A 55,864-nucleotide genomic window follows, 5' to 3' on the forward strand; every position below is an offset into this window, starting at 1 on the left:
TAAAGGTGAATTATCGGTCCATCCGTCCTCGCGTAGTAGCGAGCCTCTCAGACTTGAGGATAAGTTTACGATTGGCACGTACCCCAGTGGTTCCCTCCTTGGTAATGGCGGCGCGAATGTTCTCGTATGGTTGCTTCGCGACCAGATGAAGGCTGCGGTGTCGGCATTGATCGATAAGTTCCCGCAGGAAAATGCGCTGTCCGACGATGCCCGGGAAGTCGAGTTTCGTACGATTGCCGCAGAGCGGCTTGACCTCGAGCGTTTGGAAGAAGCTTACATCGTGTCGGCCGAAGCCAACGGACAGACGATCCCACGTCGTCACGACGTTGATCCGCGCGCGTTTCTTGAAATCGAAGCTTGAGTTTACGCATCATGTTGGCTCGCTTCACCAACATAATGCGACAGAGCGGAGGATGTGATCCAGCCATTCCACTACCTCCGCTCCAGTGTGCGGGCCAATGGGTTTCATTCATGCCCTTCTCCCGGCCCGGGCACCAAAGCGGGGATCGCGATCATGCGCGGTCCCCGCCCAATCAGAAAGATCGCGATTGACCGTAGAAGCGCGTTCTTGCGCGATGGTCAAATCGGTATCGGCAGGGTCACGACGCGCGTGGGTGACCGCCTCCGAGGCGAGGCACCCCCACCCCTTTAGGGACCGTACCCTACCCCCAAGGCGTGCGGTGCCGCCGCAGCCCCGAATTTGAGTGTTTTTCAGATTTCGAAAAACCCAGTTGGCTTTGCTGTTTATCCCGCCCTGAATTGAAGGTTTTCAATGAGTTATGTCAATCAGAACAGCAATCTATGGACCCCTAAACTTGTCGGGGAAATACTCGTCGAAATGGCTCGTTGGCTTGCAACGCACGGCGGTCGGGTAGGCCCGGCTCGCCTGCGATCTGTTATGCCGGAACTTGCTATGGAACTTGCCGATCGGCTTGCTGAGGGGTGGTCCAGCATCCAAGCGAACCAAGTGACGCATCGCCGTCCTTCTTATGGACCACGCGCGGTTTCGCTGTTTGAACGCGCTCTCGATTGGCAAGGAACATACCTGCTCGGAGAGTGTGGGGCAGGACGGGTTCTGGCCCTTTGGCTCCGTTGCCGCATCACCAAACTGAAATTTGACGCCGAACTGAAAGCGCGTGGTTGGTCGCGCGCAACAGCATATCGAAAACGCGACAAAGCTCTGTCTTTGGTCGCCCAAGGCCTGACCCGCAACAACGAAACGCCACCCGATTGGTGGCGATGAGGGCGCTAAAATGACAAATCTTACTTCCGTTCTCACGGTTCGGCTGATCGATGCCGTTGCCGGTCCCGCTCGCGCGGCGGCGAACTCAATTCGGGGCATCGGCAATGCCGTTGACAGCACGAACGCGCGCCGCCTCGCCATTGGCGGGGCGGTTAGCACGATGGTTTCCGACGTCGGCAAGCAAACGCAAATCCTAAAGCGGAACCTACACAGCATGACCACCGGGCTTTCAATGCCCGCTGGTTTCTTGACGTTCTTTGGCGCGCGAGCCGTTTATGACTTCGAAAAGACGTCGAACGCCCTGCAAGCCGTGACCGACCTCACGGACGAACAGCGCAAGACGATCCAGAATTACGCGAAGGAACTCAACGAGCTTTTCCCGGCGACGAATTCCGAAATCATGAAAGGCGCTTACGAACTCGGCCGAGCCGGGTTCAAGTATGACCAGATCATGGGTTCCATGAAGGGCATGCTAAACCTCGCGCTGGCTGGTGACATTGCGATCAAGGAAAGTTCCGATATCGCGACGAACATTTTGACTGCGATGCGCCTTCCAATGAAGACGGTCGAGCAAGCATCGGACAGCTTGACCCGCGTCAATGACGCCCTCGCCTATTCCGCGTCGAACTCGAACACCGACGTCCGCATGATGGGCGAAACATTCAAGTACGTCGGCCCGATGGCCGCCGCTGCGGGACTGTCAATCGAACAAGTCGCGGCCGCTTCTATGGTCATGGCTCGAAACGGCATCCGCGCAAGCGAGGCGGGCGTCGCAATGCGATCCGCACTCGTGCGCATGGTTCGGCCGACAAAGCCAATGCTGCAAGCTCTTGGCCGCCTCAATGTGGACATTGACAAGTTCGTAAAGGGCGGACGACAGATTAGCGCTCAAGACGTGGTTTCCTCGCTTGCAATCGACGGCATTGATGCAAGCTCATTCTCGAAACAGATTGAGCAAGTTCTCAACGATCCGAGCCTAAATACATCTTTGAGCAAACTCTCGGCCAAGCTTGCCGAAATCATCGGCGGCGACGGCACGGCCGTCGACAAGTCGAAGCTCGCCGAAACGATTACGGACGTTCTTACGGCCGCCGGGTCGGAAGTGGACTTCTTCGGGTTCATTCGCGCCCTGCGCGAAAAGGGTGCCGACCTTGGCGACATCGCACGCATCTTCGATGCTCGACAGGGTTCGCGTCTGATTACACTTCTTGCGGGTGACCTCGATAAGGCTTTGGCCGACGTCGAGAAGAACGCCAAGGGCGCAACCGACCGCATGGCTAAAACGATGATGAAAGGCATCGTCGGAGATTGGGCCGAGTTCGAAGCGTCGGTCGAAAATCTATTTGTGTCGATTGCGGAAAGCGGCGTCCTGAAAACAGCGTCCGAAGCATTCAAGCTTGGCGCTGACGGCCTGAAATCGCTTGCACAGTCGAACCCGAAGCTCCTCGAATTCGGAACCTATTCGGTACTGTTAGCAGGCGCTCTCGGTCCGATTGTCCTTGTTGGTGGCGGAGTTCTTTCGTTTTTCCTGTCGCTCCTTGGACTTTTGAAATCAGTTGCCGCCGTCGGGCGCGGCGCGCTTGGTGTTGCCGGTGCTGCGATGGGAATATCGGGGGGCGCTGGCGCTACTGGAGCCGGAGCGGCCGCCGCAGGTGCGGCGGCGGGTGCTGGCGCAGCATCGAAGGGAAGCTCGCTTCTCGGCAAGGCTGCCAAGGGAGCCGGTATCATCGGCACCGCTTGGACCGTCAAGGAAGTGCTCGACGCTGTAGACCCCGAGGGAAACCTTTGGGGCCTCACGAGTGGCATTGACGCGTGGATCGAAAGCAAGACCGGCATCAACCCGTCGAAGGTCGGGGGTAGTCAGCGGGTCGGCCCGGAAGCAACCGCCGAGGAAGGCCGGGCACATGACATTTCCGAATGGCAAGCCCGCCAAGCGGAAATCGACGCCCGACTTGCGCAAATCGAGAAAAACACCCACCCGGCAATGCGAGACATGCCGAACATTGAGCGGGATAATTTGCAGACCGAGCGCTCTATGCTCGATCAGCAAATCAATGCGGCAATACCGCAGGAGCAGCCTGCCGAGGCTGCGGCGGCCGCCAAGCAAACGATGGACGGATATAATTCCGCTCTCTCGACCGAACTGTCGGCCGCCGAGCAGCAAATTGACGCGTTCATGGCGCGCATCAAGCAGAAAATGGCGACGACCCTTAGCCCGGTGATTTCACCCCGCCTTGATACGTCGTCAATCTCGGGGCTTCATGCTGATATAGGAGTTGATTAACGAAACTCCAATGCCATACCAACATGACCACAGCATCTTAGAAATTAATCCATCCTTACTTAAGGTGCGGTATCATCTGGCTCTTCATCGGAAAGAACAGCCTTCTTGTAGTATAATCTATCAATAAAGTAATAAAGTCCATGAAAGGTTGTTACTATCATTTGAGATATTATCAATGCCATAAATAATATCACCAAAGATGGGGTTAATTTACTCGCAATGAATGATGGTATGGCTAAATAATCAAAGATTATTGGTAGATGCAATGCAATAGGCGGCGCGATAACGATAAAGGTTATTGAAAGAAGAGATAGCAATAAAGATAAAAATGAAAGGTATCCAAATATCGCACAAACATATTCTCTTCTAGTTAATTCTCTCTCATCGCCATCGTTCTCCCTAAATGTAATTTTCCCAACCTCAATAGGAGTATCTACATCGCCAACTGATGAAGATAATGTAGCGACACCAACCAATGCTGCGATATAGAAACCGGTTAAAACGGCGCAAAAACTACCAAACCTATCCAAAAAACCACGATCGCCAAAATAATTCGCTCCGGACAATATAAATGGGATGCTAATTAAAGTAGAAATGAATAATGTTGCAAATAAATCTCTTAAAAATAATGGCCTTCCTTCGCTGTCACGAAGAAATACATACATCATAGGGTAAGAAAAAACGTTCATAACTAGACTTTCACCTTCTTTATAGAGGATAAGCCTTTTTCTACAACTTCATCGATAACGACGGTTGTACAAGCCGATAATGCATTCTTGAAATCAGCTTGCTCGGACTTAACGAATAAAATCTCCTTCGCTTCTTCATCATTCTCAATTTTAACAGTGCGTGTTCGTTCATCTGGCAGGCCAATTTCGACATTAAAGTCTGACCATCCGCTCTTACGGGCGTCCTTAGCGAAAGTATTCAACCGATCAAGCATTGTCTTCGGCTTAACTTTTGCGATGACACGTAACTTGAGAACTTCGTTCATTGTCTTTACCAACCCGTCACCATCCACAAATGGAGATGTTCCTGGGCGAACGAGCGTGATATAGTTGATTGTTCCGGTAGTTAATGCATCTTGAAGTGTTTCAGATTTGACGCCTACTGGTTTAAAAACACAATAACTTTCTTCTGATTTTTTCTTGTATTCATATTTGTACTTATAATCGTTTAACGCTTGTACTATTATTCTCTTTACACTTGTCATGCTAATGCCTGGAATTTCCTCCAGAGCAGATCGATATATGCCCTTGCTCAAAGCGGTTAGCTCGATAATCAGGTGAGCCGAAACTGATTGCTCCTCGTCGATAGCTTTTTGAGAAGACCGTACAGAAACAGTTGTAGTTCCGGATTTTGATTTCGCGCGTTTACGATACATTGGCTCTGCTGCATCAGGATTGGCGCGATGAAATAGAAGAACAAGTGCTTTTCGTTTCGCATCATGCGTTGCGCTCATTAGTTCAACAATGTCACCGTTAGGCTGCTTTTCGGATGCTAAACCTGCTAGAATTCGCTTTCGAAGGCCAGTGAGAACGCTCGGTTTGTTGTCAACAGGCAATAACGGTAAGTCTGGAGCAGACTTATGCCGCGGCTTGAAATGCAAATCATAAATACGGAAAAAGCGAGAATGCTTCTCTAAAAACACGGTGCCCCCTACAGATAAATATTTCCCACAAATTTAGCGAAAGCCCGTACAGACGACATAGTCAACCTATGACGCTCATTATCAACTGACTTCTCTTGAGAAATATCATTGTGCAGTGAGGGAATTGAAAGGACGGCCGGGCATTGGAGCAGGAATGCCGTCTGTAAAATATTACAGTTGTTTAATACGTGTGCTCGTCATGGGCAACTCAAACATCGCCCCGCCTTGCACGATGTCAGCTTGCTTCTCAATGTTTTCCCATAGCGCCAAGATGCGTTCCATCTGCTTGACGACAGGTGATTTATACAATCCCTTTGACAGAAAAAAGCCAACAAGGTTTGATGATCTGAATGCGTTATATTCGGCCGCATTCCGTGTGATGCGACGGTCGCCCGAAATCACAATCCAACGCCCCTCGGCGCTTAGCTCACGTATCCACTGTACGTCCGTAACGCCCGGCCCGTATAGTTCTCTGACGTGGGTTACTTCGTGTTTATGTACGAATAATGCGTTTAGTGAACGTGCAAGAGCAGGCGGAAGATTTTCATCAACCAGAACCTTCATGCGGCCTGCTTAGAAACCTTGAGTTCATTTTCAAACTGAAAGGCGTCTCTGACCGAGCTTACGCTCACTTCGTAGAGTTTCGCCACAAATTCAATCGACCCTTCTGCTTCAACGGCATCGGCTAGAACAGTAGTAGGAACTCCGAATTCGGCAGCGATGGGTTGCCCGAATGATCGGGTTGGATCGATTACGACAGACTTTTTGCCGTGATACGGTCGCCAGCGGGTAACGGTGTCGTCTTCAATGTCGAGGTCTTTAAATGTTTTCTCTATTACCTGCTTGAAAACGTATTGACGCTGTTTGAGATCAAGGAGTTTGGCTTCTTGTGCCCGTTCGATGCTCTCAAGAAAAATCGTCTTGCCGTCGGTTTGGAACCGGCGTGTCGAGAACGGATGAGCGTCTTGCACACATTCCCGCGCATATTCCAAACAATTACGGATCGCCAAGAGGCCCATGCCGGCTTCAAGGAACGCCTTTACAAAACGCAACTCGATCAGGTCGCGGAAGCCTAGTTCGATGTTGTCGTCGCCGGTCTCGTGTTGAGGCTGCCAAAGCGGTTCAACATGACGCACTTCGTCATTCTTCCGATATCTATAACCACCAAGCCATCGATTGATGTTGCGTGGCGAGGTCTTTAGCAGGCGCGCAGCTTCGGGCGCGGTGTAAGACCCAACACCGACATAATCCGAAAAAGATGTTTGCTTTTGCGCTGTTTTCATAGTTTGCAAAATACCGATTACCGCCGCTTTAGCAAGATCAGTGCTGTCATTGCGCAAAGAAATGAAAATTTTCCGAAACCGGTTTCTAATTATTTGTGAAGTGCGGAATTTCTTATGGAAAATCGTCAAATTAAGAGGATTGATTTCACGCCAAGGGGATTATCAAGGACAGGCGCGGCATATTATATCGGCGTGGGAACATCAAAATTTGATGAGATGGTGAGAGATGGGCGCATGCCCGCGCCCAAGATGATTGATAGCCGGGTGATTTGGGATCGATGGGAAATCGATTTGGCGTTTGACGCATTGCCATATCGCGACGACCAGACGCCAAAAAATATTTGGGACGAAATCATATGATTGAATGGAGGGGTGAGTGATAGCGCCGAAACTTCTAGCTAAATGGAACTGACACCAGGTGGCCTCCTTCCGCCAATGCGGCTCGCACGTCATCGCGAGCGACGATATCGGCGTGGCTAGACGGATCGGGCAAAGTCTCGTCTTCGGCGTAAAGCTGTAGGGCTTCAATCGCGTTCTTGACGATATCGTGGGCATCGTCGGAAGCGGAAAAGACACCGGGAATATCTGGAAACTGAATACCGTAAGCGCTGTCTGCATCCTTGTGCACCAATGCAATATAATGCTTCATTCCGTGTTGCTTCCTAAACTAGATCGTCAATTGTAACTTTTAGCGCTTCTGCAATCTTCTTCATTGCGTCGAGAGAGCCTTCCCGGGCACCCTTTTCAATCTGCGACAAGTAGGCGGCACTGATACCGGCAGCTTCGGCGATCGCCTTCGCGCTCATGCCGCGATAATCACGCCAGACCTTAATTTTGTTCTCGCCGTCGATCATGCGGTTGACGAACTCAGCCGGGATCAATTCTTCTTCTCCGGCAGCCAGCTTTTCGCTGAAAGTGCGGGCGGCTGCAATGTCTTCGCGATCCTCAAAAGCTTCAAGCAGCTTATCGTAATCGACCTTGGGGAGAACTGCCATTTCCTCCCCCTGCGGTGTTGTGATGAACTGTGCTCGGATTTTCATCTGCCTGTCACCTGTCCCGGATCAATATTGTCCCTCAAGCAAACTACTGTAATTAACGCCGTTCGCGAGGCCAATATGAGTGATGAATTCTCAGACAATCCGCAGGTTCCGAAAAATGAACGTCGCCCGAAAAAGCCGAGGAAGGCAGAGACGCAAGAGTTAGACCCTCTTCTGTTGAAGCTGGTCAGCGTATTCGCGAAAGCCGATGCGATCGAAGATCACGAGCGGTGGTTAAAGGGGCTGCCGCCTCTTAAGGAGGACGCCCCATTGCCGGCCAAAAAGCGAAGCCGGAAAGAAAATGACACCAAAGTCACCGCGAGGTGGCATTCCGTCCCTCAAGACAAAAAAATCGTCCGTAGTTTCATGCTTCGGAAGCTGGACGAGCAAGATCAAAACGTTAATTCATGTTGCATTCCATGTTGCGTCTAGCTGCCATGATCCAGTGAACACCATTGAAAACGTTCACTATTCAGTTGCAACATGGCGCAACATAAATTTTAATCGTCAGATCAACCAACATATTGATTTTGTTGGTGATCCCGGCAGGGATCGAACCTGCGACCTACAGATTAGGAATCTGTCGCTCTATCCTACTGAGCTACGGGACCAACCGATGCGCATTCGCCGGTGATTCCGGCATCGTGAACGCTTTCAGACACATACTGTTTTTCAAGTCGGTCGCCAACCCCGCAAAAAGCGGGGCAGGCGGATTTATTCAGTTTCAGGCGGCAAGCGCCGTTTCCACCAATGATGCGAAATAGCTGACGCCATAGGGAATGGCGTCGTCGTTGAAGTCATAGGCCGGGTGGTGAAGGCCGGGCGTGTCGCCATTGCCGAGGAAGATATAGGCGCCGGGGCGCGCTTCCAGCATGTAGGAAAAATCTTCCGCCGCCATCATCGGCTCGACATTCTCGTCCACCTTGCCTTCGCCTGCAACCGAGCCTGCGACGCGGGCGGCAAACTCCGTCTGCGCATCGTGGTTGAAGGTGACCGGATAATTGTTCTTGTAGCGCACCGTGATTTCAGCACCAGTGGCTGCTGCGATACCGGCGGCGGCTTCGCGGATGCGGCGTTCGGCAAAGGCGCGGGTTTCCTTCTTGAGCGTGCGCACCGTGCCCGAAAGCGTCGCCTTTTCCGGGATCACATTGTAAGCCTCGCCCGCGATGAACTTCGTCACCGAGATCACGAGCGAATCGAGCGGATCGGTATTGCGCGACACGATGCCCTGCAAGGCGATCATGAGCTGCGAACCGGCCAGGATCGGGTCGATGGTGCGATGCGGCTGTGCCGCATGGCCGCCGCGCCCGCTGATGAAGAGATCGAATTCATCGGTCGCCGCCATGATCGGGCCTTTTCGCATCGCGAATTGTCCGACCGGCAGGCCCGGCATGTTGTGGACGCCATAGACTTCCGAAATGTTGAAACGGTCCATCACGCCGTCCTCGACCATAGCGAGGCCACCGGCGCCGCCTTCTTCGGCAGGCTGGAACAGAAGGGCCACCGAACCGCGGAAATTCCGGGTCTCCGCCAGATATTGCGCCGCGCCGAGCAGCATGGAGGTGTGTCCGTCATGGCCGCAGGAATGCGCCTTGCCCGGATTTTGCGAGGCCCATTCCACGCCGCTCGTTTCGGTAATGGGCAGCGCATCCATGTCGGCGCGCAGGCCGATGGCGGGGCCGTCGCCGTGCCGTCCCTTTATGATGCCGACCACGCCGGTGCGGCCGACGCCGGTTTCCACATGATCGCAACCGAAGGAGGTGAGCTTTTCGGCGACAAATTTTGCGGTTTCGTGCACGTCATAGAGAAGTTCGGGATTCTGGTGCAGTTTTCGCCGCCATGCGGCAATTTCCGCTTGCGATTCAACGGCACGATTCAGCACTGGCATTTTTGGATGACTCCCCGGATTGGGCCGGAATGGACATGATTTGATCCTGCAAGGATATGACGTTTCGGTGAAAGCGGGCAATCCCTGTTTGCCTTTTCATCGCCACATGGCATAGATAAAGAAATCGTTAATCTCCCATTATGGCGCAATTCGAATCCGCAGAAGTCGCAAGCCGTTTCGATTGGAACTACGGAATGATGTCGAAATCACTGAAAATCTGGTTTGCAGCTGCTGGCCTTTCCGCTGTCGCACTGGCGTCTGCTGCGGCTAATCCCTCGATTGCAGTGGATGTGGCAACCGGCAAGGTCTATGCACAGCAGGATGCCTTCCAGCGCTGGTATCCCGCATCCCTGACCAAGATGATGACGGCCTATGTGGCATTCCGCGCGCTTCAGTCGGGGCAGATGACGCTCGAGTCGCCGGTGCGCATGACGGTCAATGCCGCCAAGGAGCCGCCGAGCAAGATGGGCTACAAGCCGGGATCGGTCATGACGCTCGATTCGGCGCTGAAGATCATGCTGGTGAAGTCGGCCAATGACGTTGCGGTCGCAGTTGCCGAAGCCGTGGGCGGCACCGAATCCGCCTTCGTGCAGCGCATGAATGCGGAAGCGCAGCGCATCGGCATGGTCGGCTCGCATTTCGCCAATCCGAACGGGCTGCACGATCCCCAGAATTACACGACGGCGCGTGATCTGGCGGTTCTGGCCGTACAGCTTCGCCGTGAATTTCCGCAATATGCGCATTATTTCGCGACCGAGGCGATCGATCCGGGCGCAGGCAAGAAAGTGCAGGCCAATTACAACATCCTGCTCGGCCGCTATGACGGTGCGGACGGCATGAAGACCGGCTTCGTCTGCGCATCCGGCTTCAATCTTGCAAGCTCGGCCACGCGCAATGGCCGCACCGTGCTGGCAATCGTTCTGGGCGCCGACCGGCAGGAAGCGCGCGCGGTTCAGGCCGCGCAGCTGATGACCGATGCTTTCCGCGCCAGTGCCGGCGGCGGCGCGACGCTGGCGACGCTGCGCCCGACGGGGGGCGGCAATCTCAATCAGGCCACCGATATGCGCAAGGCGATCTGCAGCCAGGAAGCGATGGCCGATCGCTGGGATGGCCGCGATGTCGAAGGCAAGCTGAAAATCAATTCGCCCTATATCCATGCGATGGATCGCGATCCGGTTCCGGTTCGCGTGGGCCTGGTGTCCGAACCGGGGCCGATCACCCGGCCGAGCCAGCTCGATATTTCGCAGGTTCCGGTGCCGATGCCGCGTCCGCAGCGTTCGGCGGGCGCCACGACCACCGCGATCAACTGATATGCCAAACCCCATTCCCGTTTCCGTGCTGACCGGCTTTCTCGGTTCAGGCAAGACGACGCTCCTCAACCGGCTTCTGAAGGATCCGGCGCTCAGCGACACGGCGGTTATCATCAACGAGTTCGGCGAGGTCAGCATCGATCATCTACTGGTCGAGCAGGCCAGCGAAGGCGTGATCGAGCTTGCCGACGGGTGCCTGTGCTGCACGGTGCGCGGCGAGCTGGTGGACACGCTGGCCGACCTGATCGACCGGCTCCAGATGGGGCGCATCAAGGCGCTGAAGCGCGTCATCATCGAAACCACCGGCCTTGCCGATCCGGCGCCGGTGCTGCATTCGATCATGGGGCATCCGGTGCTCATGCAGGCTTTCAGGCTGGACGGGGTTGTGGCGACGGTGGATGCCGTCAACGGCATGGCGACGCTCGACAATCATGAGGAAGCCGTCAAGCAGGCGGCGATGGCCGACCGCATCGTGCTCACCAAGACCGATCTGCCGGAAGCGCAGGCAGGACTTGCGGCGTTGACCGCGCGTCTTCGTGCGCTCAATCCCGGCGCGGACATTCTGGAAGCCGGTGAACAGCGCACAGGCTATGCGGCGCTTTTCGAATGCGGCCTCTATAATCCGGAAACGAAATCGGCCGATGTGCAGCGCTGGCTCAAGGCGGAAGCCTACGAGGGTGCGCATCATGACCATGATCATGTTTGCGGGCCGGATTGCGATCACGACCATCATCACCATGATCACCATCACGGGCACCATCACGGGCACCATCATGGCCACCATCAGGGCCACCACCATCATAAGCACACGCATCATCATCATCACCACGACGATGCGATCCGGTCCTTCTCACTGCGTCACGATGCGCCGATCCCGCTATCGACCTTCGACATGTTTCTCGATCTTCTGCGTTCGACGCATGGGGAAAAGCTGTTGCGGGTGAAGGGCATCGTGCAGATTGCCGAAGACCCGGATCGTCCGGTGATCATCCACGGGGTGCAGAAGATTTTCCATCCGCCTGCACGCCTGCCGCAGTGGCCGCAGGGCAAGCAAGAGACGCTTCTGGTGATGATCGTGAAGGATCTGCCGGAAACCTATGTGCGTGAGCTTTTCGATGCGTTTCTCGGACGTCCGGGCCTCGACCGGCCGGACCGGGCCGCGCTGACCGAAAATCCGCTGGCCATTCCGGGCTTTTCGCCCCGGAACTGATACTCACTTCCTGCGAATGAGAAAGCGGTGCAGCGGGCCTTCCCGCTCCTGCGTGATGAGGGCGTGGCCTTCCTGAGTGCAGAAATGCGGCACATCTATGCCTGACAGCGGATCGGTCGCTTCCACCCAGAGAAGCGCTCCGCTCGGCATTTTTTCCAGACGATTGCGGGTCTTCAAAACCGGAAGGGGGCATTTAAGCCCCCTCAGATCGTAGACAGGAATCTCCTCCTGCAAGGCGATCAATTCCCGATGATCTTCCACCACGGCTTCTTCGGTTCGGCGGCTGCGACAGGTGCCGCCTGTTCGACATTCTGCGCCACCGTGCTGGCGGTCGTCATTGACGAGATCTGGGGTGAGACTTGCGGTGAAGCCTGCGGGGCAGCAGCCTGCGCTGCTGCCGGGTTCGGCTGCGGTGCCGGCACGGCTGCGGTCTGCGTCGCGGGCTGTGCCGGAACGGCGACCGGTTGCGGCGTTGCAGCAATGGCTGTCGGCTGCACGGACGGCGTTGCCGGGCGAATGTCGGGCGCACCGGCCTTCTCAGCGGAAGCAGGCGTAAGCGACGGCGGTTCGCGCGTTACCTTTTCGCCGCGCGCGCGGGCCGCAGACCATGCGGAGACGAGCTTGGCTTCGGCAATGCCCTGAATGGACGGTGCCGGTGCCTTCTGCGCAGCGCTGAAGGCGGACTGATAGGTCTTTTCATAAGACGCATAGGACATCGCCTCGCCGCCAACCGAGGGCGGGCAGGCATCGGTCGGCGAAAGCGGCTGGCCGTCCGGCGTCGACACGTTGAACACGTAGCGCTTCTCGCAGACGTCGACCTTCGGCGGAACCTTGGTGGTCTCGAAGGCGTCATAGCCCTGCTTCAGCATCTTCCAGAACGAATAATTCGGATCGCTCTTGTAGCGCGCCATGTTGGCGGCGGTCATGCGGAACGGAAACGCCTGGATCTGAAAGTCGCGCTGGCCGCCCTTGAAGGCGTCGCGACCGAAGGCGTAGATCTCGGCGACCTGCTCGTCGGTCATCGAATAGCAGCCCGACGAGGAACATGCGCCATGCACCATCAGGTGCTGGCCGGTGCGGCCATTGGCGCGGTCATAGGCGTTGGGGAAGCCGATGTTGAAAGCCAGGTAATAGTTCGAGTTGGGGTTCATCTGGGCGGGACGGACGGTGTAGAAACCTTCCGGCGCCTGACGGTCGCCCTCGATATATTTAGGACCGAGCTTGCCCGACCATTTGCAGATTTCGTAGGAAGCGATCTGGTCGTATTTGCCGTTGTTCTTCTGCTTCCAGACTTCGAGCACGCCTTCTTCCTTGAAGATGCGCACCATGATCGGCGAGGTGCGGGTCATGCCCTTCGCCTTCATCTTGGCAACGACCTTTTCGGGAAGCGGCTTTTCGGCCCGCAGACTGAGGTCGGATACGGACGAACCCTGACAGCCCGCAAGAAGCGTGGTTGCCAGTAAGGAGCCTAGAATTGCGGTTCTGATCTTCATGTCGCATCAAGTCTGTTAGAGCTACGCCAGAGACTTTATGAGCAAAAGTCGATTTCCTGAAGGTCCGATCCTATAAATGAAACCTTACGGTATCGTTTATAAATCCTTGCCCAGATAGCTAAAACCCGGCGCGTCGGCAATATGGCCGAATTTGCAGCTTGATGCAAATGCGGGAGGCGCCTGGCCTCCCGTACGGTTTTTCACTTTGTCTTGAGCCGCGCATCCTGTCCCGAAAACCGCGCCGAGTTTGCGGGGATGCGCGCCAATTCCCGGCGTAAATCAGATATTGCGGCCGATTTCGAGGAACTTCTGGCGGCGCTCCTGCTTCAGCGTTTCGCCGTCGATATCCTTCATCGAACGCAGCGATGCGGTGATGATGTCGCCGGTGGCGTCGATCACGGCTTCCTTGCCGCGATGCGCGCCGCCCATCGGTTCGGGAATGATGCCGTCGATGACCTTGAGGTCGAACAGGTCCTGCGCGGTGATGCGCATGTTGGAAGCGGCATCCTTGGCGCGGGTCGAATCATGCCAGAGGATCGAGGCCGCACCTTCGGGCGAAATCACCGAATAGATCGAATGCTCGAGCATGTAGACGCGGTTTGCGACGGCGATTGCAATCGCGCCGCCGGAGCCGCCTTCACCGATGATGATGGAGATGACCGGAACGCGCAGCTTGAGGCACTCCGCCGTCGAGCGGGCGATGGCTTCCGCCTGGCCGCGTTCCTCGGCGCTGACGCCGGGATAGGCGCCCGCAGTATCCACGAAGGTGATGAGCGGCAACTGGAAGCGGTCGGCCATTTCCATGATGCGGACGGCCTTGCGGTAGCCTTCCGGGCGGGCCGAGCCGAAATTGTGCTTGAGGCGGGTCTTGGTGTCGGAACCCTTTTCCTGCCCGATGATGGCGACGGGCTGACCGTTGAAGCGGCCGAAACCGGCCTGGAGGGCTTCGTCATTGGCGAACTTGCGGTCGCCGGCAAGCGGCGTGAATTCGGTGAACAGCCGGTCGATATATTCCAGGCAGTGCGGGCGGTCCGGATGGCGGGCGATCTGCGCCTTCTGCCACGGGGTCAGCTTGCGATAGATGTCCTTCAGCGCATCCGCCGAACGCTTCTCGAGGCGACGAATCTCGTCGCTCATCTCGACGCTGCCCTGTTCCTGCGCGAGCTTCTTCAGCTCGAGAATCTGGCCTTCAAGGTCGGCGACGGGTTTTTCAAAATCGAGATAATTGTACATCGGGCCTGACTGTTCGTGCGTTTTACAAAGGGACGTGCCGCTCTATGACCAGCCTGAAAAAGGCTGTTTTACGGCGCCTTACATATTCACTACTGGCTCATCTTGCAAATTTTCGGTTTTCTCATAACCGTAGAGCGGCTAATCGGCAAGCGGATGATGCTCGCTGACAAGCTTATGCAGTCTTTCCTCAAGCACATGCGTATAGATTTGCGTCGTTGAAATGTCGGCATGGCCGAGCAATTGCTGCACGGTGCGCAGGTCAGCGCCGTTCTGCAGCAGGTGGCTGGCAAAGGCGTGGCGAAGCACGTGCGGCGAGACGGCAGAGGCCGACAATCCCGCGCGCGCGGCAAGTCCCTTCAACTCGCGGGCAAAAACCTGGCGCGCCAGATGGCCGCTTTCGGAAAATGCCGGGAACAGCCAGGGATTGTCATCGCTGCCGGGCAGGGAATCCCGCAAGGCGAGAAAGCGCTGCAGGGCTTCACGCGCCTTGGGCGAAAGCGGAACCATGCGTTCCTTGGAACCCTTGCCGCGCACCAGCAGAAAACGGTGATCGGTGCGGGCGACGGTGACGGGCAGGCCCACGAGTTCCGAAACGCGAAGCCCCGTCGCATAAAGCGTTTCGAGTAGCGCATGAAGGCGCAAGGCCTTGATGAGATCAGCCGGTTCGCCGGGCTCTTCGGCTTCAAGCACTGCCCGGTCGAGAAGCCGCGTGACGTTTTCGACGCTCATGATCTTCGGCAGCGGCTTTTGTTTTTTCGGCGCATCGACGGTTCCGGTCGGATCGTCCTGCCGGTAGCCTTCCGAATAGAGAAAGCGGAAGAACTGGCGCAGCGCCGACAGGCGCCTTGCCTGCGAGGTTGCGGCAAAACCTTCCACGGCCATGGCATCGATGGCGCTGCGGACATGGTCCGCGCCGGCTTCGGCTAGATTGACGCCGCGCGCCGCCATGGCTTCCGCCACCGCTTCAAGGTCGCGCCGGTAGGATTCAAGCGTATTGCGGGCAGCACCCCGTTCGGCGCTCATCATTTCCAGAAAGTTTTCGATCGCCAGCGATGCGCGCATCCTCACTCCTGCGGTGCCTGGGGCGGTTCGGGGGCCGTGTCGGCAGTTTCCGCCGGATCGGGCGCGGCCACGGGAGGCGCAATCGTCACCGGCTTCAGCTTCGAGGCCGGTATTTCGACGGTGATCTCGCGCGTGTCGGGCTCCACGAAATTGGCAAGCGCGTACATCGCGCCATAGACGATGGCGGCGACCAGAGCGAGAAAAAGGACAAGGCGCGTCAGCGTTGGCATGCATCACTTATGCTGCGGCATTTGGACGAAAGCAAGGACGGCGACGAAGGGAACCCGCGCGCCCCATCTTGCAAAAAAGCCGTGCTTGCTGCCGCGCGCGCCTCCAAAACCAATCAAAGCAATTGACGTCGAACCGTTTTTCATGTGGAACCGGAACAAATGGACGAGGACAATGAGCAGCACGGCAAAACAAAACAATCTACATGAGAAAGCGGAACTGATCCGCGATCTGCTCGGTTCGAAAGTCGTGGTGCTTGTGGGGCTGATGGGCGCGGGCAAATCCACCGTCGGGCGCAAGGCGGCGAGCCTTCTCGGCCTGCCGTTTCGCGATGCCGATACGGAGATCGAAGCGGTTTCGCGCATGACCGTCCCCGAACTGTTCGAAGCCTATGGCGAGGTGGAGTTCCGCGATCTGGAACGCCGCGTCATCATGCGCTTGCTCGAAGACGGGCCGATGGTTCTGGCAACCGGCGGCGGAGCCTATATGAACGCCGAAACGCGCGCGGCAATCGCGCGTGCAGGCGTTTCCATCTGGCTCAATGCGGAAATCGATATTCTTATGGAGCGCGTATCGCGCCGCCAGAACCGCCCGCTTTTGAAGAACAGCGATCCGCGCGGTGTCATGCTGCGGCTGATGAACGAGCGCTATCCGGTCTATGCGCTGGCCGATCTCCAGCTCATGACGCGTGACGACAAGAAGGAAGTGATCGCCGCCGAACTGCTCGATGTTCTGGCCGGTCATCTCGAAGGATTAGAGGCTTAACGGCTGCCTGCCTCGCTATATGTATCGGAGACTATGCATGAACGCGCCTTCCATCGCCGGTGTCACCACCGTTCCCGTGTCGCTCGGCGACCGCTCCTACGACATATTGATCGGCAAGGGGCTGGTTGACCGGGCGGGCGAAGAACTGGCGAAGCGATTGAAAGGCGGGCGCGTGGCGGTGGTGACGGACGAGAATGTCGCCAGGGCGCATCTGGAGCGGCTCACCGAAAGCTTCGTCAGGGCCGGCATCGATATAACGCCGGTGATCGTTGCGCCGGGCGAGAAATCCAAGTCATTCGGCACGCTTGAAACGGTCACCAATGCCCTGCTGGCGGCGCGGCTGGAACGCGGCGATGCGGTCGTGGCTTTCGGCGGCGGCGTGGTTGGCGATCTGTCCGGTTTCGTTGCCGGTATCGTTCGGCGCGGCATGAATTTCGTGCAGATGCCGACCTCGCTCCTGTCGCAGGTCGATTCCTCGGTCGGCGGCAAGACCGGGATCAACACGGCGCACGGCAAGAACCTCGTCGGCGTCTTCTATCAGCCGCAACTGGTTCTGGCCGATACGGAAGTTTTGGATACGCTGAGCCCGCGTGAGTTTCGCGCCGGTTATGCGGAGGTCACGAAATATGGCCTGATCGACCGCCCGGACTTCTTCGAATGGCTGGAACGGAACTGGCAGGAGGTTTTCTCCGGCGGCGCGGCGCGGACGCAAGCCATCGCCGAATCCTGCCGCTGCAAGGCCGCTGTCGTTGCGCGCGACGAGCGCGAGACCGGCGACCGGGCGCTGCTCAATCTCGGCCATACGTTTGGCCACGCGCTGGAAACGGCGACGGGCTACGATTCAACCCGTCTCGTGCATGGCGAAGGTGTCGCCATCGGCATGGCGCTGGCCCATCGCTTCTCCGTCAAGATGAATCTCTGCGGCATCGAGGATGCGGAGCGCGTCGAGAGGCATCTCAAAACCGTCGGCCTGCCATACCGCCTGTCGGATGTGCCAGGCGGCTTGCCGTCTGCGGAAAAACTGATGGATTATATTGCGCAGGACAAGAAAGTGGCGCGCGGTGCGCTCACCTTCATCCTGACACGCGGTATCGGTCAGTCCTTCATTGCCAAGGATGTGCCGCCGGTAGCCGTGCTGGAATTTTTGAAAGACCGTCTGGTGGACTGAATTCGACGTTTGAATCCCGCCTGAATGCGATGCTGTTTCAAAGGTCAAATTCGAAAATCCACTAGATACGAAGCAAGAGGACAAGGCGAATGGCTTTCGAGCTCTGGGTTCTGTGCGGCATTATCCTGCTCTGCGTCATTCTTTCCGGATTCTTTTCAGGCTCCGAAACGGCGCTGACGGCGGCGTCGCGGGCCAGAATGCTCACGCTCGAACATAATGGCGACGAGCGCGCGGGACTGGTCCAGCGGCTCATCAGCCGTCGCGACCGCTTGATCGGCGTGCTTCTGATTGGCAACAACCTCGCCAATATTCTGGCCTCCTCGATTGCCACCAGCATTTTCCTCAACCTGTTCGGCGATGCGGGCGTCGCCTATGCGACATTGGCGATGACGGTCATTCTGGTCATCTTCGCTGAAGTGCTGCCGAAATCCTGGGCGATCTCCGGTCCCGACCGGTTTTCGCTTGTCGTTGCGCGCAGCGTTTCGCTGGTGGTGCTGATCCTCGGGCCGGTTTCTGCCGCAGTGAACTGGATCGTGCGCGCGATCCTGAGGCTCTGCGGCGTCAATCTTGCCGCAGGCCGGTCCATGTTGAGCCCGCAGGAGGAATTGCGCGGCGCGGTCGAGGTGCTGCATCGCGACAAGTCGCTCATCAAGGAAGACCGCGACCAGCTTGGCGGCCTGCTCGACCTCAAGGAGCTGGAAGTCAGCGACGTCATGGTGCACCGGACCTCGATGGGCACCGTCAATGCCGATGCCGCGGCGGAAGAGATCGTCCGCGATATTCTGGCCAGCCCGCACACGCGCATGCCGCTCTGGCGCGACGATATCGACAATATCGTCGGCATCATCCACACCAAGGACCTGTTGCGCGCACTTTACGACGTCGACAATGATTTCACCCGCATCGACATCATGAAGGTCGCGCGCAAGCCGTGGTTCGTGCCCGACACGACGACATTGCAGGACCAGCTCGACGCTTTTCTCCGCCGCAAGGCCCACATTGCCATCGTTGTCGACGAATATGGCGATGTGCAGGGCCTGGTGACGCTTGAGGATATCCTGGAGGAAATCGTCGGCGATATTGCCGACGAGCACGATATCGACATGCAGGGCGTTCGCCTGCAGCCGGACGGTTCGGTGATCGTCGACGGCTCGCTGCCGATTCGCGATATCAACCGTGCGCTCGACTGGCACCTGCCGGATGAGGAGGCGACCACAATCGCCGGTCTGGTCATTCACGAGACGCAGACAATCCCGGAAGTGAAGCAGGCCTTCACCTTTTACGGGAAACGCTTTTCTGTGCTCAAGAAGGAAAGGAACCGCCTGACGCGGTTGCGCATCGTGCCGCTCGACGCCGATGGAAAACCGGCCCCCATTGTTGCGGCGGTGCCGCGCCGATAGAAGAAGAGATCGCAGCAGGAAGACGCTAATAACAAATATTACTAATAAACGCTGGTCGTTCTCTATTTAAGCATAGAATATTTCATTTGAAATAAGCGCCGGATTTATGTATTACTAGGGTTGTATTGCGGCAGGAATGTTCATCTATAAGCATGCGATACCGTTCATTGTAGATAGCTTATGTTCTGATACGAAAACTGCGGAGAAATTTCATATCGCATGCTTTATAATGAGATAGATACAGCCTTCTCTATTTGTGCCAACATCGGATGCTATTCTGAAATTGCTTTTCTCCGCGAAGTTCGATCGATTTGATCGCATGGCATTGGATGCATAGCAAAAGCGCCTGAAAGGGCGCTTTGCATGTTTTGGGGCGGGCTCTGGATAGCCTGTTTCCTGATAGGGCTCAGCGATAAGTTGCCCTCCCGGTCCCGGCTGCTAGGCACAGCCGAAGGGTCCGGCTCCAGAGTATTTCCGTTTCGAATGAATCGCGGAGGTGCTCCATCCGACCGGTTTTGCGCCTGGCTTTACCCGAAACGATTTCCGCTTTCGGAAGACATGCCCTTTCCGAAAAAATCTTCAGCGGCGCGTTGCTTCCCCCGGGGCGGAAGGCTCAAGCGCCAGCGCGTGGACGCCGCTCTCCAGTTCTTCCTTCAACAGCGCGTTGATGGCGCGGTGGCGCTCGATGCGGCTCATTCCGGCAAAGGCGTCGGCAACGATGCGGATGCGGAAATGCGTTTCGCCGGTGCCGTCGTAGACTTCATGATGACCGCGATCCTCATGGTGATGTCCGGCGTGGAGGTGGCTTTCGTTAATGACTTCAAGGCGCTGGGGAGCGAAAGCCGTGGTCAGTTTCGCTTCCATCGCGCTTTGTTTGCTATTGTGAATGGACATTTGAGCCACTTCTCCCCATATAGACGCTGTGCCTCATATAACGCTGCTTCGGCGGCAAAAGGTGGGGCAAATCCGCACAGGAAAGCACTCCGCTTCAAAATTTCGCCCAGTTGAAATGGCCAAAAGCCCGACCGGACGAAATGTCAATTCTTGTTCAGCAACTGATAATCCGCATAATTCGATTCGATGACAACGAACTCAAAATTTTTCGACAGTATCCGCATCAAGCCCAAGAAGACCGCGGAAGCGAAGTCTTCAGCACCCTGCTGCCAGTGGGATGGTTGCGACAAGCCGGGCACGCATCGCGCGCCTGTGGGGCGGATGCGTGAAGGCGAATATTTCCGCTTCTGCATCGACCATGTGCGGGAATATAACAAGAATTTCAATTACTTCTCCGGTCTTTCCGATGGCGACATCGCGAAATTCCAGAAGGATGCGATCACCGGCCACCGCCCGACCTGGTCGACGACGGCGAATTCCACCGCCAAGGCGCGCACCTCGCCCGACGTGGCCAAGATGCGGTCAGGTTCGGCCTCCTATCACAACCGCATCCGCGATCCCTTCAATCTTTTCAAGGAAGCGAAGGGGCATGCGCCGGGCCAGAAGGCGCAGCGCAAACCCCGCACGCTGGAAATAAAGGCGCTGGCCACCCTCGGTCTTGAACCAAATTCGACTGGCGATAAGATCAAGGCGCGCTATAAAGAGTTGGTAAAGCAGCACCATCCGGATGCGAATGGTGGTGATCGCGGATCGGAAGAGAGATTTCGCGATGTTATTCAGGCTTATCAATTGCTCAAGCAGGCAGGTTTTTGCTAAAGCCTGTTTGGGACTGAAAGCTGACTATGGAGCGGTCGCCGACGGCTCCGACGGACATTCTTCTGCCGCGCCAAGGCGTGGATGCAAGCACGGATGCCCGCAACGAATTACGGAAGGGGCATACCGTCCGGCTCGCCGGAAAAACATGCCCGCGGATGAAAGTTGCCGGTCGGCAGCTTGCCGGTATTAATTCGCGGCCGGTCGCTGCCTGCCGCTCTGGAGGCATGATGAACAAGGTTGAGCGGGATATAGCCAATTTGCCGGATACGACGGTTTCGGTGCGCGAAGTGTTCGGGATCGATTCCGACATGACGGTGCCGGCCTATGCGGCAGGCGATTCCTATGTGCCGGAGCTTGATCCGGATTATCTTTTCGACCGTCAGACGACGCTCGCGATCCTCGCAGGCTTTGCCTATAACCGTCGCGTGATGGTTTCGGGCTATCACGGCACCGGCAAGTCGACCCATATCGAGCAGGTCGCGGCCCGCCTCAACTGGCCTTGCGTGCGCGTCAACCTCGACAGCCATGTCAGCCGTATCGATCTCGTCGGCAAGGACGCCATCGTGGTCAAGGAAGGCGTGCAGGTCACCGAATTCAAGGACGGCATCCTGCCCTGGGCCTATCAGCACAATGTGGCGCTGGTGTTCGACGAATACGACGCCGGCCGCCCGGACGTGATGTTCGTCATCCAGCGCGTTCTGGAATCCTCTGGCCGCCTGACGCTTCTCGACCAGAGCCGCGTCATCCGTCCGCACCCGGCTTTCCGCCTGTTCGCGACCGCCAACACCGTCGGTCTCGGCGACACGACCGGCCTTTATCACGGCACCCAGCAGATCAACCAGGCGCAGATGGACCGCTGGTCCATCGTGACGACGCTGAACTATCTGCCGCACGACAATGAAGTGAACATCGTTCTCGCCAAGGCCAAGCATTACCAGAATGCCGAAGGCCGCGAGATCGTGAACAAGATGGTGCGCGTGGCCGACATGACCCGTCAGGCTTTCATCAATGGCGATCTCTCGACCGTCATGAGCCCGCGCACGGTCATCACATGGGCCGAAAATGCCGCGATCTTCAACGATGTCGGCTTTGCATTCCGCCTGACCTTCCTCAACAAGTGCGACGAGCTGGAACGCGCGACCGTGGCTGAGTTCTATCAGCGTGCTTTCGGCGTTGAACTGCCGGAATCGGCGGCCAATATCGTTCTCGCTTGATGCGGAGGAAGCCTGCCGCCCGATCATCCGGCGGCAGTGCACTGTCTGGTGCGGGGGCGATGAGCTTCGCCCTTGCTTGAAAGCGAAGTCAGGATAGGCATATGTCGGGCCAGAAGTCAGGAATAGGCGATAATTCGCGCGAGCGTAAACCGGGACCGGTGGATTCCGAACCGTTCAAGCGTGCGATAACGGCTTGCGTCCGCGCCATTTCCGGCGAGCATGAGCTGGAAGTGGCGTTTACCAACGACCGCCCGGCCCTGAGCGCCAATCGTGCCCGCCTTCCCGACCTGCCGAAACGTCCAACCGCGCATGATATTGCCGTCACGCGCGGCCTTGGCGATTCCATGGCGCTGCGCCAGGCGCGTCACAATCCGCGCATTCATGCGAGCCTTGCTCCGGAAGGAAAGCAGGCGCGCGCCATTTACGATGCTGTGGAGCAGGCGCGTGTTGAAGCCATCGGCGCGCGCGCCATGGCGGGCATGGCGGACAATCTTTCCACCATGCTTGCGGATAAATATTCGAAAGCCAATTTCTCCACCGTCACCGAGAGGGAAGACGCGCCGCTCGAGGAAGCCGTGTCGCTTCTGCTGCGTGAGAAGCTGACCGGGCGGGCCGCACCTGCGGAAGCCGGGCAGGTGCTGGAACTGTGGCGTGACTGGATCGAACAGAAGGCTGCGGCCGACATTGCCCGGCTTGGCGACAATCTCGAAGACCAGCAGGCCTTTGCGCGCACGGTGCGCGACATGCTCGCTTCCATGGACATGGCGGAAGAGTTGTCGCAGGAAGAACCGAGCGACGAGGAAGAACAGAACGACGAACAGACGCCGGATTCCGACGAGAACGAGGAAGGCGGCGACGAGAGCCAGGAAGGTTCCGATTCGGCTGAAAGCGAGGAATCCGACAGTTCGAGCGATGAAGGCGAGCAGGGCGAAATGGATGCCGCCGACGCTTCCGCCGACGACATGGATGACAGCGAGGATATCGACGCGGAAACGCCGGGCGATACACGCCGTCCGAACCAGCCTTTTGCCAATTTTGCCGAGCATGTCGATTACAAGGTTTTCACGCGCGAGTTCGATGAAGAGGTCGAAGCGACCGATCTTTGCGACGAGGCGGAACTCGATCGTCTGCGCGGTTTCCTCGACAAGCAGCTTGCCAATCTGCAGGGCGTGGTGGGGCGTCTCGCCAACCGCCTGCAGCGCCGCCTGATGGCGCAGCAGAACCGCTCGTGGGATTTCGATCTGGAAGAGGGCTATCTCGATTCGGCGCGTCTGGTGCGCATCGTCATCGACCCGACGCAGCCGCTTTCCTACAAGCAGGAGCGCGATACGGATTTCCGCGATACGGTTGTCACGCTGGTGCTGGACAATTCCGGCTCCATGCGCGGTCGCCCGATCACGGTTGCCGCGACCTGCGCGGATATTCTCGCCCGCACGCTGGAGCGTTGCGGCGTGAAGGTGGAAATTCTGGGCTTCACCACCAAGGCGTGGAAGGGCGGCCAGTCGCGCGAAGCGTGGCTTGGACGCGGCAAGCCCGCCAATCCGGGTCGCCTCAACGATCTGCGCCACATCGTCTACAAGAGCGCCGATGCGCCCTGGCGGCGCGCCCGGCGCAATCTCGGCCTGATGATGCGCGAAGGGCTGCTGAAGGAAAACATCGACGGCGAGGCGCTGATCTGGGCGCATCAGCGCCTGCTTGGACGGCCTGAACAGCGCAAGATCCTGATGATGATTTCGGATGGCGCGCCGGTCGACGACTCGACGCTTTCCGTCAATCCCGGCAACTATCTGGAGCGGCACCTGCGCGCCGTGATCGAGGAAATCGAAACGCGTTCGCCGGTGGAACTGATCGCCATCGGCATCGGCCATGACGTCACGCGTTATTATCAGCGCGCCGTCACCATCGTCGATGCGGAAGAACTGGCTGGCGCCATGACCGAACAGCTTGCCTCGCTTTTCGAGGAGCAGGGGGCCGCGGCTCCGGCCAAGGGCAGGCACCGGGCTGGCAGAAGGTAAAGCAAGGACGCTTGAAGTTTATTTGACGCATTTCCGAACGCAAAGGCGCTTCACGCTTTTGCTGGAAATGCTTCAAGCGCCTTTTTTCATGCCTCTTCCGCCGTCGTCCGGCTTGGCGCATAAAGCGACGGGGCGAAGACGGCGAGGATTGCCCCATAGGGGATCAGCATAAGCGTCCCCATGATGACCTTCACAAAGAAGTCGCCAAAAGCCAGTGATGCCCAGAGCGGCACGCCGAGGCCGAGGAAGGACGCCGGTTCGGCAAGCGACGAATCGGGCATTCCCGTGAGCGTGTCGATCCACGCAAATCCGGCTGCGAAGGCAATCGAGAAGAACAGAACCGTATCGAGCACAGAGCCGAACATGGCGGCGGCAAAGGGCGCTTTCCACCAGGTCTTGCGGCGCAGGCGGTCGAAGACGGTGATGTCCATCAGCTGTGCGAAAAGAAAGGCCGAGCCCGAGGCAATCGCGATGCGCGGGGTTGCCAGCCAGATCGACATGACGACGCCCAGCACGAAACCGGCATAGACGACCTTGCGTGCGGCGGCAGGGCCGAAGCGGCGATTCGTCAGGTCATTGACCAGAAAGGCGACAGGATAGGTGAACGCACCATAGGTCAGAACTTCACCGAGGCCGAAATGCTGGAACGGATACTGGACGAGAATATTCGACGCGGCAACCGCCACGCACATGGCCAGTATCGCTGGCATAAGCCGGGAAAAAGAGGGTGTCTCGATTGACATTTTTTTATCCTGGGTGATGGAACCAGCAAAAAAGGCCGACGAGAGCCGGCCTTTTTTGTCAAATCATTTGGCCGAAAGCTTAGGCAGCGACTGCTTCAGCCTGCTTCTTTGCGATCTGACGCTTCAGCAGGCGAGCGCGCTGCGACAGTTCCTTGTCGTCGGACTTGACGAGGAACGCATCCAGACCGCCGCGATGTTCGACCGAACGCAGGGCGTTGGCGGAAACGCGCAGACGATAGCTCTGGCCGAGGGTTTCGGACATCAGCGTAACATTGCAGAGGTTCGGCAGAAAGCGGCGACGCGTCTTGTTGTTCGCGTGGCTGACATTGTTGCCGTACTGGACCGACTTGCCGGTCAATTCACAAGCGCGGGACATTTTGGTCTCACCTTCAATTACGTTCTTCAGGCCCCGACCCGAATGTCCGAATTCAAGCAATCAACGCAGTTTGATGCTGCTGGCGCGCGATCTCGGACAGGCGGCCTATTGGGAAAGTCGCGTTTCTATAGTGACAGCAGCCGTTGCAGTCAAGTGAGATTCCGTATCCATCGCGCAAAGACGCGGTTTTCCGGCTTCCGAACGGTCTTCACGAAAGCTTGCAATCATAACTTCGCCGGTTTTGCCTGTTGCACAGATACTGTATCGAAGAATCCCACGCAACTTTCTGGCGGTCCAATGTGGTTGAAAACCTTCATTGGAAAAGCAGGCGAAAGGAATGCCGAGTATGATCGAAGCGTCGCATGTGTTGAAGCCCGTCCGGCACCGGCTGGCGCAGTATGGTGTGGCGGCTGCGGCAGGACTGGCCTTCGCGGGCCTGAGCTTGGGGGCAATGACGATGGCCAGCGGCGCGGCCCGGGCCGATGATCTTTACCGGACGGAATATGATATTTCCATTTTCGGGCTTTCCATTGCGCGGTCCGCCATAGAAACCACGGTCAATGGCGCGAATTACAACCTCAATGGCCGTTTCCTGACCTCCGGTCTGGCGCGGGTGTTCGACGATACGGACGGCACCGTGCACGTTACCGGCAGCGCCGTCGGCGGCAAGGTCGTGCCGAAGAGCTTCGATCTGGCCTACAAGCATGGCCGCAAGAACAAGAGCACCACGATCCGCTTTGCCAATGGCAATGTCGTCGCGGCGGAAAACCAGCCTCCGGTGAAAAAGCGCGACCCCTGGGTGGAAACATCGCCGCAGGACCTGCTGAGTGTCAGCGATCCGCTGAGTGCCCTCATGATTCCGGCGAAGAATGGGCGGGCAGTCTGCGATCGTTCGCTGAGCGTCTTCGACGGCCAGACGCGAGCCGAGATCAGGCTTTCCTTCAACGGCACCGAATCGTTCACGACCGATGGCTTTACCGGCGAATCGGTCATCTGCTCGGCGAAGTTCATCCCGATTTCCGGTTATCAGAAGGGCAAGAAAGCCATCGATTACCTGAGCAATCGCAGCCGGATGACGATTTCCTTCGCATCGCTCGGCAATTCGGGCATCTATGCGCCAGTCGTGGCACGGATCGGCACCCAGATCGGCACGCTCAAGATCCAGGCGACCCGTTTTTCAAAGGTGAACTGACCGGCAACCAGAGCATTTCCTGTTTTTCATGAAGCGTTGGAAATGCTCTGTCTTTTGTTTTATCGCGCATCTCATTCGATCGAAGCGGGATCAGAAATCAGTCCAGTGGACTAATTTCCCTTTTCGGGATGCGCCCTAGCTCGGATTAATGCTTCGGGTGCACGCATTCCTCGTGGTTTCCGAGAATCTCGATCACGCGGCACTGGTCGATGCGGCCATGCGCGGTGCATTCCAGCATGCGCTGCAACTCCGTCTTGAGCGAAAGCAGTTTTGCGATGCGATGCTCCACATCGCTGAGGCGCGCACGTGCAATGGCGTCGGCTGCCGCGCATGACTGGTCGGGATTGTCCTGAAGATCGAGAAGCGTGCGGATCGCATCCACCTCAAACCCCAGATCGCGGGCATGGCGGATGAAGAGCAGCCGCTGGATGTCGCTCCGGTCATAGAGGCGGCGATTGCCGTCACTGCGCGGCGGGGAAGGCAGCAGGCCGATCTGCTCGTAATAGCGGATGGTCGGCACTTTGACGCCGCTCGCCTTCGATGCTTCGCCGATGGGCATATTCGTGATCATTTTCCGCTTGCTCCTCTAGTCACTAGAGGATGTAGACCTTGCTCAAGACAATTCAAGAGCAGTCCTGAAAAGAGCAGATCATGAGTGAAACACTGAACCAGATTCGCTTTCGCATCGACGGTATGGATTGCGCGTCCTGCGCGGCCAAGATCGAAACCGCCGTGCGGCGCGTGCGGGGGATCAATGATGTCTCCGTTTCGGTTGCGGGAGGCACGATGACCGTCAGCCATGATGGAACGGGCGATCTCGACAAGATTGCCGCCAAGGTTCGCAGTCTCGGATATGGCGCGGAGCCGGTCGCCTCGGAAAAAGCCCCGGCAAAGGACGAGCATTCGCACGATCATTCTCACCATGACCATGACCACGGGGCGTGTGGCGGTAACCACGACCACCACGATCATGCGCATGATCACGGGCATGAGCACGATCATGACGGCCACAGCGAGATTGCGGCAACGCCGGACAGTCTGCGCTTTCGGGTCGATGGCATGGATTGCGCATCCTGCGCGGCCAAGATCAATACCGCCGTGCGCCGCCTGCCCGGCGTGACGGACGTGTCTGTCTCCGTGACCAATGGCGCGATGAACGTCAATCATGACGGGACGGCGAAGAGCGATGAAATCGCCGCCAAGGTGACGGCTCTGGGCTACAGGACCACGCTTGCCGACACCGCTCCCGCTGCCAGCGGCGGCAGGGTTGCGCCAAAGGCAAGCGGGCCTGCAAAACCGCTGCCGTGGTGGCGCTCGAAGAAGGGCCAGATGATGCTGGCCTGCGGCGGCGGGCTGGTCGCCGCCTATATAGCCGGGCATCTCTACCCGGCGATCGAACTGTGGGCTTTCACGGCGGCGATGCTGATCGGTCTCGTGCCGATTGCCAGGCGCGCCTATATGGCGGGCTTCAACGGTACGCCGTTTTCCATCGAGATGCTGATGACGATTGCCGCCATAGGTGCCATGTTCATTGGCGCGACCGAGGAAGCGGCAGCCGTCGTGTTTCTGTTCCTGGTCGGTGAGCTTCTGGAAGGGGTGGCCGCCGGAAAGGCGCGCGCCAGCATCCAGTCGCTCACCGCGCTGGTGCCGAAGACTGCGTTTCTCGAGAAAACGGGACGACTTCGGAGGTTGCGGCTGACAGCCTGGCGGTTGGCGATGTGATTTCCGTGCGGCCCGGCGACCGCATGCCTGCCGATGGTGAAATCCTGACAGGTGAAAGTGCAGTCGATGAAGCGCCCGTCACCGGTGAAAGCACGCCGGTCGGCAAGGCTGAAGGCGACACGGTTTTTGCCGGCACGATCAATGGTGACGGCGTGCTGCGGGTCCGGGTCACGGCTGCCGCGCAGGATAACACCATCGCCCGCGTCGTGCGGCTGGTCGAGGAAGCGCAGGAAGCCAAGGCGCCGACCGAGCGTTTCATCAATCGTTTTTCGACCTATTACACGCCGGGCGTGGTGGTCGTGGCGGCGCTGGTCGCCATCCTGCCGCCGCTTCTTGCGGGCGGCGACTGGAACGAATGGATCTACAAGGGACTTGCGATCCTCCTGATCGGCTGCCCCTGCGCGCTGGTCATTTCCACGCCCGCGGCTATTGCAGCCGCGCTCTCGTCGGGCGCCGGCGCGGTCTTCTGATGAAGGGCGGCGCGGTGCTGGAAACCATCGGCAAGATCACGGCGGCCTGCTTCGACAAGACCGGCACGCTGACCGAAGGCAAGCCGAAGGTGACCGATGTGCTGGCGGGCGACCTGCCGGAAGATGAAGTGCTGCGTCTTGCCGCGTCGCTGGATGCGGGCTCAAGCCACCCGCTGGCGCTGGCGATTGTCGGTGCCGCAGAACAGCGCGGCCTGAAACTTGCCCCGGTGGCGGGAGGAAAGGCCCATGGCGGCAAGGGCGTGTCGGGCATGGTGGGCGAGAAGGACCTGTTTCTGGGTTCCCGCCGCGCCGCCAATGATATTGCGGCTATTCCGGATGCGCTGGCGAACCGCATTGCCGCCTGCAACGACGAAGGCAAGACGGTTTCCGTGCTGGTTGCCAATGGCAGGATCGCCGGTGCGATCGCCATGCGCGACGAGCCGCGCGCCGATGCCATTGCCGGCTTGCGGGAGTTGAAGGCGGCCAACATCCGCACCGTCATGCTGACCGGCGACAATCGCCGCACGGCGGAAGCCATCGGGCGCGATCTGGGGATAGAGGTGCGGGCCGAGCTTCTGCCGGAAGACAAGCAGCGCATCGTCGGCGAATTGCGCAAGGAAGGGCTGATCGTCGCCAAGATCGGCGACGGCATCAACGACGCGCCAGCGCTTGCCGCCGCCGATGTCGGCATCGCCATGGGCGGCGGCACCGATGTGGCGCTGGAAACGGCGGACGCCGCCGTGCTGCACGGCCGGGTTGGCGATGTGGAGGAAATGGTCGACCTTTCCAAGCGGACCATGCGCAATATCCATCAGAACATTGCCATAGCGCTTGGATTGAAGGCTGTCTTTCTGGTGACCACGGTGCTGGGCATCACCGGCCTCTGGCCCGCCATTCTGGCCGATACGGGCGCGACCGTTCTTGTGACGATCAACGCATTGCGGCTTTTGAGGCAACCTGTGCGGTAAAATAGAGCATTTCCAGCAAAAGTGTGAAACGTCTACACGGGGAAATCAGTCCACTGGACTGATTTCTTATCCCGCTTCGATGCGTGGGATAATGCGATGAAGAAAATACTTAGAGCGGTTCCCACTGCTCTGTTTTTCCGTCCCTCATCCTGAGGAGCGGCCCGAGAATTCGAGGGCCGCGTCTCGAAGGGTCCATCTCCGATCTTTCGAGACGGTATCCTTCGCAAGCTCAAGATACCTCCTCAAGATGAGGAGATTGGCAATCGCGGAAAACTTACTCGCCGATCAGGACGCGGATGCGTTCGCTATATTGCTTGCCGAAGGCGAGATGTTCGGGATTGATGTCCTTCAACTCGTCCACCAGCTGCGGCTCGCTCTCCGCATCAGCCGCCGCAAGGCTGCTCATCAGGGCGAAATAGCCTAGGATATAATCGCTGGGCGTTATGTTCTGGGCCTTGAGCACTTCCACGACCTGCGGGCGGGATTCGACGCTCTTCACCATCTTGTCGAAAGAAGGCGTGGCGTCCTGTCCTTCCTCTTCCGTCGCCGAAAGTTCCATGCCGCCCAGCTGTTCCTGCACCTTTTCCATGCGCGAGAGGAAATCTTCGCTCAGCTTGAAATTATTGATCTCGGCAGGCGTCTGCTTCGGTGCGACGTCGAGCAGCAGGTCATCGGCAAACGCGGCAGTCATCGAACCGGGCAGGGCGACAAGCGAGAGGCCGAGGAAAACGGCGCAGCCTGCAATCTTGAAACGGGATAACACCGTCATTCTTCTATCCTCGAACTGTGGAACGATTCGCGCTCAATACCATATGTCAGAACATATCCTTGCGCTTGCGGATTTCGGCAAACACGGCTTCGTCGGGCGCATCCTGCAAGCCGAGGCGGCTGCGAATGCCTGCATCGTGCCAGCGCAGGAAAGGGTTCGTCGCCATTTCAAGCGCGATGCTTGACGGCAATGTCATGCGGTCGGCGGCACGCAGGCGCGCAATCTCTGCGGCACGCTCCTTGAGTGCGGAATTGGCCGGGTCGATGGTCAGCGCAAAGCGGGCATTGCTTTCGGTATATTCATGGCCGCAATAGACCGCCGTGCCGCCGGGAAGCGCAATCAGCTTCTGAAGCGACTGGAACATGGTGAGCGGCGTTCCCTCGAAAAGCCGCCCGCAACCGAGCGCGAACAGCGTGTCGCCGGTGAAGACGGCTTTCGCGTCGGGAATATAGTAGGAGATTTCGCCCGCCGTATGCCCCGGTGTAGCGATGGCCTTCACCCGGAAGAGCCCGAAGGTGAACTCGTCGCCGTCCTTCACGGTCCGGTCGATGCCCGGAATCTTCGTTTCCTCGGCCTTGGGACCGATGATGCCGACCCCGTATTTCGCCTTCAGCGCTTCATTGCCTTCCACATGGTCGAGGTGGTGGTGGGTGGTGAAGATGAAGTCGAGCGTCCAGCCGCGCCGTTTCAGCGCCGCCTCGACAGCCGCCGCGTCGGGCGCATCGATGGAAGCGGTGAGCGCGCTTTGCGGATCGTGAATGAGGACGCCGTAATTGTCGCTGCGGCAGATGAACTGTTCGATTTCAAGCCGTGATGCGATGTCGTTCATGGTGTCCGTCCTCCCGTTACGACGCGGTCTTGTTGTCTTCCGTCAGTGAATGCTTCTGGATAAGCGGCATTTGTAAAAGCGTGAAGACAACGGTGATGGGCATAATGCCCCAGACCTTGAACGATACCCAGGCATCGGTCGAAAAATTCCGCCAGACAAGTTCGTTGACCACGGCGAGGAAGATGAAGAACAGGCCCCAGCGCAGCGTCAGTTTTCTCCAGCCCTCGGCATCGAGACGGAAGGCCGAATCGAAGACATAGCCGAGCAGGGATTTGCCGAAGAAAAGCCCGCCCAGCAAGATCGCGCCGAACAGCGTGTTGACGATGGTGGGCTTCATCTTGATGAAGGTGTCATTGTGCAGCCAGAGCGTCAGCGCGCCAAACACCAGCACGACAATGCCGGAGACGAGCGGCATGATGGGCAGCGTGCGCGTCATCGACCATGAAATGGCAAGCGCGATCACGGTTGCCGCCATGAAAAGGGCTGTCGCCAGAAAGATAGGCGCGCCGATGGAAGCCAGCACCGGAAAACGCTCGATCAGCATTTCACCGCGCGCATTGGCGAAGAAGAAGACCAGAAGCGGTCCAAGTTCCAGCGCCAGCTTCAGGAGCGGCGGGACTTCCCGGCGCTCGACTTCACTTTTCTGCGACGGGTCGCGCTCGAAAACGGGATGCTCCATCAGGCAACTCCTGCGATGGCGCGGGCAAAATCCTTGGCCGCAAAGGGTTCCAGATCGTCGACGCCTTCGCCGACGCCGATGAAATAGATCGGCAGTTTATGCTTGGCCGAAATCGCTACCAGAATGCCGCCGCGCGCGGTTCCGTCAAGCTTGGTCATGACGAGGCCGTTGACGCCCGCGATATTCTTGAAAATCTCGACCTGATTAAGCGCGTTCTGGCCAGTGGTGGCGTCGAGCGTCTGCAACACCGTATGCGGCGCTTCCGGGTCATGCTTGCCCAGAACGCGCACGATCTTGGCAAGCTCGTCCATCAGTTCGGCCTTGTTCTGCAAGCGTCCCGCCGTATCGATGATCAGCACATCGCTGCCCGCTTCCTTGGCCTTTTCCCATGCATCATAGGCAAGCCCCGCCGCGTCGGCGCCGAGCTTGGAGGAGACGACCGGTGAGCCGGTACGCTCGCCCCATATATGCAGCTGTTCGATCGCGGCTGCGCGGAACGTATCGCCTGCCGCGAGCATGACCTTGAGGCCGCCAGCGGTGAGCTTTGCGGCAAGCTTGCCGATGGTCGTCGTCTTGCCGGTGCCGTTGACGCCGACGACGAGGATCACATGCGGCTTGTGCGACAGGTCAAGCTCCAGCGGCTTTGCCACCGGGCCCAGAACCTTTTCGATTTCCGCGCCCATGATGGTGCGCACTTCCTCGCCCGTCACGTCCTTGCCGTAGCGTCCCGAGGCAAGCGCGTCGGTGACGCGCATGGCGGTTTCAAGCCCGAGATCGGCCTGAATCAGCACATCTTCGAGATCCTGCAGCGTGTCGTCATCGAGCTTGCGCTTGGTGAAAATGCCGCCGATGGATTCGCTGAGTGAATTCGATGAACGGAGCAGGCCGCGACGCAGCCTCTCGAACCAGGACAGCTTTGGTTCAGGCGCTGCCTCAACCGGGGCTTCTTCCTTGTGTTCCTCGACGGCCTTGGCGACCTTAACCTTCTTGGGCTTCACCGGCTCCGGCTGAGCTGCGGGTTCGACTGCTTCCTTTACTACAGCTGCATCAGGAGCTTTTGCGACTTCGGGCTGCTCGGGTTCGGAAACCGGTTCCGGCCCGGGCTCAACGACAGGCTCAACAACAGTTTCGACAACCGGTTCTGGCGCAGGTGCCTCGACCGCGATGGGTTCCATCACCGGAGGCTGTTCGATCGGGATTTCGATCTCGGCGACCGGATGTTCCGGTTTCGCCTTTTCCTCCTCAACCGTTTCAGAGGCAGGCTCTTCCATCGGCTCCGGCTCGCGGGCGATCACCGGCATTTCCGGTTCGGAAACGACCACTTCAACGGCGGTGTCTTGCGTTTCTTCAGGCGCTGCGGCGGTTTCAGGAAGCTCTGTTTCCAAAGCCGCTTCCACGGCATCGGGGGCCGGTTGTTCAACCGGTTTTTCCTCGACCTCCTTCTTGCCGAAGGAGAACATTTTCTTGATGAAACCCATTGCCATGAATTCTGATGCCCTTAAGCTTCAAGCCGCTTGCGGCTCTGCCTGACGGGTGAGGAGTTTTTCACCGTCATGGCCTGTCACGATACGTTCGATGATTTCGCCCGGTGCGCCGCCGTCAACCGATGCCAGCGTAAAGCCTTCCGTGCGCGCAATGCCTTCCTTCTCGACCAGAAGGCGCTGCATGGTGCCATTCAGCGCGCCAAGATGCTTTTCATAGGCACGGTCGCCTTCCGCGCGCAGGCGGGCAGCGCGTTCCTTGACGATTTCGCGTCGCACCTGCGGCATGCGGGCGGCAGGCGTGCCTTCGCGCGCGCTGTAGGGGAAGACGTGCAGGTGGGAGAGGCCACATTCCTCGACGATTTTCAGCGAGTTCTGGAACATCTCCTCGGTTTCGGTCGGGAAACCGGCAATGATGTCGGCGCCGAAGACGATATCGGGACGAAGCCCGCGCGCCGTTTCGCAGAAGCGGATCGAATCGTCGCGCAAGTGGCGACGCTTCATGCGCTTCAGGATCATGTCGTCACCCGCCTGCAGCGACAGATGCAGATGCGGCATCAGCCGCTTTTCATTGGCAATCGCATCCATCAGATCGTCATCGGCCTCGATGGAATCGATGGAGGAAAGACGCAGGCGCTGCAAATCCGGCACCTGATTGAGAACAGTCTTCACCAATTTGCCGAGGCGCAGATTGCCGGGAAGATCGGGACCGTAGGAGGTCATGTCCACGCCGGTCAGCACCACTTCGGCATAGCCATTGCCGACGAGACGCTTGACCTGGTCCACCACCGCACCCATCGGCACCGAGCGGGAATTGCCGCGGCCATAGGGAATAATGCAGAAGGTGCAGCGATGGTCGCAGCCGTTCTGCACCTGCACGAAGGCGCGCGCGCGACCCTCGATGGCATCGACCATATGGCTTGCGGTTTCGCGCACTTCCATGATGTCGTTGACGCGCACCTTTTCGAACTGGTTGACGCCGAAATCCGGCAGCATCCGGTAGGAGTTGGATTTGAGCTTTTCCTCATTGCCGAGAATGAGGTCGACTTCATCCATGGCGGCGAAATTGTCCGCTTCGGTCTGCGCAGCGCAGCCGGTGACGATGATGCGCGCTTCCGGGTTTTCACGGCGTGCCTTGCGGATCGCCTGACGCGCCTGACGCACAGCTTCCGCCGTCACGGCGCAGGTATTGAAGATGATCGCCCCGTCCTTCAGTTCACCAAGTCCGGCGGCGTCGGCTTCGCGCTTCATCACCTCCGATTCATAGGTGTTGAGGCGGCATCCGAATGTGACGACTTCCACCGACATCAGGCTGCACCCCTGTCAGATGGCTTGTGAGACTGGGCGTCGCGGCTCCATTCGCCGGTTGCGGGATCGAAAGTGCCGGAAAACTCCCATTCGGCCGGTCCGGTCATGATGACGTGATCATCATCACGCCATTCGATCAGGAGAGGACCGCCCGGAACATTGACGGTGACAGTTCGCCCCGTGCGGCGCGTGCGCGCTGCGGAGACGGCTGCGGCGCAGGCGGCGGAACCGCAGGCGCGGGTGAGGCCCGCGCCACGCTCCCATGTGCGCAGGTTCATCGTCTCGGGCGACGTGACCTCGGCAATGGAGATATTGGCGCGTTCCGGGAAGATCGGATGATGTTCCAGAAGCGGTCCGAACTTTTCCAGCTCATAGGACCAGACATCGCGGTCGACCCAGAAGATGGCGTGCGGATTGCCCATGGATGCGACCGACGGCGAATGCAGCACCGGCGCGTCGATGGGGCCGACCTGCAGTTCGATCATGCGCGTATCGCGAAACTCTTCGGCAAGCGGAATGTCCTGCCAGTCGAAGCGCGGCTTGCCCATGTCGACCGAAATCAGGCCATCTTCGTGTTCCGTTGCGGTCAGAATTCCGGCGCGGGTCTCGAAGGTGAAGGCCTGCCTGCCGGTTTCGGCGGCCAGCGCCTGCACCACGCAGCGCGTGCCATTGCCGCAAGCCTGTGCTTGTGTGCCGTCGCAATTGATGATCGCGATATAGTTGTCGGTTCCCGCTGTACGTGGATCATGGATCGCCATGATCTGATCGAAGGCGGTCTCGCTGTCGCTTGCAAGACGGATCGCGGCTTCAGGCGTGATCCGGTCCGCGCGGCCGCGCATGTCGGCAACGATGATCTGATTGCCGAGCCCGTTCATCTTGGCGAAGGCTGCCCTGGTGGCCATAACTATCGTGGTTCCGTTTTCCTGCGGCTTATGCTCATGAAGCCTATGGGACAATTAGGGTCTATATGGCGGAAAAGCCCGCAAATTGCCAGTACCCGGATGAGATTGGGAAAAGTTGCGGCCCGGAGGTTTCTGCAGAACAGCCCCCAATATCGGAGAAACTGTGGCCTTCCTGTCCCAGTTTCAGGATTATCATGCGGTTTCAAGCGATCTTGAAGGGTTTGGAGGGGAAAAATGACAGTATTCGGTGTTGCTTTTTTAACCATATAGCCATTTTATCGGTCCAATATTGTCACATTGCAGGGCTTCGGTAGGAAGCCCGGGGCATCCCCACCCCAGATGAGAAATGCGGAAATGGAGAACCAGATGGGAATTTCGAAAGCAAGTCTGCTCAGCCTCGCGGCGGCTGGCATTGTCCTGGCCGGGTGCCAGAGCTCCCGGTTCGGCAATCTCGATACGGTTTCGCCACCGCCGCCGCCACCACCCGTAGCCGCCGCTCCGGCTGGCACGGTGCAGAAGGGCAATCTTTCTTCTCCCAATGCTTCGCAGTTCCCGACGGCTCCGACCACGAACCCGAACGCGCAGCCGGGCACGCAGGTTGCAAGCCTGCCGCCGGCTTCCGCGCCCGATCTGACGCCCGGCTCCGTCGCCGGTGTGTGGAACGCATCGCTTGGCGGTCAGAGCTGCAAGATCGCGACGCCGCAGACCAAATATGGCCAGGGCTTCCGCGCTGGTCCGCTGCGCTGCCCCGGTGAACTCGGCAATCTCGCTTCCTGGGCCGTCAACGGCAAGCAGCTCGTTCTCTATGATGCGAATGGCGGCACCGTCGCCTCGCTCTATTCCTCGGGGGCGAGCCGCTTCGATGGACAGACCTCGGGCGGTCAGGCCGTATCGCTCTCGCGCTAAGACATTCTTTCGTTTGGAGCGCATTTCGATCTGATTGAATCAGATCGGCGCTCCAATTGTTTGTTTTGCCGCGCATCTTGCCCGAAAACCGCTTCGCAAGTTTCGGGATGCGCTGTGGAGACAGGCGGATCATCGCAAGATGGTCCGCCGTTTTTGCAATTGAAAGGTTGAACGGAAGCAATCATGTCTTTCGACGGTAATCTGAAAGCCTTCCCCTCCGTCCGCGAACATTACGATGCGATGGTCGCGGCAGGCGATGTGGACGCCGATCCCGCTCAACTCGAACTTACCGTCCGTTACGACCGGCTGATCGAGGAAATCTGCACCCGGCGCCTGTCACGCAAGTCGAGCGCGCTCGGCTGGCTGTTCGGCAAGCGCAAGGAGGCGACGAGCGTCATCAAGGGGCTTTACGTGCATGGCGAGGTCGGACGCGGCAAGACCATGCTGATGGACATGTTCTTTTCGCTTCTGCCGGTCGAACGCAAGCGCCGTGCGCATTTCAACGATTTCATGGCGGATGTGCATGAGCGCATCTATGCGCACCGTCAGGCGCTGAAGCGCGGCGAGACCAAGCAGGACGATCCGATACCGCCGGTGGCGGACGCGCTCAGCCAGCAGGCCTGGGTTCTTTGCTTCGATGAATTCACCGTGACCGACATTGCCGATGCGATGATCCTGTCGCGCCTGTTCAGCGCGCTCTTCGCCCGTGGCGTGGTGCTGGTGGCGACATCCAACGTCGCGCCGGACAATCTTTACCGTGACGGCCTGAACCGGCAGCTCTTCCTGCCCTTCATCGATATCCTCAAGAACCATGTCGATGTGATCAATCTGGATTCCCGCACCGATTACCGCCTTGAAAAGCTGGACCGCCAGCCGGTCTATCTGTCGCCGCTCGGTGCTGAAACCACCAGGCGCATGGATGCGGCCTGGGCGGCACAGAAGGATGGCGCGCAGGAAAAGCCGGACGTCATCCGCATCAAGGGGCGCGACATCGAGATCGCCCGTTCCGTGCATGGCGCGGCGCGCTTCACTTTCGATGCGCTCTGCACGAAGCCGCTCGGCGCCTCGGACTATATCGCCATCGTCAAGCATTATCCGACGCTGTTCATCGAGGATGTGCCGGTGCTGGACTATGCGCGCCGCAACGAGGCAAAGCGCTTCATCCTGCTGATAGACGTGCTTTACGATCATCATGCGCGGGTGTTCATTTCCGCCGAAGCGCAGCCGGAAAAGCTCTATCTTGCCAGCAAGGGCACCGAGGCCTTCGAGTTCGACCGCACCGCTTCCCGCCTCTTCGAGATGCAGAGCGCGGAATATCTGGCCGAGCCTCCCGGCAAGGCCGGTTGAGACCTTCCGCGTCCCTCCTCGTCAAGCGGCCCCATCATCAGACTGCCACAGACTGGACTTATAAGCCGGGTGGGCTATGTTGCTCACGCAATTCATGCGGAGGCGGGGCGCGTTTGCGCGGCACTTCCGATACGGCGCCCGTCTGGAATCCGGAACCGGTTTCTGACGGGTGTGCGACGCTGTTGGAATTGGCAGCTTGCCAGTCGCTCCCTCGCCGCTTCGTCGGGGATGGTCTGCGACGGCGGGAAGGGTGTTTTTGCCTTGATATTGACAAATTATCTTACGTTTACGTAAGAACCAATAAATCTAACCGATTGAAAACATTGGTCGCAAAATAATGAGTTGAGTTTATCGCCAAAGAGTCCTATCTCGCAGTTCCAACGCTTGAGCGTTTCCGGGGAGGATTCCGGATGGCTTGATGCGTTTCTGGATCAAAAGTGAGGAAAGAAACAATCATGGCACGCAACAAGATTGCCCTCATCGGCTCCGGCATGATCGGCGGCACGCTCGCTCATCTGGCCGGTCTGAAGGAACTCGGCGACGTCGTCCTTTTCGACATTGCGGAAGGCATCCCGCAGGGTAAGGGACTGGACATTGCCGAATCTTCGCCCGTTGACGGTTTTGATGCGAAGTACACCGGCGCCAACGACTACGCTGCAATCGAAGGCGCAGACGTTGTCATCGTGACCGCAGGCGTGCCGCGCAAGCCGGGCATGAGCCGCGACGACCTTCTGGGCATCAACCTCAAGGTGATGGAGCAGGTTGGCGCGGGCATCAAGAAATATGCCCCTGAAGCTTTCGTCATCTGCATCACCAACCCGCTCGACGCCATGGTCTGGGCGCTGCAGAAGTTCTCCGGTCTTCCGGCGCACAAGGTCGTCGGCATGGCCGGCGTTCTCGACAGCGCCCGCTTCCGTTATTTCCTCTCGGAAGAATTCAACGTCTCGGTTGAAGACGTCACGGCATTCGTGCTGGGCGGCCACGGCGACAGCATGGTTCCGCTCGCCCGTTACTCGACCGTTGCCGGCATCCCGCTGCCAGATCTCGTCAAGATGGGCTGGACCAGCCAGGACGAGCTCGACAAGATCATCCAGCGCACCCGTGACGGCGGCGCGGAAATCGTCGGCCTGCTCAAGACCGGTTCGGCTTTCTACGCTCCGGCCTCGTCGGCCATCCAGATGGCTGAATCCTACCTCAAGGACAAGAAGCGCGTCCTGCCGGTTGCTGCCCAGCTTTCCGGCCAGTATGGCGTCAAGGACATGTATGTCGGCGTGCCGACCGTGATCGGCGCCAATGGCGTCGAGCGCATCATCGAAATCGATCTCGACAAGGACGAGAAGGCGCAGTTCGACAAGTCGGTGGCCTCCGTCGCCGGTCTTTGCGAAGCCTGCATCGCCATCGCTCCGTCGCTGAAGTAAATTCCAGACAAGGCCGGATTGTCGCTTGCCTGCGGCTCCGGCCTTTTCCGGCTGTCAATCCGTACCGGTTCCGTTCAATCCCAATATGCAACGGACCGGGAATCCGCAGAGGACAACCAGATGAATATTCACGAATACCAGGCCAAGCGCCTGCTTCACACCTACGGCGCACCGATCGCCAATGGTGTGGCTGTCTATTCCGTCGAACAGGCGGAAGAATGGGCAAAGACGCTTCCCGGACCGCTTTATGTCGTCAAGAGCCAGATCCATGCTGGCGGACGCGGCAAGGGCAAGTTCAAGGAACTGCCAGCCGATGCAAAGGGCGGCGTGCGCCTCGCCAAGTCTGTCGAGGAAGTGGTTGCCAATGCGAAGGAAATGCTCGGCAACACGCTCGTCACCAAGCAGACCGGCCCTGCCGGCAAGCAGGTCAACCGTCTCTACATCGAAGACGGCGCCGACATCGATCGCGAGCTTTATCTCTCGATCCTGATCGACCGCACCATTGGCCGTCCGGCTTTCGTCGTTTCGACCGAAGGCGGCATGGACATCGAAGCTGTTGCCGAGGAAACCCCTGAAAAGATCGTCACCGTGGCCATCGACCCTGCCAAGGGCGTGACGGATGAGGACGCCAACAAGCTCGCCGATGCGCTGAAGCTTGAAGGCCAGGCTCGCGAAGACGGCGTCAAGCTGTTCCCGATCCTCTACAAGGCCTTCACCGAGAAGGACATGAGCCTTCTGGAAATCAATCCGCTGATCGTCATGACCGATGGCCGCGTGCGCGTTCTCGACGCCAAGGTGTCGTTCGACGGCAACGCCCTGTTCCGTCATCCTGACATTCAGGAACTGCGCGATCTGTCGGAAGAAGACGAAAAAGAAATCGAAGCTTCCAAGTACGACCTCGCCTATGTCGCGCTCGATGGCAATATCGGCTGCATGGTCAACGGCGCAGGCCTTGCCATGGCAACGATGGACATCATCAAGCTCTACGGCGCAGAACCTGCCAACTTCCTCGACGTTGGCGGCGGCGCTTCCAAGGAGAAGGTGACGGCGGCGTTCAAGATCATCACCGCTGATCCGGCTGTCCAGGGCATTCTGGTCAACATCTTTGGCGGCATCATGAAGTGCGACGTTATCGCCGAAGGCGTGATCGCCGCGGTCAAGGAAGTCGGCCTCAAGGTTCCGCTGGTTGTCCGTCTCGAAGGCACCAATGTCGAACTCGGCAAGAAGATCATCAACGAGAGCGGCCTGAACGTCATTTCGGCCGACGATCTCGACGATGCGGCGCAGAAGATCGTCGCTGCAGTGAAGGGGAATTAAGGCATGTCCATTCTCGTCAACAAGGACACCAAGGTTCTCGTACAGGGCCTGACCGGCAAGACCGGCACCTTCCACACCGAACAGGCGCTTGCCTATTACGGCACGCAGATGGTCGGTGGCATCCATCCGAAGAAGGGTGGCGAAACCTGGGAAGGCGCCAAGGGCGAAAAGCTGCCGATCTTCGCAACCGTTGCCGAAGCCAAGGAACGCACCGGCGCCGACGCTTCCGTGATCTATGTTCCGCCAGCAGGTGCAGCCGACGCGATCATCGAAGCCATCGAAGCTGAAATCCCGTTCATCGTCTGCATCACCGAAGGCATTCCGGTCATGGACATGGTTCGCGTCAAGGAGCGTCTGGAACGCTCGAAGTCGCGCCTGCTCGGACCGAACTGCCCGGGCATCCTGACCCCTGAAGAATGCAAGATCGGCATCATGCCGGGCAATATCTTCAAGAAGGGTTCGGTGGGCGTTGTTTCCCGCTCCGGAACGCTTACCTATGAAGCAGTGTTCCAGACCTCCAACGAAGGCCTCGGCCAGACCACCGCTGTCGGTATCGGCGGCGATCCGGTCAAGGGCACCGAGTTCATCGACGTGCTGGAAATGTTCCTGGCCGACGACGAAACCAAGTCGATCGTCATGATCGGTGAAATCGGCGGTTCGGCTGAAGAAGATGCGGCGCAGTTCCTCAAGGACGAAGCCAAGCGCGGTCGCAAGAAGCCGATGGTCGGCTTCATCGCTGGCCGTACGGCTCCTGCCGGACGCACCATGGGCCATGCCGGCGCCGTGATCTCCGGCGGCAAGGGCGGCGCGGAAGACAAGATTGCAGCCATGGAATCGGCTGGCATTCGCGTGTCGCCGTCGCCGGCGCAGCTCGGCAAGACGCTGGTCGAAGTCCTCAAGGGCTGAGATCGCGTAACGATCTGAATATCCCGGCTGCGGCGAAAGCCGCTGCCGGGTTTGGCATAAGAGCGGGTCATGTGATCCGTTTAGAGGGACGGATATCCGTTCCGACGCGTAGAGTTTAGTCATGCCGGGGTCTGTAGCGGTTCCTCCCCGGCGGCGTGAGGGATGAAGTTTCAAACTTCCGGCCCGCGCAAGATGAGCCACTGACAAGGAGACGGAGCACTGCTCCGGATAGGCTATGGCAAGGCAAGAACAAGCCAACGACGTTTTCGCCCTTACCTCATTCCTCTATGGCGGCAATGCCGACTATATCGAGGAGCTGTACGCCAAATATGAGGACGATCCGAATTCGGTCGATCCGCAGTGGCGCGATTTCTTCGCGAAGCTGGGCGATAATGCCGACGATGTGAAGAAGAACGCTGAAGGCGCGTCCTGGACCAGGAAGAACTGGCCGATTGCTGCCAATGGCGAACTGATTTCCGCGCTCGACGGCAACTGGGCCGAAGTCGAAAAGCACGTTACCGACAAGCTGAAGGGCAAGGCGGCAAAGGGCGAAGCGAAGGGGGCGACCGGCGCAGCGCTGACCAGCGAAGAGATAACGCAGGCTGCCCGCGACAGCGTTCGCGCCATCATGATGATCCGCGCCTATCGCATGCGCGGCCATCTGCACGCCAATCTCGATCCGCTCGGTCTCTCCGAAAAGCCGAACGATTATAACGAGCTGGAACCGGAAAACTACGGTTTCACGCCTGCCGACTACAACCGCAAGATCTTTATCGACAACGTGCTCGGCCTCGAATATGCGACCGTGCCGGAAATGCTCGACATCCTGAAGCGCACCTATTGCGGCACGATCGGCGTCGAATTCATGCATATCTCCGATCCGGCTGAAAAGGCCTGGATTCAGGAACGCATTGAAGGCCCGGACAAGAAGGTTGCTTTCACGCCGGAAGGCAAGAAGGCCATCCTGTCGAAGCTTATCGAAGCGGAAGGCTTCGAGCAGTTCATCGACGTCAAGTACAAGGGCACCAAGCGTTTCGGCCTCGATGGCGGTGAATCGCTGATCCCCGCGCTGGAACAGATCGTCAAGCGCGGCGGCGCCATGGGCGTCAAGGAAATCATCTTCGGCATGGCCCACCGTGGCCGTCTGAACGTGCTCAGCCAGGTCATGGGCAAGCCGCATCGCGCCATCTTCCACGAGTTCAAGGGCGGCTCCTACGCGCCGGACGACGTGGAAGGTTCGGGCGACGTGAAGTACCATCTGGGGGCTTCGTCGGACCGTGAGTTCGACGGCAACAAGGTTCACCTGTCGCTGACCGCCAACCCGTCGCACCTTGAAATCGTCAACCCGGTCGTCATGGGCAAGGCCCGCGCCAAGCAGGACCTGCTGGCCGGTCGCACCCGCGACGACATGGTTCCGCTTGCAACCCGCGCCAAGGTTCTGCCGCTGCTGCTGCACGGCGATGCCGCCTTTGCCGGTCAGGGCGTTGTGGCCGAGTGTCTCGGCCTTTCGGGCCTGAAGGGCCACCGCGTTGCCGGTACGGTCCATTTCATCATCAACAACCAGATCGGTTTTACCACCAATCCGGCCTTCTCGCGTTCGTCGCCTTATCCGTCGGATGTGGCGAAGATGATCGAAGCGCCGATCTTCCACGTCAATGGCGACGATCCGGAAGCCGTGGTGTTTGCAGCCAAGGTTGCGACCGAGTTCCGCATGACCTTCCACAAGCCGGTGGTCATCGACATGTTCTGCTATCGCCGCTTCGGTCATAACGAAGGCGACGAGCCGTCCTTCACCCAGCCGCTGATGTACAAGGCGATCCGCGGGCACAAGACCACGGTTCAGCTCTACAGCGAAAAGCTGATCGCCGAAGGCCTGATCAAGCAGGAAGAAATCGACCAGATGAAAGCGCAGTGGCGCGAAAATCTGGAAGCCGAATTCGAAGCCGGACAGAGCTACAAGCCGAACAAGGCCGACTGGCTGGACGGCGCATGGGCTGGTCTGCGTACTGCCGACAACGCCGACGAACAGCGCCGCGGCAAGACCGCCGTGCCGATGAAGACGCTCAAGGAAATCGGCAAGAAGCTGGTTGAAGTGCCGAAGGACTTCCATGTCCACCGCACGATCCAGCGCTTCCTCGACAACCGCGCCAAGATGATGGAAACGGGCGAGGGGATCGACTGGGCGACGGCCGAATCACTGGCGTTCGGTTCGCTGGTTGCCGAAGGCAGCCCAATCCGCCTGTCGGGTCAGGACGTCGAGCGCGGCACCTTCTCGCAGCGCCACACGGTTCTCTACGATCAGGAAACCCAGAACCGTTACATTCCGCTCAACAATATCCAGAAGGGTCAGGCTATCTACGAGGCCATCAATTCGATGCTCTCCGAAGAAGCGGTGCTCGGCTACGAATATGGTTATTCGCTGTCCGATCCGCGCGCTCTGGTCCTGTGGGAAGCCCAGTTCGGCGATTTCGCCAACGGTGCACAGGTCGTGTTCGACCAGTTCATCTCGTCGGGCGAACGCAAGTGGCTGCGCATGTCCGGCCTCGTCTGTCTCCTGCCGCACGGCTATGAAGGCCAGGGTCCGGAACACTCTTCCGCTCGTCTGGAACGCTATCTCCAGCTCTGCGCCGAAGACAACATGCAGGTGGCGAACGTCACGACGCCGGCCAACTATTTCCACATCCTGCGCCGCCAGATGAAGCGCGACTTCCGCAAGCCGCTCATCATGATGACGCCGAAGTCGCTGCTGCGCCACAAGCGCGCCGTTTCGACGCTGGCCGAAATGTCGGGCGAATCCTCGTTCCACCGCCTGCTGTGGGACGATGCTCAGTACAACAAGGACGAAGGCATCAAGCTCCAGAAGGATGCAAAGATCCGTCGCGTCGTTCTCTGCTCGGGCAAGGTCTATTACGACCTTTACGAAGAGCGCGAAAAGCGCGGCATCGACGACGTCTACCTGCTGCGCGTGGAACAGCTCTATCCGTTCCCGGCCAAGGCGCTCATCAACGAGCTGTCGCGGTTCCGTCAGGCGGAAATGGTCTGGTGCCAGGAAGAGCCGAAGAACATGGGTGCATGGTCGTTCATCGACCCGTATCTGGAATGGGTGCTCGCTCATATCGACGCCAAGCATCAGCGCGTGCGCTATGCGGGCCGTCCGGCCGCAGCATCGCCTGCAACGGGCCTGATGTCGAAGCATCTTGCACAGCTTGCCGCTTTCCTTGAGGATGCGCTCGGCTGAGCGCCGACCGGCAATTCACATCGAACGAACTTTAAAGACTGAAGATCAACGGAAGAAGAAACCATGGCTACCGAAATTCGCGTTCCCACGCTTGGGGAGTCCGTTACCGAGGCAACCATCGGAAAGTGGTTCAAGAAGGTTGGCGATGCCGTCGCTGTCGACGAACCGCTGGTGGAACTGGAAACCGACAAGGTGACAGTGGAAGTTCCGGCTGCTGCTGCTGGTGTGCTGGCCGAGATCGTGGCCAAGGAAGGCGACACGGTCGAAGTCAACGCGCTTCTCGGCCAGATTTCCGGTGACGGCGCTGCCGCCGCTGCGGCCCCGGCTGCGAAGAAGGAAGAAGCCAAGCCTGCAGCTGCCGCTCCAGCTGCTGCGGCGCCAGCCGCTTCCGCCTCGTCCGGCCCGGCCATGCAGCCTGCTCCGGCAGCCTCCAAGTTGCTTGCTGAAAACAACCTTTCCGCCGATCAGGTGGAAGGTTCGGGCAAGCGCGGTCAGGTGCTGAAGGGCGATGTGCTTGACGCTATTGCAAAAGGTGTTTCGGCTGCTCCTGCCGCCGCCGCACCGGCTGCTGCCCGCCCGGCATCGCCTGCTGACGACGCATCGCGCGAAGAACGCGTGAAGATGACCCGCCTGCGCCAGACGATCGCCAAGCGTCTGAAGGACGCCCAGAACACTGCCGCCATGCTGACGACCTACAACGAAGTCGACATGTCAGCGGTGATGGAACTGCGCACCAAGTACAAGGACATCTTCGAAAAGAAGCATGGCGTGAAGCTCGGCTTCATGGGCTTCTTCACCAAGGCCGTGACCCATGCGCTGAAGGAAATCCCGGCGGTCAACGCCGAGATCGACGGCACCGACATCATCTACAAGAACTTCGCCCATGTCGGCATGGCCGTCGGCACGGACAAGGGTCTCGTGGTTCCGGTCATCCGTGACGCCGACAGCATGTCGATCGCGGAAATCGAAAAGGAACTGGGACGTCTGGCCAAGGCGGCTCGCGACGGTTCGCTGTCCATGGCCGACATGCAGGGCGGCACGTTCACCATCACCAATGGCGGCGTGTACGGTTCGCTGATGTCCTCGCCGATCCTGAACGCTCCGCAGTCGGGCATCCTCGGCATGCACAAGATCCAGGAACGTCCGGTTGTCGTCGGTGGCCAGATCGTGATCCGCCCGATGATGTATCTGGCGCTTTCCTACGATCACCGCATCGTGGACGGCAAGGAAGCCGTGACTTTCCTCGTGCGCGTCAAGGAAAGCCTGGAAGATCCGGAACGTCTGGTTCTCGATCTCTAAGGAAGAACGATGGAGTCGGGCCTCTTCTCCGCATCCCCGTTCCTGCCGCTGATCGGCGGGAGCGTCGTCCTGCTGGTGGTTCATATCCTCCTGCAGGGCTTTGCGGCAACGAAGGAACTCGGCTCCCGGTGGAATGCCGGTCCGCGCGACGAGGGGCTGAAACCCTCCGGCAAGTTTGCCGGTCGCGCGGAACGGGCCTCCGCCAATTTCCGCGAGACCTATCCGGCCTTCATCGGTCTGGCGCTGGCGCTTGTGCTGAAAGGCGACCCGTCCGGGTGGGGTATCCTCGGGGCGTGGCTCTGGTTGCTGGGCCGCATCGTCTATATCCCGCTTTATCTGGCGGGCATTCCCTATTTCCGTTCCTTCGTCTGGCTCATCAGCCTGGTGGGGCTCGGTATCATGCTTCTGGCTTTGGTTCTGTGATGACAGCCTGCACGTGAAACACGCGCAACGAAGGAAACACGATGCATCCCTATCTTTTCGAACTTGCATCCCTGATGGCGATCTTCGTCTTCGCCATCGTTTCCCCCGGCGCTGATCTTGCGATGGTCATCCGGCAATCGCTGCTGCATGGCCGCCGTGAAGCGATCATCACGAGCTTCGGTATCGGCGCCGCCCTGATGATGCATGTCACCTATACGGTGCTCGGGCTCGGGCTCATCATTTCCAAGTCGATCTACCTGTTCAACATCGTCAAATGGTGCGGCGTGGCCTGTCTGGTCTATATCGGCATCAAGGCGCTGCGGGCCGGTACGACGAAGATCGACGTGGAGGCTTCGCCAAAGGAGCCGCGCAAGCAGCAGAGCTTCGCCAGGGCCTTCGGCCTCGGCTTTGCCGCCAATGCGCTGAACCCCAAGGCGGTGTTCTTCTTTCTGTCGATTTTCTCCACGGTCGTTCATGCCCATACGCCGACCGAGGTGAAGCTCGGCTATGGCGTCGTGATGGCGACCGCGCTGATCTCCTGGTTCGTCGGCGTCAGCCTTTTCATGACGACACCGAAGATGCGCGCGGCCTTCTCGCGCGCCTCGAAGTGGATCGATCGCGCCAGCGGAGTTGTGTTCATCGCGTTGGGGCTTAAACTTGCCACCGAAAAGGCTATGTAATCCTTATCTTCGCAAGCCGAGGATTCGCTGCCGGAAAAGCTCAGCCGGAACACCCAGGGAGAACCGACAGATGCATATTGCACACAAGCTTTTCAGGACCACCGCCTTTGCCGCGCTCGCGCTTTCGGTGTTCTCCACCGCCGTTCAGGCGGCTTGCACGCAGAACCGCGCGATCTATCGTGATCGCGACGATGCCTACACGCTGACCTTCCGTCCGGAGCAGCCGAATGATCTGAAAATGACCCCGGCGCCGACCAATGAGTTCACCATCACGGCCAACGACAAGCCGGAGTTCAAGCTGAGCGGCATGGTGATCTGGCCGGAGGAGGGCGTGGCGCGCCCCTATGCCTTGCTGACCTTCAACTGCAAGGGCGATGGTTCCAATCCGGAAGACCTCGACGATTGCAGCATCTGGCAGAGCGTCATCTATGCCTTGAAGGAAGGCGCGGAAGCCGAGGTGCTGCCGAAGGCGGAGGAACCGGCGGCGCAGGCGATCCTGCTGCCCGATCTGGTGACGGCGCTCGACGGTTATGATTTTGGAGCGGCAAAACCCGAAAAGCCGCTGCAGTGGGAAGTGTTCCGCTTTCAGGGATGCACGCCCGACCAGGAATGACCGGCTCCTGAAAAATGCCGGTTGCATGTGAATAATTGCGGATGAAGGGCATCGCCGGATGAACCGGGTCGCCCGAAAGCGTTCAGGACAGACTGAAGAAGGATAGTTCAATGTCATACGATGTGGTTGTCATCGGTACGGGCCCCGGCGGTTATGTCGCCGCGATCAAGGCTGCACAGCTTGGTCTTTCCGTTGCTGTTGTGGAGAAGCGCAAGACCTTCGGTGGCACCTGCCTGAATATCGGCTGCATTCCCTCCAAGGCGCTGCTGCATGCATCGGAAGTTTTTGCCGAAGCCGGTCATTCCTTCGATACGCTCGGCGTGGAAGTGACGCCGAAGCTCAATCTGGGCAAGATGCTGGCGCACAAGGATGCGACCGTGAAGTCCAACGTCACCGGCGTTGAATTCCTGTTCAAGAAGAACAAGATCACGTCCTTCATCGGCACCGGCAAGATCGTGGCCAAGGGCAAGGTTTCCGTGACCGCCGAAGACGGCAAGGTCGAGGAAATCGAAGCAAAGAACATCATCATCGCCACCGGCTCCGACGTTGCCGGCATTCCCGGCGTCAAGGTCGATATTGACGAGAAAGTCATCGTTTCCTCGACCGGCGCGCTTTCCTTCGACAAGGTTCCGGGCAGCCTGATCGTCGTCGGCGGCGGTGTGATCGGCCTCGAACTTGGTTCCGTCTGGGCGCGTCTCGGCGCCAAGGTCACCGTCGTGGAATATCTCGACAAGGTGCTCGGGCCCATGGACGGCGAAGTGTCGAAGCAGTTCCAGCGTCTCCTCGAAAAGCAGGGCATTGCCTTCAAGCTCGGCGCCAAGGTGACCGGCGTGGAGAAGGCAGGTAAGGGCGCGAAAGTGACCTTTGAACCGTTAAAGGGTGGTGCGGCTGAAACGCTTGAAGCCGATGCCGTTCTGATTGCGACCGGCCGCCGTCCTTACACGGACGGTCTCGGCCTGCAGGAAGCTGGCGTGAATGTCGATGATCGCGGCCGCGTTGCCATCGACGGTCACTGGCGTACCAACGTCGAAGGCATCTATGCCATCGGCGACGTGGTGCAGGGACCGATGCTGGCGCACAAGGCCGAAGACGAAGGCATTGCGGTTGCCGAAATCATTGCCGGTCAGGCCGGTCACGTGAATTTCGATGTCATTCCGAGCGTCGTCTACACGCAGCCGGAAGTGGCTTCCGTCGGCAAGACCGAAGAAGAGCTGAAAGCTGCCGGTATCGAATACAAGGTCGGCAAGTTCCCGTTCACGGCCAATGGTCGCGCACGCGCCATGCTTCACACCGACGGGTTCGTGAAGATCCTCGCCGACAAGGCGACGGACCGCGTCCTGGGCGCTCATATCCTCGGCTACAATGCCGGCGAAATGATCCACGAACTGGCTGTTCTGATGGAGTTCGGCGGATCGTCGGAAGATCTGGCCCGCACCTGCCACGCGCATCCGACCATGTCGGAAGCCGTGCGCGAATCCGCCCTGGCGACCTTCGCCAAGCCGATCCATATGTGATCGGCCATTATATGGAACTGCAAAAGGCCCGCAGATGCGGGCCTTTTTTCGATGTCTAGAGCATTTCCGACGATTCTGTCAGAACAGGAACCGCTCTAGTTTTGCGCTGGCGGGCTGGCCGGGGGAGCCGGAGCAGGTGTTGCAGGCTCGCTCTGCGTCGCCGGGGGGGGCGAAGGTGGAGCGGCTGTGTCTGTCCCGCTGCCGTTGCGGTAAAAGAAATAAGCCAGGATGATTATTGCCGCCAGCAGCACCGCCCCAAGCAGATAGCCGCTTCCGCCGCGCGCAGGCGGTGGCGGCGGCATTCCGGACGGGTCCGAAAGCCTGGGGTCGGTTGTCGTGCGCGGGTCGTTGTTCCGCGGGTCATTGTTTCGCGGGTCGAGGGGGTCAACCATATCGGGTCCTCCAATGGTCCCTTCCGCCATCGAAACGACAGTCGGGAAGTGACAGTTGGCCGGGCATTGCGTCTGGTCCTCGGGCAATCGATGTTCCGACCGCCTCGAATGCGTGCCGTCATGCGCTGCAATAACAAACCCGGTGTATATCAATGCGAAAAAGAGCGGATAGTTCCAGAAGCGCTAATATGCGTACGAGCCAGTACGAATAGACGTGCGGAGCGGGGCGGCGGCGCTGGTGTTAACGCAAGAGAAACTGCGCATCATTTATGTATATTCAATCACGGATGCGATCTGCTGATCGAAAATATGATCGATCAACTGGCTATCCGGGCTTTATCACTGTAAAGCACTGATAAGGCAGGGTCGTTACAAGCGATCAGAGACGACGCCGAAATTTTGAGGAATGACATTATGCCGTCGAAAGAAAACCTGAAAACCATTGAACGCTTCGAGAAACTTTCGTCGCTTCTGCGCGATGAACAGTTCAAGCTTCTGGATGAGGCGGCTCGGGAAGAAGCGCTTCCGGGAAAATCCATATTGAGACAGATTGCCGAGCTCGAACTCAATATAACCGCCATCGAGAACAGCATCACGGACCTGAAAGCTGGCTAGAGCATTTCCTGCATCACCGGAAATGCTCTATCGACGATTATAGCGGAACCACCCGATAACCCTTTGCACGCAGCAATTCGATTACCCCATCCGCGCCCGGCAGATGCAGCGCGCCAACGGCAATAAAGGCATTTCCCTTGTCGATGATCGGGACGGCACGATCAGCCATGACGTGATTGCGGTCCGAAATGAGATATTTTAGAAACAAATCATAGTCCTCGTCGGAAAGGTTGTCGGGAACAATCTTCCGAAGCGCCGGCATGATCATCCCGACCTCGCCCTTGAGATAAAGTGCAGTCATTGTCTCCATGGCATCCTCGATCCCGTCACCATAGTCGATGGTAGCCACAAGGCTGCGGACATGGAAATCGAGCGGCATCCGGCTCATCGCCAGGAGCTGTTCTTCCGCACTTTCAAGGCCCAGAACATCGCGGCCCTCGGCCTGCGCGTCGAGAGCAAGCTTTTCATCGAGCGATTTTTCGCCCTCGCTTTTGCGCTGTCTCTCGCATTTGGGAAATGTCAGCAGGCTGGATAGGACCCAGGGTTTCATTGTGGCGACCGCGTCGAGAATGATGCCGCGTTCTGCAAGCTTCCGTTCGATCTCGTCACGCTGCTCTGCGGGAAGATGGGATTTGAGCGTGGTGCCATCGGTGAAGAGCAGCAGGTCGGGATGTTCGAGCCTGACACGCAGGAAAAACTTCGGGTCCAGCATATCCGTCGTTTCCACGACGACCGTGTTCGCCGATCGATAGGCCGCGTCGGTGGCTTTCGGCAATGTCATGACGCGGGGATCTGAAAAATGGATCGTGCCGAAGAGATAGGACGGCTCGATGCCATCCTTCTCGATTTTCCAGAGGAGTCCCGTGCGATTGAGAACCTTATCGGCTTCGCGCTGCAATTCCTGCCAGCTTGCCGGGTCTTTCGCCTCAAGTCCTTCCATGAGGTTGACGCCGTGTGGGGTACAGGCACCCGCGGCAGGGGCATTGTCGGCGCGAGCGGCGACGGAGCCTGCAAGACAGGCAAGGAGAAGGGTCAGAAACAGCTTTTTCATGAGGGCAATATAGAGCCGGTTTTCACGGATGCCAGACCAATATCAAGCGCGCGGGTGCGCCTTGTCGTAAACTTCCAGCAATCGCTCTGTATCCACGCCGGTATAGACCTGCGTCGTGGAAAGGCTGGCATGGCCAAGCAGTTCCTGAATGGTGCGCAGATCGCCGCCGCGTCCCAGAAGGTGCGTTGCAAAGGAATGGCGCAGCGCATGCGGCGTTGCGCTGTCCGGCAGGCCAAGACCAGCCCGCAGTTTCTGCATTTCACGCTGGATGATCGCCGCATGAAGAATGCCGCCCTTGGCGCCGCGAAACAGCGGTTTGTCGGCCGAAAGATCGAATGGGCAAAGCGCCCGATACTGCGCTACCGCGCGATGCACCACCGGCAGCAACGGCACGAGGCGGGCTTTGTTGCCCTTGCCGGTGATGGTGATGGAAAGGGCGGTGCTATCGGATAATGCGTCACCCGTCAGACCGAGCGCTTCGGAGATGCGCAGGCCGCAACCATAGAGCAAGGTCAGAACGGCGGCGTTGCGCGCGGCAATCCATGGCTCCTCCGCGAGTTGCCCGTCGGCGGCAACCACGCGGCGGGCGTCTTCGGCGGTCAGCGGCTTCGGCAGTGATTTCGGCTGTCGCGGCGCGCGCATCGCGCTCGCGCCTGCCGCATTGGCAAGACCGCGTTTTTCCAGATGACGCAGCAGCGAGCGCACGCCCGCAAGCCCGCGCCCCAGCGTTCGCGCGCCGACGCCTTCGTTGCGGCGGCTGGCCAGGAACGAGCGCAGATCGGCGATCCGCAGATTGCCGACATCCTTCAGCGACGGCGGTTCGCCCAGATGGCCGGTCAGGAAATTGAGAAACTGCCGCGTATCGCGCTCATAGGCATCAAGCGTATTTTCCGACAGGCGCCGCGCATCTTTCAGCGTCTTCAGCCATTCTTCCCTGGCGGCTGCGAGGTCGGCGCGGGCAGGGATCAGAAATTCGCTGTTCGTCGTCATAATCGGGCCGATCGTTCACTCTGGATTCGCAAGACAGTCTGCCAGCGATAGGTTACCGGCTGGTTTTCGTGGGTTGAAGAGCGCTTTTGTGACGAAATGACGTGAAAAAGGCCAACGAAAGAGCTATTGAACGAAAAATAGTTCTCTCCGTGCAGCAAAAACAAGGTTGGCAATGCCGCGTCCAGAAAACCCGATCCAGCTCGCCGTCATCGGTGCCGCCCATGGCACGCGCGGTGAAGTGCGAGTGAAGACCTTTACCGGCGATCCGCTGGCCATCGCCGATTACGGCCTGCTTTATGACGAACAGGGCAAGAGCTACGAAGTTCTGGAAGCGCGCCCGGCCAAGACGGTCGTGGTCGTGCGTTTCAAGGGCATCAACGACCGCAATGCGGCCGAGGCGCTGAACGGGACCGCGCTTTTCATCGACCGCTCGCAACTGCCGGATGACGAACTGGACGAAGACGAATTCTACCAGACCGATCTGATCGGCTTGCTGGCGGTCGATGCGGAAGGCAAGTCCTATGGCGTGGTGAGCGCCCTGTTCGATTTCGGCGGCGGCGATCTCATCGAGCTTTCCGAAAAGGGCAAGCGTCCCATGCTCATTCCGTTCACGGAAGCGGCCGTTCCAGAGATCGACTTCGACAAGGGCATATTGCTGGTCGAACCCCATGCCGCCGGATTGATCGCCGAGGATGAGGACGAGCGCCCGCAGGGCGAAAAGAAAAAGCCGAAGAAGTGATGACCGAAGTTTCAAAGGTCGCGGAGGAGGCCGGTTTCTTTCATGCCTCCGTGCTGACGCTTTATCCGGAAATGTTCCCCGGACCGCTCGGTGCCTCGCTTGCCGGCAAGGCGCTCGGCGAAGCGAAATGGCGGCTCGATGCAGTGCAGATTCGCGACTTTGCGGAAGGGCGGCACCGTATGGTGGATGACACGCCTTCTGGCGGCGGCGCTGGCATGGTGATGAAGCCGGATGTTATCGCCCGCGCACTGGATTCAGTCGCCGACGGTCGCCGCCCGATGCTTCTGATGAGCCCGCGCGGAAAGCCGCTGACACAGAAGCGCGTGCGCGAGCTGGCCGACGGGCCGGGCGCGATCATTCTCTGCGGTCGTTTCGAAGGTGTGGACGAACGCGTCATTGAAGCGCGCGATCTTGAGGAAGTTTCGATTGGCGATTACATCCTGTCGGGCGGAGAGACTGCGGCCATCGTGCTGCTCGATGCCGTTGTGCGGCTCTTGCCGGGCGTGATGGGCAATCGCGAATCCGGCGAGACGGAAAGCTTCGAGACCGGCCTGCTCGAACATCCGCATTATACCCGCCCGCAGGTATGGGAAGGAAGATCGATCCCGGAAATCCTGACGTCGGGCAATCATGGCGCCATCGACAAATGGCGACACGAGCAGGCGGAACGGATCACCAGGGAGCGGCGTCCCGATCTTTGGGAAGCCTATGGCGAGGGCAAGCACAAATGAATCTGATCCAGCGGCTCGAAAGTCTTTCTCTCGCACTGCTGGCGCTCGGAGCCTATTGGGTCAGCGGCGCGAGCTGGTGGCTGTTTGCTATCCTCATCCTTGCGCCCGATCTTTCATTCTTCGGCTATATGAAGGGGCCGCGTACCGGCGCGGTCATCTACAATATGGCCCATAGCTGGATCGGCGTCGTGTTTGTGGCGGTGTTCGGCTGGGCCATGAACTGGCCGCTCTGCTTTGCAATTGCGCTGATCTGGGCCGTGCATATCGGCGTCGACCGCGCACTCGGTTTCGGCCTCAAATATGGATCGGGTTTCAAGGATACGCATCTGGGTCGCATCTGAGGCGATTTTGGCTTCCTGATATTGATTCACCGCCGGCAATGGTGTATTGCCGCGCCAGTTCGTGCTAGTCCCGACATTGTAATATCCCGTTCGGGCAAAGCCCGATACGTCCTTAACCAATAAATGGTGTACCGCTCCTGCCTGAATTTGAAGGCATAGCCACAGGGCCAAGGATTGCTTGGTGGCAAGTGCAGAGCGCTCTGACTGTTTGAGAAGAATTCAGAAGGAGAAAGACGATGACCGATATCATTCGTCAGCTTGAAGCCGAACAGGCAGCAAAGATCGAAGAAAAGCGCAAGCTTCCGGATTTCCAGCCAGGTGACACCGTTCGCGTTCAGGTTCGCGTTACCGAAGGTACGCGTACCCGCGTGCAGGCCTATGAAGGCGTCTGCATTGCCCGTTCCGGCGCTGGCCTCAACGAAAACTTCACCGTTCGCAAGATTTCCTACGGCGAAGGCGTGGAGCGCGTATTCCCGGTTTACTCGCCGATCGTAGAAGGCGTTGAACTGGTTCGTCGCGGCAAGGTTCGTCGCGCGAAGCTTTACTATCTGCGCGGCCTCACCGGCAAGGCTGCCCGTATTGCTGAAAAGAAAGACAACCGCACCAAGGCCGAGCGCGAAGCCGATAAGGCTGCCGCTGCCAAGGCTGAAGCTGCCAAGGCTGCTGCTGAATAAGTTTCACAGCGATCTGTTTGAAAAAGGCGGCCTTTGGGTCGCCTTTTTTATTTGCCAAAAGCAAAGGCTTGCGTAACATATCGCATAATTCTGCCAAAATCTCGCAAGATTGTTACTGCGACACCCTGTTGCGGTTTCACTTTCTTGACGAAGCGTGACGGCGGGTGCATATGACAGGAAGTTAGAGCGGTTCCAGTCAAGGCTTGAAGCGCAGGAATCGCTCTGGCTGTTTTTTTCACGCATTGGCCCATGCAAAACCCGTTTCACATTTTGCTGGAAATGCTCTCGAACTAATCAAAGGACCTCTCGCAATGAGCGCGCCGCGTACACTTTATGACAAGATCTGGGACGACCATGTAGTGGATCAGCAGGAAGACGGAACCTGCCTCCTTTATATTGATCGCCATCTTGTGCACGAAGTGACGAGCCCGCAGGCTTTCGAAGGCCTGCGCATGGCTGGCCGCAAGGTGCGCCATCCTGAAAAGACGCTGGCCGTTGTCGATCACAACGTGCCGACCTCGCCGGACCGCATCAACGGCATCAAAAACGAGGAAAGCCGCATTCAGGTCGAGGCTCTGGCGAAGAATGCGGCCGATTTCGGCGTTGAATATTATTCCGAGCGCGACAAGCGTCAGGGCGTCGTGCACATCGTCGGGCCGGAGCAGGGCTTCACCCTGCCAGGCATGACCATCGTCTGCGGCGACAGCCACACGTCCACGCACGGCGCTTTCGGTTCGCTGGCGCACGGTATCGGCACGTCCGAGGTGGAGCACGTTCTGGCAACCCAGACGCTGATCCAGAAGAAGGCCAAGAACATGCTGGTGCGTGTGAATGGCAAACTGGCGCCCGGCGTCACCGCCAAGGACATCACGCTCGCCATCATCGGTGAAATCGGCACCGCAGGCGGCACCGGCTATGTGATCGAATATGCGGGCGATGCCATTCGCTCCCTGTCGATGGAAGGCCGCATGACCGTCTGCAACATGTCGATCGAAGGCGGCGCCCGCGCCGGCCTGATCGCGCCGGACGAAACGACC

At 58.6% G+C, this 55,864-nt stretch carries 55 protein-coding genes, 1 tRNA gene and 1 pseudogene (2 of these 57 cut by a window edge); 32 read left to right on the top strand and 25 right to left on the bottom strand.

Annotation, left to right across the window (positions count from 1 at the left end):
- From ACS5UA_RS13010 to ACS5UA_RS13020, 3 genes are all read left to right on the top strand, one after another.
- Positions 1–361, top strand: the end of a protein-coding gene (locus ACS5UA_RS13010; RefSeq protein WP_443101388.1) for a hypothetical protein. The gene continues 659 nt to the left of window position 1, outside the view; the window shows 361 of its 1,020 coding nt (coding positions 660–1,020); its start codon lies off the left edge, out of view; its stop codon occupies positions 359–361.
- A gap of 411 nt (positions 362–772) precedes the next feature.
- Positions 773–1,243, top strand: coding sequence for a hypothetical protein (locus ACS5UA_RS13015; RefSeq protein WP_443101389.1), 471 nt, complete (start codon positions 773–775; stop codon positions 1,241–1,243).
- A 10-nt stretch (positions 1,244–1,253) separates the two neighbouring features.
- Entirely contained in the window at positions 1,254–3,527 is a 2,274-nt protein-coding gene (locus ACS5UA_RS13020; RefSeq protein ID WP_443101390.1) for a phage tail tape measure protein, read from the top strand.
- A 59-nt stretch (positions 3,528–3,586) separates the two neighbouring features.
- Here ACS5UA_RS13020 and ACS5UA_RS13025 read toward each other — a convergent pair whose 3' ends face one another.
- The 4 genes from ACS5UA_RS13025 to ACS5UA_RS13040 all read right to left on the bottom strand — a co-directional run bounded on the left by ACS5UA_RS13025 (position 3,587) and on the right by ACS5UA_RS13040 (position 6,518).
- Positions 3,587–4,216 carry a hypothetical protein gene (locus ACS5UA_RS13025; protein WP_443101391.1) on the bottom strand — a complete coding sequence of 210 codons (630 nt, stop codon included), beginning with the start codon at positions 4,214–4,216 and terminating at the stop codon, positions 3,587–3,589.
- Between the two features lie 2 nt (positions 4,217–4,218).
- The gene (locus tag ACS5UA_RS13030) at positions 4,219–5,178 is read right to left on the bottom strand and encodes a hypothetical protein (protein ID WP_443101392.1); all 960 of its coding nucleotides are present in this window, start codon (positions 5,176–5,178) and stop codon (positions 4,219–4,221) included.
- Between the two features lie 171 nt (positions 5,179–5,349).
- Positions 5,350–5,742, bottom strand: coding sequence for a DUF5615 family PIN-like protein (locus ACS5UA_RS13035; RefSeq protein WP_043061757.1), 393 nt, complete (start codon positions 5,740–5,742; stop codon positions 5,350–5,352).
- A complete protein-coding gene (locus ACS5UA_RS13040) occupies positions 5,739–6,518 on the bottom strand; it encodes a hypothetical protein (protein WP_443101393.1) in 780 nt (259 codons plus the stop codon). The genes ACS5UA_RS13035 and ACS5UA_RS13040 overlap by 4 nt, the downstream gene beginning before the upstream one ends.
- Positions 6,519–6,575: 57 nt before the next feature.
- Between ACS5UA_RS13040 and ACS5UA_RS13045 the strand changes: the two genes are divergently transcribed.
- Positions 6,576–6,821, top strand: coding sequence for an XRE family transcriptional regulator (locus ACS5UA_RS13045; protein ID WP_443101394.1), 246 nt, complete (start codon positions 6,576–6,578; stop codon positions 6,819–6,821).
- A gap of 34 nt (positions 6,822–6,855) precedes the next feature.
- On the opposite strand, the gene ACS5UA_RS13050 is transcribed toward ACS5UA_RS13045, so the two are convergent.
- Complete coding sequence (locus tag ACS5UA_RS13050; protein WP_443101395.1) at positions 6,856–7,110, bottom strand: type II toxin-antitoxin system HicB family antitoxin; 255 nt, start codon at positions 7,108–7,110, stop codon at positions 6,856–6,858.
- A gap of 13 nt (positions 7,111–7,123) precedes the next feature.
- A complete protein-coding gene (locus ACS5UA_RS13055; RefSeq protein WP_443101396.1) occupies positions 7,124–7,501 on the bottom strand; it encodes a helix-turn-helix domain-containing protein in 378 nt (125 codons plus the stop codon).
- A gap of 75 nt (positions 7,502–7,576) precedes the next feature.
- Between ACS5UA_RS13055 and ACS5UA_RS13060 the strand changes: the two genes are divergently transcribed.
- The gene (locus tag ACS5UA_RS13060) at positions 7,577–7,930 is read left to right on the top strand and encodes a hypothetical protein (protein ID WP_443101397.1); all 354 of its coding nucleotides are present in this window, start codon (positions 7,577–7,579) and stop codon (positions 7,928–7,930) included.
- Positions 7,931–8,032: 102 nt separating this feature from the next.
- Here ACS5UA_RS13060 and ACS5UA_RS13065 read toward each other — a convergent pair.
- Positions 8,033–8,109, bottom strand: a tRNA-Arg gene (locus tag ACS5UA_RS13065).
- A gap of 113 nt (positions 8,110–8,222) precedes the next feature.
- Positions 8,223–9,386 (bottom strand): M20 aminoacylase family protein, encoded by a 1,164-nt coding sequence (locus ACS5UA_RS13070; protein ID WP_021587513.1) that lies wholly within the window; start codon positions 9,384–9,386, stop codon positions 8,223–8,225.
- Between the two features lie 194 nt (positions 9,387–9,580).
- Between ACS5UA_RS13070 and ACS5UA_RS13075 the strand changes: the two genes are divergently transcribed.
- On the top strand, positions 9,581–10,696 hold the full coding sequence (locus tag ACS5UA_RS13075; RefSeq protein WP_006470982.1) for a D-alanyl-D-alanine carboxypeptidase family protein: 1,116 nt from the start codon (positions 9,581–9,583) through the stop codon (positions 10,694–10,696).
- A gap of 1 nt (position 10,697) precedes the next feature.
- Entirely contained in the window at positions 10,698–11,906 is a 1,209-nt protein-coding gene (locus ACS5UA_RS13080) for a CobW family GTP-binding protein (RefSeq protein ID WP_112671790.1), read from the top strand.
- 3 nt (positions 11,907–11,909) lie between these two features.
- Here ACS5UA_RS13080 and ACS5UA_RS13085 read toward each other — a convergent pair whose 3' ends face one another.
- The 5 genes from ACS5UA_RS13085 to ACS5UA_RS13105 all read right to left on the bottom strand — a co-directional run bounded on the left by ACS5UA_RS13085 (position 11,910) and on the right by ACS5UA_RS13105 (position 15,924).
- A complete protein-coding gene (locus ACS5UA_RS13085) occupies positions 11,910–12,167 on the bottom strand; it encodes a sulfurtransferase TusA family protein (RefSeq protein WP_006470981.1) in 258 nt (85 codons plus the stop codon).
- Positions 12,146–13,399 carry a L,D-transpeptidase family protein gene (locus tag ACS5UA_RS13090; RefSeq protein WP_112671788.1) on the bottom strand — a complete coding sequence of 418 codons (1,254 nt, stop codon included), beginning with the start codon at positions 13,397–13,399 and terminating at the stop codon, positions 12,146–12,148. Before ACS5UA_RS13090 ends, ACS5UA_RS13085 begins: the two co-directional genes overlap by 22 nt.
- A gap of 279 nt (positions 13,400–13,678) precedes the next feature.
- Entirely contained in the window at positions 13,679–14,632 is a 954-nt protein-coding gene (locus tag ACS5UA_RS13095; RefSeq protein WP_006468015.1) for an acetyl-CoA carboxylase carboxyltransferase subunit alpha, read from the bottom strand.
- Positions 14,633–14,770: 138 nt separating this feature from the next.
- Positions 14,771–15,694: a site-specific tyrosine recombinase XerD gene (xerD, locus tag ACS5UA_RS13100; protein WP_112671786.1), complete on the bottom strand. Its 924-nt coding sequence runs from the start codon at positions 15,692–15,694 to the stop codon at positions 14,771–14,773.
- Between the two features lie 2 nt (positions 15,695–15,696).
- On the bottom strand, positions 15,697–15,924 hold the full coding sequence (locus tag ACS5UA_RS13105) for a hypothetical protein (protein ID WP_006468013.1): 228 nt from the start codon (positions 15,922–15,924) through the stop codon (positions 15,697–15,699).
- Between the two features lie 172 nt (positions 15,925–16,096).
- Here ACS5UA_RS13105 and ACS5UA_RS13110 point away from each other — a divergent pair, with 172 nt between their 5' ends.
- From ACS5UA_RS13110 to ACS5UA_RS13120, 3 genes are all read left to right on the top strand, one after another.
- Positions 16,097–16,687, top strand: a complete 591-nt coding sequence (locus ACS5UA_RS13110; protein WP_006470979.1) for a shikimate kinase — start codon at positions 16,097–16,099, stop codon at positions 16,685–16,687.
- 37 nt (positions 16,688–16,724) lie between these two features.
- A complete protein-coding gene (gene aroB / locus ACS5UA_RS13115) occupies positions 16,725–17,855 on the top strand; it encodes a 3-dehydroquinate synthase (protein WP_112671784.1) in 1,131 nt (376 codons plus the stop codon).
- Between the two features lie 89 nt (positions 17,856–17,944).
- Complete coding sequence (locus ACS5UA_RS13120) at positions 17,945–19,255, top strand: HlyC/CorC family transporter (protein WP_006468010.1); 1,311 nt, start codon at positions 17,945–17,947, stop codon at positions 19,253–19,255.
- Positions 19,256–19,834: 579 nt separating this feature from the next.
- On the opposite strand, the gene ACS5UA_RS13125 is transcribed toward ACS5UA_RS13120, so the two are convergent.
- Complete coding sequence (locus ACS5UA_RS13125; RefSeq protein WP_006470977.1) at positions 19,835–20,149, bottom strand: BolA family protein; 315 nt, start codon at positions 20,147–20,149, stop codon at positions 19,835–19,837.
- 186 nt (positions 20,150–20,335) lie between these two features.
- Here ACS5UA_RS13125 and ACS5UA_RS13130 point away from each other — a divergent pair, with 186 nt between their 5' ends.
- The 3 genes from ACS5UA_RS13130 (at position 20,336) to cobT (ending at position 24,194) form a co-directional block, all read left to right on the top strand.
- Entirely contained in the window at positions 20,336–20,965 is a 630-nt protein-coding gene (locus ACS5UA_RS13130) for a J domain-containing protein (RefSeq protein WP_006470976.1), read from the top strand.
- Positions 20,966–21,192: 227 nt separating this feature from the next.
- Positions 21,193–22,179 carry a cobaltochelatase subunit CobS gene (gene cobS / locus ACS5UA_RS13135; RefSeq protein WP_006470975.1) on the top strand — a complete coding sequence of 329 codons (987 nt, stop codon included), beginning with the start codon at positions 21,193–21,195 and terminating at the stop codon, positions 22,177–22,179.
- A 101-nt stretch (positions 22,180–22,280) separates the two neighbouring features.
- On the top strand, positions 22,281–24,194 hold the full coding sequence (gene cobT, locus ACS5UA_RS13140) for a cobaltochelatase subunit CobT (protein WP_112671782.1): 1,914 nt from the start codon (positions 22,281–22,283) through the stop codon (positions 24,192–24,194).
- Positions 24,195–24,280: 86 nt separating this feature from the next.
- Here the strand turns inward: cobT and ACS5UA_RS13145 are convergent, their stop codons facing one another.
- Together ACS5UA_RS13145 and rpmB are read right to left on the bottom strand one after the other, a co-directional pair.
- Complete coding sequence (locus ACS5UA_RS13145; protein ID WP_025089910.1) at positions 24,281–24,937, bottom strand: queuosine precursor transporter; 657 nt, start codon at positions 24,935–24,937, stop codon at positions 24,281–24,283.
- Between the two features lie 79 nt (positions 24,938–25,016).
- Positions 25,017–25,313 carry a 50S ribosomal protein L28 gene (gene rpmB / locus ACS5UA_RS13150; protein WP_006470974.1) on the bottom strand — a complete coding sequence of 99 codons (297 nt, stop codon included), beginning with the start codon at positions 25,311–25,313 and terminating at the stop codon, positions 25,017–25,019.
- Between the two features lie 346 nt (positions 25,314–25,659).
- Here rpmB and ACS5UA_RS13155 point away from each other — a divergent pair, with 346 nt between their 5' ends.
- On the top strand, positions 25,660–26,505 hold the full coding sequence (locus tag ACS5UA_RS13155) for a DUF3108 domain-containing protein (RefSeq protein WP_112671780.1): 846 nt from the start codon (positions 25,660–25,662) through the stop codon (positions 26,503–26,505).
- A 145-nt stretch (positions 26,506–26,650) separates the two neighbouring features.
- Here the strand turns inward: ACS5UA_RS13155 and ACS5UA_RS13160 are convergent, their stop codons facing one another.
- The gene (locus tag ACS5UA_RS13160; protein WP_170873258.1) at positions 26,651–27,073 is read right to left on the bottom strand and encodes a MerR family transcriptional regulator; all 423 of its coding nucleotides are present in this window, start codon (positions 27,071–27,073) and stop codon (positions 26,651–26,653) included.
- 95 nt (positions 27,074–27,168) lie between these two features.
- Here ACS5UA_RS13160 and ACS5UA_RS13165 point away from each other — a divergent pair.
- Positions 27,169–29,665 (top strand): annotated as a pseudogene (locus tag ACS5UA_RS13165) (heavy metal translocating P-type ATPase).
- A 274-nt stretch (positions 29,666–29,939) separates the two neighbouring features.
- Here the strand turns inward: ACS5UA_RS13165 and ACS5UA_RS13170 are convergent.
- From ACS5UA_RS13170 to dapF, 6 genes are read right to left on the bottom strand one after another with little or no spacing between them, the layout of a single operon-like run.
- Positions 29,940–30,434 (bottom strand): hypothetical protein, encoded by a 495-nt coding sequence (locus tag ACS5UA_RS13170; protein ID WP_006468000.1) that lies wholly within the window; start codon positions 30,432–30,434, stop codon positions 29,940–29,942.
- A gap of 46 nt (positions 30,435–30,480) precedes the next feature.
- Positions 30,481–31,263, bottom strand: coding sequence for a hydroxyacylglutathione hydrolase (gene gloB, locus ACS5UA_RS13175; protein WP_443101398.1), 783 nt, complete (start codon positions 31,261–31,263; stop codon positions 30,481–30,483).
- Between the two features lie 16 nt (positions 31,264–31,279).
- Positions 31,280–31,942 (bottom strand): septation protein A, encoded by a 663-nt coding sequence (locus ACS5UA_RS13180; protein WP_006470971.1) that lies wholly within the window; start codon positions 31,940–31,942, stop codon positions 31,280–31,282.
- Positions 31,942–33,426, bottom strand: a complete 1,485-nt coding sequence (gene ftsY, locus ACS5UA_RS13185; protein ID WP_112671774.1) for a signal recognition particle-docking protein FtsY — start codon at positions 33,424–33,426, stop codon at positions 31,942–31,944. The genes ACS5UA_RS13180 and ftsY overlap by 1 nt, the downstream gene beginning before the upstream one ends.
- A 21-nt stretch (positions 33,427–33,447) precedes the next feature.
- Positions 33,448–34,731, bottom strand: a complete 1,284-nt coding sequence (mtaB, locus tag ACS5UA_RS13190; protein ID WP_112671772.1) for a tRNA (N(6)-L-threonylcarbamoyladenosine(37)-C(2))-methylthiotransferase MtaB — start codon at positions 34,729–34,731, stop codon at positions 33,448–33,450.
- Positions 34,731–35,633 (bottom strand): diaminopimelate epimerase, encoded by a 903-nt coding sequence (dapF, locus tag ACS5UA_RS13195; protein ID WP_021587494.1) that lies wholly within the window; start codon positions 35,631–35,633, stop codon positions 34,731–34,733. The genes mtaB and dapF overlap by 1 nt, the downstream gene beginning before the upstream one ends.
- A gap of 366 nt (positions 35,634–35,999) precedes the next feature.
- Here dapF and ACS5UA_RS13200 point away from each other — a divergent pair, with 366 nt between their 5' ends.
- The 12 genes from ACS5UA_RS13200 (at position 36,000) to ACS5UA_RS13255 (ending at position 50,301) form a co-directional block, all read left to right on the top strand.
- On the top strand, positions 36,000–36,539 hold the full coding sequence (locus ACS5UA_RS13200; protein WP_006470966.1) for a protease inhibitor Inh/omp19 family protein: 540 nt from the start codon (positions 36,000–36,002) through the stop codon (positions 36,537–36,539).
- Between the two features lie 183 nt (positions 36,540–36,722).
- Positions 36,723–37,886 carry a cell division protein ZapE gene (gene zapE / locus ACS5UA_RS13205; protein WP_253176170.1) on the top strand — a complete coding sequence of 388 codons (1,164 nt, stop codon included), beginning with the start codon at positions 36,723–36,725 and terminating at the stop codon, positions 37,884–37,886.
- Between the two features lie 455 nt (positions 37,887–38,341).
- On the top strand, positions 38,342–39,304 hold the full coding sequence (gene mdh, locus ACS5UA_RS13210; protein ID WP_443101399.1) for a malate dehydrogenase: 963 nt from the start codon (positions 38,342–38,344) through the stop codon (positions 39,302–39,304).
- 120 nt (positions 39,305–39,424) lie between these two features.
- Positions 39,425–40,621, top strand: coding sequence for an ADP-forming succinate--CoA ligase subunit beta (gene sucC, locus ACS5UA_RS13215; RefSeq protein WP_443101400.1), 1,197 nt, complete (start codon positions 39,425–39,427; stop codon positions 40,619–40,621).
- Positions 40,622–40,624: 3 nt separating this feature from the next.
- A complete protein-coding gene (sucD, locus tag ACS5UA_RS13220) occupies positions 40,625–41,527 on the top strand; it encodes a succinate--CoA ligase subunit alpha (RefSeq protein ID WP_006467990.1) in 903 nt (300 codons plus the stop codon).
- Positions 41,528–41,762: 235 nt separating this feature from the next.
- Positions 41,763–44,765, top strand: a complete 3,003-nt coding sequence (locus ACS5UA_RS13225) for a 2-oxoglutarate dehydrogenase E1 component (protein ID WP_006467989.1) — start codon at positions 41,763–41,765, stop codon at positions 44,763–44,765.
- A 63-nt stretch (positions 44,766–44,828) separates the two neighbouring features.
- Positions 44,829–46,064 (top strand): 2-oxoglutarate dehydrogenase complex dihydrolipoyllysine-residue succinyltransferase, encoded by a 1,236-nt coding sequence (gene odhB / locus ACS5UA_RS13230; RefSeq protein WP_113474239.1) that lies wholly within the window; start codon positions 44,829–44,831, stop codon positions 46,062–46,064.
- A gap of 9 nt (positions 46,065–46,073) precedes the next feature.
- Positions 46,074–46,487, top strand: coding sequence for an MAPEG family protein (locus ACS5UA_RS13235; protein WP_100647531.1), 414 nt, complete (start codon positions 46,074–46,076; stop codon positions 46,485–46,487).
- A gap of 41 nt (positions 46,488–46,528) precedes the next feature.
- Complete coding sequence (locus ACS5UA_RS13240) at positions 46,529–47,167, top strand: LysE family translocator (protein ID WP_443101401.1); 639 nt, start codon at positions 46,529–46,531, stop codon at positions 47,165–47,167.
- Between the two features lie 70 nt (positions 47,168–47,237).
- Positions 47,238–47,780 (top strand): hypothetical protein, encoded by a 543-nt coding sequence (locus tag ACS5UA_RS13245; protein WP_063619766.1) that lies wholly within the window; start codon positions 47,238–47,240, stop codon positions 47,778–47,780.
- A gap of 110 nt (positions 47,781–47,890) precedes the next feature.
- Entirely contained in the window at positions 47,891–49,294 is a 1,404-nt protein-coding gene (gene lpdA, locus ACS5UA_RS13250) for a dihydrolipoyl dehydrogenase (RefSeq protein ID WP_253176171.1), read from the top strand.
- Between the two features lie 806 nt (positions 49,295–50,100).
- Complete coding sequence (locus tag ACS5UA_RS13255; RefSeq protein ID WP_006470960.1) at positions 50,101–50,301, top strand: hypothetical protein; 201 nt, start codon at positions 50,101–50,103, stop codon at positions 50,299–50,301.
- Positions 50,302–50,338: 37 nt separating this feature from the next.
- Here the strand turns inward: ACS5UA_RS13255 and ACS5UA_RS13260 are convergent, their stop codons facing one another.
- The gene (locus ACS5UA_RS13260; protein WP_253176172.1) at positions 50,339–51,352 is read right to left on the bottom strand and encodes a TraB/GumN family protein; all 1,014 of its coding nucleotides are present in this window, start codon (positions 51,350–51,352) and stop codon (positions 50,339–50,341) included.
- Positions 51,353–51,394: 42 nt separating this feature from the next.
- On the bottom strand, positions 51,395–52,342 hold the full coding sequence (locus tag ACS5UA_RS13265) for a tyrosine recombinase XerC (RefSeq protein WP_121995276.1): 948 nt from the start codon (positions 52,340–52,342) through the stop codon (positions 51,395–51,397).
- 172 nt (positions 52,343–52,514) lie between these two features.
- Here ACS5UA_RS13265 and rimM point away from each other — a divergent pair, with 172 nt between their 5' ends.
- The 5 genes from rimM to leuC form a co-directional block, all read left to right on the top strand.
- Positions 52,515–53,081, top strand: a complete 567-nt coding sequence (rimM, locus tag ACS5UA_RS13270; protein WP_063619763.1) for a ribosome maturation factor RimM — start codon at positions 52,515–52,517, stop codon at positions 53,079–53,081.
- On the top strand, positions 53,081–53,812 hold the full coding sequence (gene trmD, locus ACS5UA_RS13275; RefSeq protein WP_253176173.1) for a tRNA (guanosine(37)-N1)-methyltransferase TrmD: 732 nt from the start codon (positions 53,081–53,083) through the stop codon (positions 53,810–53,812). The genes rimM and trmD overlap by 1 nt, the downstream gene beginning before the upstream one ends.
- Positions 53,809–54,153: a DUF4260 domain-containing protein gene (locus ACS5UA_RS13280; protein WP_021587480.1), complete on the top strand. Its 345-nt coding sequence runs from the start codon at positions 53,809–53,811 to the stop codon at positions 54,151–54,153. Before trmD ends, ACS5UA_RS13280 begins: the two co-directional genes overlap by 4 nt.
- A 236-nt stretch (positions 54,154–54,389) precedes the next feature.
- The gene (gene rplS, locus ACS5UA_RS13285; protein ID WP_006467977.1) at positions 54,390–54,827 is read left to right on the top strand and encodes a 50S ribosomal protein L19; all 438 of its coding nucleotides are present in this window, start codon (positions 54,390–54,392) and stop codon (positions 54,825–54,827) included.
- A 311-nt stretch (positions 54,828–55,138) separates the two neighbouring features.
- Positions 55,139–55,864, top strand: partial view of a 3-isopropylmalate dehydratase large subunit gene (gene leuC / locus ACS5UA_RS13290; RefSeq protein WP_006470956.1) — the 5' portion only. Its footprint extends 684 nt past the window's final position; 726 of the gene's 1,410 nt are visible here — the first part of the coding sequence; its start codon is at positions 55,139–55,141; the stop codon falls past the right edge of the window.

The sequence above is a fragment of the Brucella sp. RRSP16 genome, assembly GCF_052246815.1.
In the GTDB taxonomy this organism is placed as follows: domain Bacteria; phylum Pseudomonadota; class Alphaproteobacteria; order Rhizobiales; family Rhizobiaceae; genus Brucella; species Brucella intermedia.

What these genes read in the sequence shown, in the direction of transcription:
- ACS5UA_RS13015 (WP_443101389.1), top strand. Translation starts at nt 773, where the DNA reads ATGAGTTATGTCAATCAGAACAGCAATCTATGGACCCCTAAACTTGTC.
- ACS5UA_RS13020 (WP_443101390.1), top strand. Translation starts at nt 1,254, where the DNA reads ATGACAAATCTTACTTCCGTTCTCACGGTTCGGCTGATCGATGCCGTT.
- ACS5UA_RS13025 (WP_443101391.1), bottom strand. Translation starts at nt 4,216, where the DNA reads ATGAACGTTTTTTCTTACCCTATGATGTATGTATTTCTTCGTGACAGC.
- ACS5UA_RS13035 (WP_043061757.1), bottom strand. Translation starts at nt 5,742, where the DNA reads ATGAAGGTTCTGGTTGATGAAAATCTTCCGCCTGCTCTTGCACGTTCA.
- ACS5UA_RS13045 (WP_443101394.1), top strand. Translation starts at nt 6,576, where the DNA reads ATGGAAAATCGTCAAATTAAGAGGATTGATTTCACGCCAAGGGGATTA.
- ACS5UA_RS13050 (WP_443101395.1), bottom strand. Translation starts at nt 7,110, where the DNA reads ATGAAGCATTATATTGCATTGGTGCACAAGGATGCAGACAGCGCTTAC.
- ACS5UA_RS13055 (WP_443101396.1), bottom strand. Translation starts at nt 7,501, where the DNA reads ATGAAAATCCGAGCACAGTTCATCACAACACCGCAGGGGGAGGAAATG.
- ACS5UA_RS13060 (WP_443101397.1), top strand. Translation starts at nt 7,577, where the DNA reads ATGAGTGATGAATTCTCAGACAATCCGCAGGTTCCGAAAAATGAACGT.
- ACS5UA_RS13070 (WP_021587513.1), bottom strand. Translation starts at nt 9,386, where the DNA reads ATGCCAGTGCTGAATCGTGCCGTTGAATCGCAAGCGGAAATTGCCGCA.
- ACS5UA_RS13075 (WP_006470982.1), top strand. Translation starts at nt 9,581, where the DNA reads ATGATGTCGAAATCACTGAAAATCTGGTTTGCAGCTGCTGGCCTTTCC.
- ACS5UA_RS13080 (WP_112671790.1), top strand. Translation starts at nt 10,698, where the DNA reads ATGCCAAACCCCATTCCCGTTTCCGTGCTGACCGGCTTTCTCGGTTCA.
- ACS5UA_RS13090 (WP_112671788.1), bottom strand. Translation starts at nt 13,399, where the DNA reads ATGAAGATCAGAACCGCAATTCTAGGCTCCTTACTGGCAACCACGCTT.
- ACS5UA_RS13095 (WP_006468015.1), bottom strand. Translation starts at nt 14,632, where the DNA reads ATGTACAATTATCTCGATTTTGAAAAACCCGTCGCCGACCTTGAAGGC.
- xerD (WP_112671786.1), bottom strand. Translation starts at nt 15,694, where the DNA reads ATGCGCGCATCGCTGGCGATCGAAAACTTTCTGGAAATGATGAGCGCC.
- ACS5UA_RS13105 (WP_006468013.1), bottom strand. Translation starts at nt 15,924, where the DNA reads ATGCCAACGCTGACGCGCCTTGTCCTTTTTCTCGCTCTGGTCGCCGCC.
- ACS5UA_RS13110 (WP_006470979.1), top strand. Translation starts at nt 16,097, where the DNA reads ATGAGCAGCACGGCAAAACAAAACAATCTACATGAGAAAGCGGAACTG.
- aroB (WP_112671784.1), top strand. Translation starts at nt 16,725, where the DNA reads ATGAACGCGCCTTCCATCGCCGGTGTCACCACCGTTCCCGTGTCGCTC.
- ACS5UA_RS13120 (WP_006468010.1), top strand. Translation starts at nt 17,945, where the DNA reads ATGGCTTTCGAGCTCTGGGTTCTGTGCGGCATTATCCTGCTCTGCGTC.
- ACS5UA_RS13125 (WP_006470977.1), bottom strand. Translation starts at nt 20,149, where the DNA reads ATGTCCATTCACAATAGCAAACAAAGCGCGATGGAAGCGAAACTGACC.
- ACS5UA_RS13130 (WP_006470976.1), top strand. Translation starts at nt 20,336, where the DNA reads ATGACAACGAACTCAAAATTTTTCGACAGTATCCGCATCAAGCCCAAG.
- cobS (WP_006470975.1), top strand. Translation starts at nt 21,193, where the DNA reads ATGAACAAGGTTGAGCGGGATATAGCCAATTTGCCGGATACGACGGTT.
- cobT (WP_112671782.1), top strand. Translation starts at nt 22,281, where the DNA reads ATGTCGGGCCAGAAGTCAGGAATAGGCGATAATTCGCGCGAGCGTAAA.
- ACS5UA_RS13145 (WP_025089910.1), bottom strand. Translation starts at nt 24,937, where the DNA reads ATGTCAATCGAGACACCCTCTTTTTCCCGGCTTATGCCAGCGATACTG.
- rpmB (WP_006470974.1), bottom strand. Translation starts at nt 25,313, where the DNA reads ATGTCCCGCGCTTGTGAATTGACCGGCAAGTCGGTCCAGTACGGCAAC.
- ACS5UA_RS13155 (WP_112671780.1), top strand. Translation starts at nt 25,660, where the DNA reads ATGATCGAAGCGTCGCATGTGTTGAAGCCCGTCCGGCACCGGCTGGCG.
- ACS5UA_RS13170 (WP_006468000.1), bottom strand. Translation starts at nt 30,434, where the DNA reads ATGACGGTGTTATCCCGTTTCAAGATTGCAGGCTGCGCCGTTTTCCTC.
- gloB (WP_443101398.1), bottom strand. Translation starts at nt 31,263, where the DNA reads ATGAACGACATCGCATCACGGCTTGAAATCGAACAGTTCATCTGCCGC.
- ACS5UA_RS13180 (WP_006470971.1), bottom strand. Translation starts at nt 31,942, where the DNA reads ATGGAGCATCCCGTTTTCGAGCGCGACCCGTCGCAGAAAAGTGAAGTC.
- ftsY (WP_112671774.1), bottom strand. Translation starts at nt 33,426, where the DNA reads ATGGCAATGGGTTTCATCAAGAAAATGTTCTCCTTCGGCAAGAAGGAG.
- mtaB (WP_112671772.1), bottom strand. Translation starts at nt 34,731, where the DNA reads ATGTCGGTGGAAGTCGTCACATTCGGATGCCGCCTCAACACCTATGAA.
- dapF (WP_021587494.1), bottom strand. Translation starts at nt 35,633, where the DNA reads ATGGCCACCAGGGCAGCCTTCGCCAAGATGAACGGGCTCGGCAATCAG.
- ACS5UA_RS13200 (WP_006470966.1), top strand. Translation starts at nt 36,000, where the DNA reads ATGGGAATTTCGAAAGCAAGTCTGCTCAGCCTCGCGGCGGCTGGCATT.
- zapE (WP_253176170.1), top strand. Translation starts at nt 36,723, where the DNA reads ATGTCTTTCGACGGTAATCTGAAAGCCTTCCCCTCCGTCCGCGAACAT.
- mdh (WP_443101399.1), top strand. Translation starts at nt 38,342, where the DNA reads ATGGCACGCAACAAGATTGCCCTCATCGGCTCCGGCATGATCGGCGGC.
- sucC (WP_443101400.1), top strand. Translation starts at nt 39,425, where the DNA reads ATGAATATTCACGAATACCAGGCCAAGCGCCTGCTTCACACCTACGGC.
- sucD (WP_006467990.1), top strand. Translation starts at nt 40,625, where the DNA reads ATGTCCATTCTCGTCAACAAGGACACCAAGGTTCTCGTACAGGGCCTG.
- ACS5UA_RS13225 (WP_006467989.1), top strand. Translation starts at nt 41,763, where the DNA reads ATGGCAAGGCAAGAACAAGCCAACGACGTTTTCGCCCTTACCTCATTC.
- odhB (WP_113474239.1), top strand. Translation starts at nt 44,829, where the DNA reads ATGGCTACCGAAATTCGCGTTCCCACGCTTGGGGAGTCCGTTACCGAG.
- ACS5UA_RS13235 (WP_100647531.1), top strand. Translation starts at nt 46,074, where the DNA reads ATGGAGTCGGGCCTCTTCTCCGCATCCCCGTTCCTGCCGCTGATCGGC.
- ACS5UA_RS13240 (WP_443101401.1), top strand. Translation starts at nt 46,529, where the DNA reads ATGCATCCCTATCTTTTCGAACTTGCATCCCTGATGGCGATCTTCGTC.
- ACS5UA_RS13245 (WP_063619766.1), top strand. Translation starts at nt 47,238, where the DNA reads ATGCATATTGCACACAAGCTTTTCAGGACCACCGCCTTTGCCGCGCTC.
- lpdA (WP_253176171.1), top strand. Translation starts at nt 47,891, where the DNA reads ATGTCATACGATGTGGTTGTCATCGGTACGGGCCCCGGCGGTTATGTC.
- ACS5UA_RS13255 (WP_006470960.1), top strand. Translation starts at nt 50,101, where the DNA reads ATGCCGTCGAAAGAAAACCTGAAAACCATTGAACGCTTCGAGAAACTT.
- ACS5UA_RS13260 (WP_253176172.1), bottom strand. Translation starts at nt 51,352, where the DNA reads ATGAAAAAGCTGTTTCTGACCCTTCTCCTTGCCTGTCTTGCAGGCTCC.
- ACS5UA_RS13265 (WP_121995276.1), bottom strand. Translation starts at nt 52,342, where the DNA reads ATGACGACGAACAGCGAATTTCTGATCCCTGCCCGCGCCGACCTCGCA.
- rimM (WP_063619763.1), top strand. Translation starts at nt 52,515, where the DNA reads ATGCCGCGTCCAGAAAACCCGATCCAGCTCGCCGTCATCGGTGCCGCC.
- trmD (WP_253176173.1), top strand. Translation starts at nt 53,081, where the DNA reads ATGACCGAAGTTTCAAAGGTCGCGGAGGAGGCCGGTTTCTTTCATGCC.
- ACS5UA_RS13280 (WP_021587480.1), top strand. Translation starts at nt 53,809, where the DNA reads ATGAATCTGATCCAGCGGCTCGAAAGTCTTTCTCTCGCACTGCTGGCG.
- rplS (WP_006467977.1), top strand. Translation starts at nt 54,390, where the DNA reads ATGACCGATATCATTCGTCAGCTTGAAGCCGAACAGGCAGCAAAGATC.